This is a genomic window from Paractinoplanes tereljensis, from assembly GCF_016862435.1.
Lineage (GTDB): Bacteria > Actinomycetota > Actinomycetes > Mycobacteriales > Micromonosporaceae > Actinoplanes > Actinoplanes tereljensis.
The window spans coordinates 1-57671 of record NZ_BOMY01000064.1 but is presented as its reverse complement, the minus strand read 5'-3'; the positions used below and the strand labels follow the sequence as shown (position 1 = coordinate 57671).

Here is a 57671-nt window from a genome sequence, read left to right as displayed (position 1 = left end):
TGTTCGTACCGCTCGCCGGTCGCGGCCCGGTCGAAGTTCGCGACCCAGCCGAGGCGCGTCATCCACTGCACCGCGTGCGGAATCATGGCGGTGCGGTTGAGGTGCTGAAGCTCCGCCCAGAGACCGCCGGTGATGCGGTTCATCGCCCAGCCTTTCGCACGGTGTCGAGGGTCTCGGTCAGCGGCCCGTCCGGGACCAGGTGGCCGAAGGTGTCATTGCCGAAGAACGAGACACCGTCGATCAGATCCGCATGCTCGGCGAGAACCTTCCGCTGGTAGAGATAGGTGCGCCGGTCGTCGAGCCAGGTCCGGTACCAGTACCAGGGGTCGGCGAAGTCCAGGCCGAACAAAACCCGGGGCCCGCGGAGGGCGGCCTTGCTGCGCAGGTTCGGCACTATTTCCGTACGCTCCACGAGCACCGCGAAAGCCGAGACCAGGATCGCGTCCATGGCGGCGTACGCCTGGGGTGGCATGCCCCACGCCGAGCGTTCGAGGTCCGCCCGCCAGTAGGTGTCCATCCAGTAGATCTGGCGCGGGCCGAAGGCCGCGCGCATCGCGGCGAAGAACCGGCCGATCCCGGCCGTGCGTTCCGGGGTGACCGGCGGGGCATGGGCCGGATCCCAGAAGCCGAGCAGCCCGAACTGATTACCGAGCAGGACCCCGTCGAGGCCGAAGTCGTTGACGTAGGCGGCCGCTTGCGCCGCGACGAAATCTCCGGCCGGCAGGCCGGAAGCAAACCCTCGGGGGTACGCGGCGTAGGCGCGCTCGTCGGCGGCCAGCGGCAGCGTCACGTCGAGGATGCCGGGGACGATGTGGCCGCCGGAGTCGGCGCCGGCCACCGCGACCTCGGGGTGCCGGTGGGTCTTGAAGTCGCTGCGGCAGAACTCCGGCCCGGGTTCGAGGTATTCGAGCAGGGTCAGCTCGATGCCGCGGGCCCGCGCAACGTCCCGCACGGCCGCGTAGCAGCCGGCCAGCACGTCGTAGTCGATCTGCTGCTCGGAGAGGATCATCATCGGCCCGGCCGAGTACGGGTTGAACGAGCGTTCCCCGCCGTCGCGCACCCGCCGCAACCAGTCGAGGTTGTGCGCGCGGGGCGCGACGTCCGCGGCGAAGCAGTTGTAGCGGGCCCAGTCGAAACCGGCTGTCCGATCGCCACCCCAGCACAGGAGGTGATCGCCGTTCGAGGTGGCGAAGACGATGGTGACCGCGCGGCCGTCGATCCACTCGCCGTAGTGGTCGAGGAACGCCTCGATCGCGGGTCGGGGATCGCGCAGGTCGTCGAAGATCTTCGGGGTGAGCCAGAGGCAGACCTCGGACATCAGGCGATCCGGGCGAGATCGTGGACGACGACCGGGTGCGCCAGGGGCAGACCGGTGACGTAGCGGTGGACCTCGTCGGCCGCCGACTCGCCCAGCCGGAGCAGCTCGTTGCCCTGCGCGCCGGCGATGTGCGGGGTGAGCACCACGTTCGGCAGCGTGTAGAGGGGTGAGTCCGGCGGCGGCACCTCCGGCTCGGTGGTGTCGATGACGGCGTCGATCCGGCCGGTGAGCAACTCCGCCACGAGCGCTTCCTGGTCGACGAGCGAGCCGCGGGCGGTGTTGATCAGGGTGGCGCCGTCCGGCATCCGGGCCAGGCCGGCCGCGTCGATCATGTGCCGGGTGCTGTGCAGCGCGGGCGCGTGCAGGCTGACGATGTCGCTGCCGGTGAGCAGGTCGGGCAGGGTGGCCGAGGCGACGCCGAGCGCGGCCGCCTCGGCCGCCGTCACGTACGGGTCGAACAGGCTCACCTCCAGGTCGAACGGCCGGAGCAGCTCGATCACCCGCCGGCCGATCCGGGAGGCGCCGATGATGCCGACGCTGCGGCGGTAGGCGCCCACGTGCGGGAACTCCGCGTTGCGATCGACCGCCGCGCGGCGCGTCCGGTACGTGTGTTCCAGCCGGCGGGCGCCCTTGGCCGCCAGCAGGATCCAGGCCAGCGCGTACTCGGCCACCGGCAGCGCATTGGCCGCCGCCGACGACGAGACGAGGATCCCGCGTTCCCAGCACTCCCGGCTGACGTGGCCCTTCACCGAGCCGCCGGTGTGCACGACAGCCCGCAGCGCGGGCGCGGCGTCGAGCACCTCGGCGGTGATCCGGGGGCTGCCCCAGCCGGTGATGAGAACTTCGGCCCGGGCCAGGGCGGCCCGAGCCGGAGCACTATCGAACTCCTGCAGCACCGGGCCGGGGCCCAGCTCGACGTCCTCGGCGAGCCGGCGCCGCAGCGCCGGCGTGAAAAGTAGGTCCGGCAGGTCGGCGGTCATCGCCAGCACTGCTACGGGCCGGTTGCGGGCCGTCACTTGGCCTTCAGGTAGGCGTCGGCCTGCTTCTCCAGCTCCGCCTGCACCTTGGCCAGGCCGGCGTTGTCGATTGCCGCCTTCAGCTTGTCGAGGCCCTTGTCGACGTCGACCGCACCGAAGAACAGCGGATTGGCGTACTGGGTGAAGGCCGCCGCCATCTGGGCGTCCTCCCGCTTGACCGGGGTCACGTCCGGGATGAACCCGGCGAACGTGTCGGTGGTGAAGTTGTCGTAGTCGCCGGCCCAGGCGAACCAGTCGGCCTCGGTCTCGCTGATCAGCTTGGACTTGCGCTCCAGCGACGCCCGCCAGCTCAGCGCGAAACCGGGGAAGTTGTAGTCGGTGAGCTGCTCGAGGGTGTCGTCGCCGACCGGGTTCCAGTCGCGGCCCTCTATCCCGTACGAAAGAAGGTCGTGATTTTCCCGGATCGACAGCCAGTCCTCGAGTTGCATGGCCTTGTCGTTGCTGGCGCCCTTGGCGTTGAGCACGACGAAGTTCTCGGCCTGGAAGGTCTGGCTCGGCTTGGACGCCTTCCCGCCGGTCAGCGGGATCACGTTGGCCAGGGCCGCACCCGGCGTCGACTTCTGCAGCAGCGGACCGTAGAAGGAGGACGACGTGCCGTCGGTCATCGCCCACGCGGTGGCCTGTTTGCCGTTGCCGAACAGACTCTTCTGGGTGTCCGCGTCGACGTTCAGCGCGTCCTTGTTGATGATGCCGTCGAGGTAGTACTTCCGGACCGTGCGCAGGGCGTCGACCATGCCGGGGATGTCCCAGAACGGGATCGGCCGGGACGCCTTGGTGGTCGCGGCGTCGGCGGCGAACGCGAAGTACATCGAGTTGCCGCTGAACGACTGGGTGATGGTGTGCGGGTTCTCCCAGGTCCAGGGGTTGAGCAGGCCGATCGGGTTGGGCACCACGATCAGGTTGGTCATGTTGGAGTTCAGGCCCATCGGTGTCACGCCGGGGACCTTCTGCTTGACGTCGTACCAGAACTTCTCGAGCGTGGCGTAGTCGGCGATGGTGCTGACGCCGACCTTGTCGGCCAGGTCCTGGCGGATGACGAAGTGCTGCAGTCGGGCGGCGCTGTTCACCTGCGGGATGCCGTAGAGGGTGCCGGACCACTTGTTGTTCTCGATCAGGCGGCTGTCCAGGGTTTTGCTCAGGTTCGGGTACTTGCCGCCGGCCAGCAGGTCGTTGACCGGCGCGACCGATTTGCTGGCGACCAGCTGGATCATGTTGAGCCAGCGGGCCTGGAGCGCGGTGTCGAACTTCTCGCCCGCCGTGAACTTGAGCAGGGTCTGGTTGCCGTAGTTGGTCCAGGCGATGAACTGCGGGTCGATGGTGAAACCGCGGTCCGCCTTGAGCTTGGTGTTGACCTTGGCGAGTACGTCGGCGAAACCGGTGGGAGTGTTGCCGGGCAACAGCACCGTGAGTTTGTCGGCCTTGGCCGCCGAATCGGAGGAGTCGCCGCAGGCGGCCAGGAAGGCGGCGACGGAGAGACCGCCACCGGCCGCGAGCAGGTTACGACGGGAAATAGGCATAGGGGTACTCCAAAAAGGAAGGGGGGTGGTGCTCAGCCCTTGGTGGCGCCGAGCGTGATGCCCTTGACGAAGTAGCGCTGAGCGAACGGGTAGGCCAGCAGGATCGGCCCGATGGTGACCACGGTGAGCGCGAGTCGCAGCTGGTAGACCGGCACCGCCTGTCCGGAGGTGGGCAGCATGGTGGAGGCGGACACGTTGGCGATCAGGTTCTGCAGCAACAGCGGCAGCGGGAACTTGTCGATGTCGGAGATGAACAGCAGCGCGGTGAACCACTCGTTCCAGAAGTTGACCGCGTAGAACAGGCCGACGACGGCGAGGATCGGCTTGGACAGCGGGAGGCCGATCCGCCAGAAGATGCGCAGCTCGCTCGCGCCGTCGATCCGGGCCGACTCGAGAACCGACTCGGGGAGCTGGCGGAATGCGCCGACCTGGATGAAGACGAGGAACGGGGCGACCAGCAGCGGCAGGATCACCGCGAACCAGCTGTTGGCCAGGTGCAGGTACTGGGTTACGAGCAGGTACAGCGGCACCAGGCCGCCGGTGAACAGCATCGGCAGGTAGGTGAGCACGGCCAGCGGCCGGCTGATCATCGGCAGCCGCCGGGCGATCACCCAGGCCAGGCCGGAGGTGCAGGCCAGCGCGAGAGCGGTGCCGACGATCGTGATGAAGCCACTGGCGATGTACGCGTCGACGACGGTCGGGCCGGCCAGGATCGTGCGGTAGGCGTCGAGCGAGAACGGGTGCGGGAAGAGGCTGTAGCCGGTCTCGGAGAGCTTCGACTCGGCGGTGAACGAGCCGGACAGGATGAGCCACAGAGGGGCGATCGAGATCAGCATGAACAGGCTGACCCCGATGATGCTGACGACGGTGAAAGGCTCCAGCGGCGCGCGCCGGCGCCGGATGTCGGTGCTCACAGGATCGAGTTCTCCTTGCTGTACCGGCGCTGGATCAGTACGGCGATCGTCACCAGGACGAAGCCGACGACCGACTGGAAGAGGCCGACCGCCGCGGTCGTGCCGAAGTCGCCGAGCTGGCGCAGGGACCGGAAGACGTACGTGTCGATGACGTCGGTGCTCGGGAAGAGCGTGCCGTTGTCGCCGACGATCGCGTAGATGGTGCCGAAGTCGCCGTAGAAGATCCGGCCGACGCCGAGGACCAGCAGGATGGCCGCGGTGGGCCGGAGCATCGGGAGGGTGACCCGCCAGGCCAGCTGGGCCCGGGAGGCACCGTCGATGGCACCCGCCTCGTAGACCTCCTCCGGGATGGACGTGATCGCGGCCAGGAAGATCACGCTCATGTAGCCGCCGAGCTGCCACACCTTGACGAAGGTGAGGATCCACGGCCACGGTCCGGGCTCGGTGTACCAGCTGACCTGCGGCAGGCCGAGACCGAGCAGCGCGTCGTTGACCAGGCCGCCGGAGCCGCCCACGCCGGCCAGCAGCACCTGCAGGATGATGCTGATGACGATCGGCGAGACGAAGTACGGGAAGAAGACCGCCGACTGGGCGATCCGCTTGAAGAACCGGCCGCGGATCTCGTTGAGCATGAGCGCGAGGGTGACCCCGGCGGCGAGCGTGGCCGCCAGGAACAGCACGTTCAGGAAGATCGTGTTGAGCAGGATGCGCCCGGCGTCGCCGGAGCTGAAGAAGTAGCGGAAGTTGTCCAGGCCGGACCAGGGACTGCCGAAGATCCCCTGGGAGATGTCGAACTCCTTGAAGGCCACCACCAGTCCGGCCATCGGCAGGTAGTGGAAGACGATCAGGTACAGCAGGGCCGGGACGGCCAGGAGCGAGACGCCGAGGCTGGACTGGACCCGCCCGGCCGGTCGCCGAGTGCGTTCCGGTTTCGCCGGGGCGGGCGCGGCGGCCGGCGGCGTGCTGCTCACGGACCGTTCCGCCGCAGCGGTGCCGATTTCCGTCACAGGGTTCCTCCCGACGATTTCTGGTTACTCATCGTGTCTGCGCGCTGGTGGCGTGGCACCCGCGTTCCGGCGGTCAACAGAAAACGCTTACTAGATTTGTTCCCGCAACATAGAACGCGCCTGTCCCTGTGTCAAGAATCTCAGCGCGACCGTCTCCAGGCTGCTACATCGCACTTCAGAGGCATCATTCCGGCGAATTCGGGCCAGCCGCCGGATCGTGTTCGCGAAACGGTGCCGAAATCTTTGCCTCTTGACCGAGCCGCCGTCAGGGCCGAATGATGGCCTCCGATGTAAGCGTGTACTTCATCGACCACGCGAGGTGACTCCCCTCCCTCCCCGGTTGCGATCACTCCCAGTAGCTGTTTCTCGCTCGCACGTACCCGTTCGAAGGAGACGTCTGCCATGAATCCGATCAGCCGCCGCGGCCTTCTACGCACCACCGGAGTCGCCGCCGCGGCCGCCGCGGTTCCCGCCTTGCCCTGGTCGGCGGCGCCTGCCGCCGCGGCCCCGGAGCTGGGATCCACCGCCGTACGGCCCACCCCCGGCACCGCACTGGACACCGTCGTCTTCGGCGACGCCGCCTCCGAACGCTCGCACAGCGTCACCGCCGAATCGTCCGCGGTGGTGGCCGGTGGACTCGGCCAGACCGCCCGGGTGCTGCAGCCACGCGTCCCGGCCGACTGGTGGGGCGGCAGCGTCACCTGCACCCTGCGCGTCGACCCGGTCGCCACCAACTACGTCACCGTGAAGTTCTGGGGCAGCGACCTCTCCCCGAAGGCCGACAACGACTGGCGCTTGCAGCTCTTCCTGGACGGCGACATCCTGGGCTGGTTCGACCAGGCCGTCGTCGACAACATCGACCTCATCGACCTGGCGCCCCGGCTGCCGGGCCGCTTCTACACCCACACCCTGCCGCTGCCGCTGAGCCGTACGCGAGGCCGGCGCACCCTCGAGGTCACCATCCAGGCGATGGGCCGGATCTACGCGTACGGCCAGAACTCGGCCGGCTTCTACTACCCGATCACCACGCCGACCCGCGGCATCTACCGGGCCTACACCCACACGGCGCCGCACTTCAGGCCGGCGGCCGGCGACGTGTACGGCACGACCGCGACGCCGACCACCCGGCCGAACACCGACGCCCAGCGGATCGCGGCGGTCCGCGCCCGGGTCCTCGCCGACCAGAACACGCTGCTCTACACCAAGGCGCCGTCCTCGTTCGACGGCTGGGCATACCTCACCCTGCTGGAGGGCTACTTCTGGGCGGACTCGCCGGCCTACCGGAACCCGGACGCCCTCGAACGGGTCTGCCAGGCGATCGACGGCCGATACCGGGCCTGGCTCGCCGACGACGCCGTGCTGACCGCCTCCGACCAGCAGTGGGAGGGCTTCGGCCGGGTCGGGCTGGTCCTCAGCAAGGCGTGGGACGAACTCCAGCCGGCCCTGGACCGGGACGTGGTCGCCGGCCAGGTCGGGCTGGCCAACCTGGGCTTCGAGGTCGGCGCGGCGACCCCGTCGAACTGGACCGTGCCGGGCTGGGCCGCCAACGGCACCATCTCCCGCGACACCACCGTGGTCCGTGGCGGCACCGCCTCGCTGAAGATGGTCTCGGCCGGCCAGACGATCCTGGTCACGCCGTCGTCGCGGAGCCTGGTCGGTCCGGGCGAGCTCACCTACTCGGTGTGGGCCAACACCGACGGCGCGGCATCCACCCCGCACGTCCTGGTCCAGTTCTGGGACGCCGCCGGGACGTACGTGGGCGGCTCACCGGATCACTTCGTGACCACCGGCACCGCCGGCTGGCAGGAGCTGACCAGGACCGTGCCGGTCCCGGCCGGCGCCACCCAGTACGAGTTCTGGCTGGTCACGAACGGCGGGCAGACCGTTTGGTACGACGACGTCACCATCACCGCGCCGCCGCCGGTGGTCGCCGGTGCCGTCCCGCGCCGGCAGGCCTACCGGGACATGATGCTGGCCAGTCGCGAGTACTGGCGGCAGCACCAGCGCCACTACACCAACCAGGCCCAGTTCACCGCGATCGGCATCTACGAGTGCAACCGCGGCCTGGCGCTGCTGTCGCCCGCCGACGCGTGGCCCGAGGCGCGGGCGAAACGGTGGATCTACGAGTCACTCGGCATGGTGCCGTGGCGCGGCCCGGAGACCGCCGACGGCGAGGCCACCTGGACGCTCGGCCACGACTACCGCGTGGCCACCCCGAAGGGCCTGACCCGCGAACTCGGCTACGTCGCCGACTACGGCGAGATCTCCGGCATGCTCGTGCGGATGTACGAGGCGGTGACCCAGGGCAAGGGTGGCGTGCCGGACGAAGCACTCCGCAAGCGGATGGTCGAGATGATCAAGGTGCGGTCCTGGTTCCGGCACCCCGGCGAGGACCTGGAGGGTCACCGCGGCATGCGGATCGAGACGCAGATCGGCTGGCGCAACGAGCCGTACCCGGGGGATCTGGTCTACGTCCAGCGCACCGACTGGGACGGCCACCCGCTCGAGGCGGTGGCGGTGTTCCCCGACCCCGACCTGACCGGGTGGGCGCACCAGATGATCGCCGACGGCCAGCTCGCGCCGCAGCTCGACCTGTTCGTCAGCACCAGCCTCTACACCCGGGTCGGGCTCAACGCGTTCCGGTTCATCGCCCACGACTGGCCCGCGTTCCAGAAGCTCGCGGACAGCGGCAAGCGGCTGCCGGGCCGCTGGGGTGCCCCGGACTTCGTCTTCACCGACGAGACCGACGCCTGCGTGGCGATCAAGCGCGGGGAGGAGATCTTCTACGCGTCCCTCTACTGGCGGGCCAAGCAGGGCGTCAACGACATGGCCCGGGTGCATCTGCTGACCCCGCAGTCGGAACGGTCCGCGACCGTACGGGAGACGTCGATCTTCGCCAAGGATCCGCGGAACACCTACACGGTGCAGGACTGGGCGTGCTGGGACTTCGCCATCAACGACTCGGGCCAGGCCTCGACGATCCCGGCCGGCGGTTTCGCCTACCCCGGCGAAAAGGTCCATCAGGTGTTCGCCGGGGAGAAGTTCTACCTGGCACCGATACCCGCCGACGTCCCGGACCCGGCGCTCGGTTCCACCACCGTCGGGGTGGAGAAGGTCCTGGTCGGCAAGGCGCCGATGTACGTGCTCGAGTACGCCGGCTACACGGTGGTCATGAACACCTCCACCGACCGGACCGTCACCTATCTGCCGGCCTGCGGCACCCGCGCCCGCGACCTGCGGACCGGCCGCGCGGTGGTGCCGCACCACCCGGTGCGGCTGGCGCCGCAGACCACCCTCGTCCTGTACGACCCGGACGCGCGCTGAGGTTATCGGCCCGGCTTCAGTGATGAAGCCGGGCCACCGACTGCCGGACGACCACGTGGGTGCCGAGCACGACGTGCTGATCGCCCTCGCGGGACCGGCCCTCCTTGAGGTCGATCGCCAGCCGGACGGCCGTGCGGCCCAGCTCCTCGTAGGGCACGTGCACGGTGGTCAGCCGGGGCCGCAGGTCCGAGGCGAGCTCGATGTCGTCGTAACCCACCAGCGAGATGTCGTCGGGCACCCGCACCCCGGCGTCCTCCAGCGCGGCGAGCGCACCGGCCGCGACCATGTCGGTCTCCGCGAAGATCGCGGTGAACCGGCCGGCGCCCTGCTGCAGCCAGGCCCTGGTGCGCTCGTAGCCGGAGACCCGGGTGAACTCGCCGTGCTCGATCAGCGTCGGGTCCGGGGCGACCCCGAAGTCGGCCAGGGCGCGGTGATAGCCCAGCAGCCGGCCCACGCTGGTGGTGTGTTCCAGCATGCCGCCCAGGTAGAGGATGCGGCGGTGACCGTTGGCCAGCAGGTTGGTGGTGATCGCGTAGGCGCCGCCCTCGTTGTCGTACTCGACGGTGGTGGCGGGCACGTCAGCACCCAGCGACGGCCGTCCGCAGAGCACCAGCCGGGAACCCACGGCGTGCAGTCCCTGGGCGATCTCGGTGTAGCGCTCCCGGTACTGCTCGTCGTCGCGGACGCCGCCGATCAGGATCACCGCGCTGGCCTGCTGCTCGCGCATCAGCTGCATGAAGGCCAACTCCCGCTCCTGGTCGCCCTCGGTGGTGCAGATCAGGCAGAGCCGGCCGCGCTGGTTCGCCTCCCGCTCGACGCCGTAGGCCGCCGCGCTGAACGACGGGCCGCGCACGTCGTTGAGCACGAACGCGACCGTCTCGGTGCGCACCCCGGCCAGGGCGCGGGCGTGGGTGTTGACCACGTAGTTGAGTTCGCGGACCGCGCGCATGACCCGCTGCCGGGTCTTGGCCGCCACCGGGTAGTTGCCGGCCAGCACCCGGGACACGGTCGCCACCGAGACCTCGGCGCGCTCCGCCACGTCCCGGATCGTCAGCGCTGCCTCATGCGTACCGCGACTGCGTCGTTCCGTTCCCACCGCACACCCCTGCCCGTCCGTGCATGATGTCTGACAATGTAACCGGTTGCTGTTACATTTTCGAGGCAAGACCCGGATCGAGGAGCGGTCTGCGTGATAGCGGTTTCTACAGCCAGTCGGTGATGGTGCGGGCCAATCGCTCCGGTTGCTCCTGATGAAGATAGTGGCCGGTGCCGGGCCAGTCGTCGACCCGGGAGCCCGGTGCGGCGGGCAGGCGGCGCGCCCACGCGGCGGCGGCCGGGTCGGCGAAGATGCTCAGCGTGCGTGCGGTGACCCGGCTGAGGTACCGCTCGGTGGCGGCGCGCAGCCCGAACGACCGCTCGGTCAGGTACATCGCGACGAAGGCGTCGGCCAGCACCCGCGTATCGGTAGCCCGCAGGCCGGCCCGCACCTGGTCGCGGACCGCCGGCGGAGTGGCCGGTACGAACGCCCCCTCGGCGAACTCGTCGAAAGCCGCCAGGGCATCGGGGGAGTACCACCGATCGCGCAACACCCGCAGCTCGGCCTCGGACGAAGCGCCGTAGGCCGGGTCGAGCACCACCAGGGCGGCGACCCGGTCGGGGTGGGTGACCGCCAGCGCCGTCACCAGCTGCCCGCCCCAGGAGTGCCCGATCGCCACCACCTGCCGGACGCCGGCGTGGTCGAGCACGGCGACGAGATCCTCGGCGATCACTTCCGGGTCGAAACCGCGCCCGTCGTCCGCGCCGGACCGGCCGTGCCCGCGCACGTCCACGGTGATCACCCGGTACCGCTCCATGAAGGGCACGAGCGTGGCCCAGGTGCCGGAGTCGGAACCCCAGCCGTGCACCAGCAGCAGCACGGGGCGATCCGCACCCCCGCTGTCGGTGAAGTAGCCCGTCATGCCCGGCCCGCCGCCCAGAGGAGACCGCGTTCGGTCAGCGTGCGGGTTGGTGGCAGTTCGAGGTCGGCGGGGGAGTGGCCCAGGGTGGAGACGAAGACGCGGCCCGCGCCGAAGTGGCGGGTCCAGGCGACCGGCATCACCGCGCCGGCCGTCTCCGGGGCGCCGTGCGCGCCGGTGAACGTGGTCGTGGCCAACACGTTCAGGGTCGGATCGACGTGGCACCAGTACTGCTCGGTGTGTACGTCGAAGCTGTTGAGACCGGCGGTGATCGGGTCGGTGCCGGTGATGTCCACCCGGTAGTCGATCAGGCCGCCGGGATGGTTCAGGAAGCGGCCGCCGACCATGTACTGGTACCGGGCGGCCTCGTAGCCGACCGCGAGGACGCCGCCGTGCCAGCCGGCGAATCCGGCGCCGGCTTGGACCCGCTCGACCAGGCCGGTCTCCTGCTCGGCGGTCAGGCGACCGCGGGTCCAGCACTGGACGATCAGGTCCGTGTCGGCGAGCACGCTCTGATCGGCGTACACATCAAGGGTTTCGGCTGTTTGGACGGCGAAGCCGTGCTTTTCCAGGAACCCGCGGAACAGTTCGGTGCAGGCGACCGGCTGGTGGCCGTCCCAGCCGCCGCGGACGATCAGTGCTTTCATCAGGACTCCGTCCGGATCAGGTAGAGGCGGGCGTCGACGGCGCCGGGGAGCCGGAGCCGCAAGCCTTCCGGGTCGGGGATGGTCGGCCACGCTGGTGCGGCGGCGGGATAGAGCTGCTCCACCGACGTGACGCCGGGCAGCAGTATCTCCGCGTCGTGCGCGCGGGACCACACCGCGAGCAGGTTGTCGAGGCGCAATGCGAGCGCGGTGTCGGTCCAGCCCGGCAGGCCCAGCGGCCAGGAGGGCGTCGCCTCGGCGATCGCGGTGCGCCACCGTTTGTGCACCCGGACCCCTTCGACGACCAATCCTTGGCGGGTCTCGTCGAGCCGGTGCAGGAAGCCGGACAGGTAGAGCCGGCCGGTGATGCCGCCGAGCATCGCGAACGCCGTCTCGGCCGGCGTCATCTCCGCGCTCGGGTAGGCCCAGTTGCCGGCCTGCTCGGGCGGCATGCTCATCGGCGCGGCGGCGGCGATCGCGGCGTACCGGAGGTGGTCCTGCTGGTCGGAGGTGGACTGGATCGAGGAGACCTGCAGCAGGGCGGCGTCGGCCCGCATGCCGCCGGAGGCGCAGTTCTCGATCAGCAGGCCGGGGTGCCGGTGGCCGAGGTCCCGCAGCCAGTCCCGGTAGGCGCGGCCGTGTTCGAGCAGCCCGTCCGCGGCGCCCGGGTCGATGTTGTAGTCGAGCTTCAGGAAGCCGACCCCGAACTCGGCGACCAGCCGGTCGACCACCTCGTCGAGCCGTTCCCGCACCGCCGGGTGCCGGAAGTCGAGGTGGTAGCGCTCGTGCTCGACGACCCGCTCCCCGTGGCGCTGAAGGTAGGCCGCCTCCGGCAGCTCCGGCACCGCCGGGCTCCCGGTCCCCATCGCCTCGGGCTCCAGCCACAGCCCGGCGGTCATACCGCGCGCCCGGATGTGGTCGAGAACCGTGCTCAGGCCGCCGGTGAACCGGCCCGGTGCCTCGCGCCACGCGCCGACGGTGTGCCACCAGTCGCCGTCGTCGGCGAACCAGCCGGCGTCGACGCAGAACACCTCCGCACCGGCGTCCGCCGCCGCGTCGATCAGGGGCACCACCCTCTCGGTGGACGGGTCGCCCATCAGCGTGTTCATGAAGTCGTTGTAGACGACCGGCAGACCGCCGAGCGTCGCCTGCCGCCGGGCTCGCCGGGCCACGGTGAGAGCCGCGACGACGCCGTCGCGGCCGTGGTCGGACCAGGCCAGCAGGGCCGGTGCCGCGGCGAACTCGTCGCCGGGTGCCAGCGTCACGGCGAAGCCGTGCTCGATCCCGGCCGGGCCGAGCCCGGTGACGTGGACGCCGTCGAGAGCTTCGCCGCACTCCCACAGCCACGGGCTGCTGGTGGCCAGTTCCCAGCCGACGGCCTGGTCGCCGACGCTGAGCACGCCGATCGGCAGATGCTCGCCGGTCGACCAGGAACCGTGGCTCACCACCACCCAGCGGCCCCGGCCGTCCTGGTCGTGCAGCGGCAGCCCGACGTCCGGCAGATGATCGCGCAGCGGCTCGGTCCGCCACCGTTGCTCGGCCAGCCAGCTGCTCTCTCCCCAGGTCACCTCGGCTGCCTCGGGCCGGATCCGGAAACCGAAGCTGGTCACGGCGGTCAGCGTCACCGGGCTGGACCCGCCGTTGCGCACCGTGTGCCGCAGTTCGATCGCTGCCTCCCCGAGCATCTCGATACGGCTGATCACCTCCAGCCCGGTCATCGGATCGGCCTGGTGGATCGCCGGGCCCGCCGACGTCACCCGTAGCCGCTCGCCGACCGAGGTGCGCACGTAGCACCGGCTCGACCGGGCTCGCTGTTCGGCCGCGGTGCAGAGGTCCACCAGCGGATGATCGACCGCCGCCGCGAGGGGGAGCCGGAGCCGGGCCGGTGCGCCGGCGTCGGTCCGCACGATCACGGGCACACCTCCGTGAAGTCGGCGTGGCAACCCTCGCCCGCCAGGTCCTGCACCCAGAGACCGGCGAACGCGCCGGTGAACCCGAACACCCGGACCTGCCCGTCGACGATCTCGTCGGCGTTCTCGTCGGACAGCACGGTCGCGTCGAGCTCGAGCCCGAGGTCGCGCCACCCGGTTCCGGTGTCGCGGGCGAAGCGCAGCACCGGGCCGTCGAAGGTGAGCCACAGGCCGAGGCGGTCCGGCACGCCGGTCTCGGTGTGGTGCACGGTGCGCCGGCCGCGGCTGCTCGCCGTCAGCACCAGGTCGCCGGCGGTCACGGCCAGGTAGTACCAGTTCCGGCTGTTGTAGTACGCGGTGATCCCGGCGGCCTGGTGGATGCCACCCGGGTGGAACTCCATGGTGACGGCGAGGGTCTCCTGCCGGTCGGTCACCCGGCGGGCGAGCAGGCTCGGCGCCCGCAACCCGTACGGGGACTGGCCGCCCCGGATCCGGATGCGCGGGCCGGCCTCGGCCCAGTCCGGGGTCACCGGGCGGCGCAGGCTGTTCCACGGCTTCGGCTCCGGCGGCCAGGGGTGGGGAGGCAGGTCGGGGCCCGGCACCTCGACGGCCGGCGCGGCACCGGGCACGCGCGGCCAGCCGCCGGTCCATTCCACCCGCTGCAGGGCGGTCTCCCGGCCCAGCACGCACCGGCCGCGCCGGGAGTAGGGCCGGGCGACCAGGTGCGCCACGAACCACTCGCCGGCCGGGGTGCTGACCAGGCAGCCGTGGCCGGCCTTCTGCAGCGACCGGTCGGGATCGTCGCGCGAGGTGAGCAACTCCCCGGCCGGGTCCGGTTCGTACGGCCCGAGGAGTTCGCGCGAGCGCAGCACCAGCGCGCCGTGCTCATAGCCGGTGCCGCCCTCGGCGACCAGCAGGTAATACCAGCCGTCCCGTCGATAGAGATGCGGTCCCTCGGTGACTCCGCGCGCGGTCAGTGGCGCGATCAGCACGGGATCACCGCCGGTCAGCCGCTGGATCTCGATGCCGCCGAACCCGCCGTCCGGCCGGTCGTCGAACACCATGTTGACCAGCCACGTCGAGCCGTCCTCGTCGTGGAACAGCGACGGGTCGAAGCCGCGGCCCGGCAGCGGCACCGGATCGGACCACGGGCCCTCGATGCGGGGCGCGGTGGTGAGCCGGACGCTCACGTCCTTGTAGCCGAAGGCGTAGTTGTCGACGACCCCGTAGACGAGATGGAAGAGCCCGTTGGCATACGTCAGGTCGGGCGCCCACACCCCGCCGGAGTCGGGCACGCCGGTGAGGTCGAGCAGTCTCGGCTCGGTCAGCACGCCGCCCATCGCCCGCCAGTGCACCAGGTCGCGCGAGTGGTGCACCTGCACGCCCGGGTGCCATTCGAAGGTCGAGGTGGCCAGATAGAAGTCGTCACCGACCCGCAGGATCGACGGGTCCGGGTGTGATCCGGGCAGCACCGGGTTGCGGATCGTCACCGTCACAGGACCTCCCTTGGTAAGCGCTTACCAAGGCCACCCTATGGGCACTCAAGTCCATCATCAAGAATCTTGAGGAAAACGCTTACCAGCCTGCTTCCCCTTGACTGCGACTGGCCGTGGCCGTAATCTGCCCGAAACGTATGAAACGTTTCACGCGGTGGAGGTGTCATGATCCTGACCCCCAAGAAGCGCCGGAAGACCCGGATCGGCCTGGTGGCCGGTGGCCTGGGCACCTATTGGCCGCAGTTCCCGCATTTGCTGCCGCAACTTCAGGAGTCGGCGCGCTACGTCGCCGAGCGTTTCACCGAGATGGACGCCGAGGTCACCGACGCCGGCTTCATCTCCGACGCCCAGGAGGGCGCGGCCGCCGCCGAGAAACTCCGGCAGGCCGACTGCGACCTGATCGTCCTGTTCCTGACCACCTACCTGACCTCCTCGATGGTGCTGCCGATCGCGCAGCGGGCCAACACCCCGGTCCTGGTGATCGACCTCCAGCCGACCGAGCGGATGGACCACGCCACCTTCGATACCGGCGCCTGGCTTGCCTACTGCGGCCAGTGCCCGGTGCCCGAGGTGGGCAACCTGTTCCGCCGGGCCGGCCTCCCGTTCCGCTCGGTCACCGGCTGGCTGCGGCAGGAGGCGGCCTGGCAGCGCATCACCCGCTGGATCGAGGCCGCCCGCATCCGGGCCGCCCTGCGTTCCGCCCGGCACGGCCTGATGGGCCACCTCTACCCCGGCATGCTCGACGTCTCCACCGACCTCACCCTGCTGCCGGCCACCTTCGGCTCGCACGTCGAGGTGCTCGAGTTCGACGACCTGCGCGAACGCGTGCTCGCGGCCACCCCCGCCGAGATCGAGGAACGCAAGGACCTGGCCCGCAAGATCTTCGTCCTGGACGGCTCGGTGAACGAGGACAACTTCACCTGGGGCGCCCAGGTTTCCGTCGGCCTCGACCGGCTGGCCGACGACTTCGAACTGGACAGCCTCGCCTACTACCACCGCGGCCTGGCCGGTGAGCAGCACGAACGGCTCGGCGCCGGCATGATTCTCGGTGCTTCACTGCTGACCGCGCGCGGGATCCCCGCCACCGGCGAGTACGAACTGCGCACCACGGTGGCGCAGCTGGCGACCGAGGTGGCCGGCGCGGGCGGCTCGTTCTGCGAGATCCAGGCCCTGAATTTCACCGACAACGTGGTGGAGATGGGCCACGACGGTCCCGCGCACCTGGCGGTGAGCGCCAAACAGCCACTTTTGCGGGGCCTCGGCGTCTATCACGGCAAGCGCGGGTGGGGCGTGAGCGTCGAGTTCGACGTACGGCCCGGGCCGGTCACGCTGCTCGGGCTCGGCCAGGACCGGGACGGCTCGCTGGCGTTCATCGCCGGCGAGGGGACGGTGGTGGACGGGCCGTTGCTGGCGATCGGCAACACCACCAGCCGGGTCGACTTCGGCCGGGATCCCGGCGAGTGGGTGGACGACTGGAGCGCTTCCGGAGTGGGACACCACTGGTCGCTGTCACTGGGTCACCGCGCCGCCGACTACAAGGCGGCCGCCAGTCTGCTGGGCATCGAGTTCCGGCAGGTCTGAATCTAGGCCCGCTGTTTTCGATTCAGCGGTTGGCGGGCCAGGTCCCGGGTGATACCGCGGGCTGCCATGGCGACGGCCGGGATGACCACATCCAGTTGTGGATCGGCGGCGCGGACCACGACCGAAAGGGCGGCGACGACCTCACCCCCGGCATCCCGGATCGGGGCGGCCACGGACGTGGCATCCTCGGTTATCTGTCGTTCGCTGATCGCGATACCGGTGCGGCGGACCTCGGCCAGCTTCCCGCGCAACCGGGCCGGATCGACGATCGTCCGGTCGGTGAACGAAACCAGCGGCCGGGCTACATATCGCTCCTGGACCGCCGCCGGGGCATGAGCCAGCAGCACCAGCCCTACCCCCGTCGCGTGCGCGGGCCATCGGCCGCCGACCCGGCTGAGTACGGCGACCGCATGACGGCCGGAGATCCGTTCGAGGTAGACGACGTCCGAACCGTCGAGGACAGCAAGCTGGACGTTCTGGTGCGTGGCCTCGTAGAGGTCGGTCATGAAGGGCATGGCCGCCCCCCGCAGCCCCAGACCGCGCGGCGCAAGAACCGCGACCTCCCACAGCCGTAGCCCGATCTGATAACGGCCGCTGGGATCGCGTTCCAGCGCACCCCAGGCGACCAGTTCACCGATCAGCCGGTGGGCGGTGGCCATCGGCATGCCGGTGCGACGGCTGATCTCGGACAGCGAGAGCTGAATCCGGTTGCTGGAGAACGCATCCAGAACGCTGAGGACGCGGCTGGTCACCGACCGCCGACGACTGGCCGACACGCGATCATCCGCTATGAAGCTGATTGGAGCCTGCTTACCGGTAATGGCGGCTCACCATCCTTCGAGTACGGGTCGGGTTGCCAGCATCCGGGGTGGGCCGTGCGGCGCCGTGGCGGCGGCGCCGCACGGTGACTGTCGCTACCGCGTTGCGGTCGTCCACAGGTCGCAGTGGTGCTCGGCCGCCATCCGCGCCGCCGGGACCGGCACCGAGCGGCCACCGGCCCGTACGGAAAGCACGGCGTCGGTGTGGTTGTAGGCCGGCCAGGCGGCCGCGAACGGTGCCCGGGGCACCCCGGTCCGGACGAAGGAACCCCAGTACCGGACCAGGTCCACCGCCAGCCGCCGCTCGGCGGCGTCGAAGGTCGGCGCGATCGGCGTGCCGTTGTCGAAGCTGGGCCAGAAGTAGGCCAGTTCGGCGGCGTGCCCGGCACCCCACACGTATCCCGGTGGCTCAGGCGAGAGGCCCGGGCCGGTGCGGTGGTCGAAGCGGTATCCGTAGGTCCGGGTGTACGTGGCGAAGGTGTCGACGAATGCCAGCGTCGGGCAGCCGCCCAGCCCGGCGATCAGTCCGGAGTCGGTCATCACGGCGGCGACCAGATATGCCGCGGTGAACTGATCCGACTCGGCGGGCCAGGGATAGCGGGCCAGGACGGCGCCGGCACGGTCCGGGAACACCGTCGAGATCCAGGCCGTGTACTGCTGCTCGCTCTGCCCGATGAAACCTTGCGCGAAGGTTCGGCCCTCGTCGCGGTTGGCGCCCACGATCATCGGTACGCGCTGGAAGCGCCCCGCCCGTACCGCGGTGTCGGGGTTCTCCGGCAGCATGGCGCCGCCGTACGCCATCGAGGACGGTGGCGGTGCCGCGTCCAGGAGCGTCGCCACGTCCTTGGCCCGCAGGCAGGAGGCGGCCGTCGAGACATCGGGGCAGCCGAGCGCGGTGGCGTAGTTGGTGCCGGCCGCCTCCAGCGTGCTGATCGGTCCGGCCGTGCAGGATCCGCTCTGGATGATGGCCCGGCCGAAGAGACCACGGGAGCCGGGCGACGTCAGGTGGGCACAGACCGAGAATCCGCCGGCCGACTCACCGCCGATGGTCACCTGCCGCGGATCGCCGCCGAATGACCCGATGTTGCGCTGCACCCAGCGCAGCGCCGCCTGCTGGTCGAGCAGGCCGTAGTTGCCGGACTGACCGGGCTGACCGCTCAGCCCGGGATGGGCGAGAAAGCCGAAGACGCCGAGGCGATAGTTGATGGACACCACGATGACGCCGGTCTCGCGAACGATGAGGCTGCCGTCGTGCTGGCTGCCGCTGCCGTTGCTCAGGCCGCCGCCGTGAATCCAGAAGTAGACCGGCAGCCGTTGGCCGGTCCGCGCGGACGCCGGGCGGAACACGTTGAGATAGAGGCAGTCCTCGGTCTCGGAACGCGGTCCGTTCGTGCTGGCCAACATCGGGCAGGAGGGGCCGTACCCGGTGGCCGGCCGAACGCCGTGCCACGGCTGCACGGCCTGGGGCGGCTGCCAGCGCAGGGCGCCGACCGGCGGCCGCGCGTACGGGAGGCCCAGGAAGCTCTGGACCCCGCCCGACCGGAGCCCGCGTACGTCGCCGGCCTCGGTGTGTGCCCGGGCTGCGGCACCGGTCGCCGTCGCACCTGTGGTGAGGGCGAGGGTCGCGACGGCCAGTGCCGCGATGGTGATTCCTCTGATGGATCGCATGTGCCACCTCATTTCTCGGGACCGATCACGGGTCAACGGACGACGACGGCGGCGCGCAGGCGGATGTCCCGGGACGAGGAGCCGACCAGGACGGAGCGCCGGCCGGCGGCGACGGTCCAGTCGTCGCGCTTGATCGACCAGTAGGACAGCGCTCGCCGATCGACCGTGAGGCGGACCCGTCGCCGTTCCCCGGGCCCCAGTTCGATCCGGGTGAAGGCGGAGAGCTGGCGCGGCGCCATCGGCACCGGGGCGTGGTCCGGCGGGGTCAGGTAGACCTGCGGCACCTCGGCGCCGCGGAGCCGGCCACTGTTGCGAACCTGGAAACTGACTTCCAGGCCGCCGGCCCGCGAGCGCACCGACAGGTCGCTGTAGCGGAACCGGGTGTAGGACAGCCCGTGGCCGAACGGGAAGAGCGGTTCGACACCCTTGGCGTCGTAGTGCCGGTAGCCGACGAAGATTCCTTCGCTGTAGACCGCATGCCCGTCCACGCCGGGGTACCGCTCGGTCGGTGCGGTCGGTGCGTCCTCGGCCCGCTTCGGAAACGTCTCCGGCAGTTTGCCGCCCGGATTGATCCTGCCGAGCAGCAGCGCCGCGGTGGCGTCCGCGCCTTCCTGCCCCGGGTACCACATCTGCAGGATCGCCCGGGTGCGTGCGATCCACGGCATGACCACCGGGGCGCCGGTGTTGAGGACGACCGTCGTGCGGGGATTGGCCCGGGTCACGCCGTCGAGCAAACCGTCCTGATCGTCCGGCAGGGACAAACTGGACCGGTCCTGGCCTTCGGTGCCCTCGTTGAAGGCGAAGACCACCGCGGTACGGGCGGACGCGGCGAGCCGGGTCGCCTCGTCCAGTGCCTGCTTGCGTCGCTCCGGCGTGACCCAGGCCAGGCGTACCCGCATGACGGTGTCCGCGGCGGCGGTCGCGGTGATGGTCAGCGCGTGCGGCGCACCGGCGGCGAGCCGCACCACGGCGCCCGCGTTGGTGAGCCCGTCGACCGTGGCCATCAGCCGGTTGTTGCCGCCGAGCAGCGAACCCACCGCGCCGATCTCCGCGCCGTCCAGCGTCAGGGTGATGGAGCCGGTGTATCCGGGTGCGCCTCCGGCGCCCTGGATGCGCAGGTCGTAGTCGCCGTCCGTAGGCGCGGTGAGGGTGCCGGTCCAGGTCCATGACGTGCCCGCGGGCAGTGCGTCGTCGCCGGCGTGGTCGACGTCCGGCACCGATTCGGCGGTGCCGCCGGCCCGCGTGCGCTGCAGTTTCAGCGCCGAGGCCGGCACGGCCACGCCGTCCAGATCGATGCCGGGCGCGTATCGGATGCGGGCGCGGGGTCCGGCCTGACGGGTGAGGGCCTGCAGGGGGCTGTCCGCGTGCGCCGGAATGACGTGGGCGCTGCCGGCACCGCCGACCAGAGGAGTCCTGGCCGTGGGCCCGATGACGGCGAGGTCGTTCAGGTCCGTGCGATCCAGCGGCAGGGCACCGTTCTCGTTGCGCAGCAGTACCGCGCCGTCCGTGGCGATGTCACGGGCGATCCGGGCGTGCGCCGCGGCGTCGATGTCCGGGCGGGGTGGCGCTCCGTCGAGCAGGTCGAAGCGGCGCATCTCGGTCAGGATCCGGCCGACCGCGACGTCTACAGTGGACTCCGGAACTTCGCCCGCGCGAACCGCCGCGGCGAGCCGGCCGTAGTAGATCCCGTACGGCATCTCCATGTCCATGCCGGCGGACAGCGCCGGACCCGCGCTGTGGGTGGCGAACCAGTCGGACATCACCCAGCCGCGGAATCCCCACTCGTCGCGCAGGATGGTGGTGAGCAACTCCGCGTTCTCGGCCGCGTAGACGCCATTGACCCGGTTGTAGGCGGCCATCACCGAGCCCACGCCGGCCTTGACCGCCGCCTCGAACGCCGGCAGGTAGATCTCGCGCAGCGTCCGTTCGTCCACATCGGCGCTGACGGTCTGGCGGTCCTTCTCGAAGTTGTTCGCGGCGTAGTGCTTGACCGTCGCGATCAGCCCTTCGTCCTGGATGCCGCGGATCTCGGCCGATACGAGGCTCCCGGCCAGCAACGGGTCCTCGCCGAAGGTCTCGAAGTTCCGGCCCGCCTGCGGCACCCGAACGATGTTGGTCATCGGGGAGAGCAGCACGTCGACGCCCAGTCCGCGGCCTTCGCGGCCGATGACCCCGCCGAAGTGCCGGGCGTGACCGCCGGAGAAGGTGGCGGCCAGCGCGATCGGCGCCGGCAGCGCGGTCGCGTGCGCACTGACCCGGACGCCGGCCGGCCCGTCGGCCAGGCGCAGCTCCGGGATGCCGAGGCGCGGCACGCCCGGCAGGTAGCCGGCCTGACCGAGCGACGCCGGGTCGTTGGCCCCGTACAGAAGGGAGGTCTTCTCCTCGAGCGTCATCGTGCGCAGCAGCTCAGCGATGTCGCGGTGGTGCGGGGTTGCCGGGGTCCCGGCCGCGGCCGCAGGCTCGGTGGTCAGTGCGGCACGGGCTGCCGCGATCGCCACGACGGTGCCGGCGAGCAGGCGCCCGGCGGCTCGCCGTGACAGCGGCGTATGCAGGGGTGTCTGGGGCACATCGGCCATCTGCGGGACTCCTTCGGAGAGGCAATCGATGCTGGGCAATGACTAAGTTGTGTCCGACAACATATTGCTGGGCCGTGGCGCGCAGAACCCTACCTTCCATTAGGTAGAAGATCGTCGATTACGGTTGTGTAACGTCCCATGTCAGTGCACATTGGTGGGCGGCCCCCGCCATTGATAACCGAGTTATCAGTAGGTAATGAAGGCGCCGTAGAGTGGGCTGATGCCACGACCGTCAGCTCCCTCCACTCCGCCCCGCGCCTCGGCCACCGGTCGTGGGGCGCGGACCCGCGCGGCCATCCTTGAGGCGGCCACCCGGGTGTTCGCCGTTCACGGCTATCGCGGTGGCTCCCTGGCCGCCATCGCCGGCGAGGCCGAGTTGACCCAGCCGGGGGTTCTTCACCACTTCCCGTCCAAGGAGCACGTGCTGATGGCGGTGCTGCAGGAACGTGACCGGGAAAATGTGAAGCAGCTGAGGAGCGGCCCCTGGCACGACGGCGGGGTGACCGCGCTGCGGACCCTGCTGGGCCTCGTCGAGGACAACGCGATCGCCCGGGAGCGGGTGCAGATGTTCACCGCGCTCGTGGGGGAGGGCGTCTCGGCGGCGCATCCGGCGCACGACTTCTTCGTCGAGCGCTACGCTCACCTGCGCTACCAGCTCATTCGGGCGCTGCAACGCGGGCAGGACGCCGGAGAGTTTCGGTCCGATGTGGACATGGCGATGATCGCGTCCCTGGTCCTGGCCGCGATGGACGGGCTGCAGATCCAATGGCTGCTGGACGACGAGGAGACGATGCCGCCCAGGTTCGCGGTCCTGCTCGACATGCTGGTGACCTACCTTGCCGCCGAACCGCCGGCCCCGGGGTGACCGCGACGGCGACGCGAAGCGGAGAGCCCGGCCGGGCGTGCCGACCCTGCCCTCCGCTCCGTGATGTCCCCGCTGGTCGGCTCAGAACGGGCAGCTGTCCGCCCAGGCGGTGATCAGCGAGGTGTTGTTGCGGTCGGCATCCCGCTCACTGCCGCACAGGAACGTGCTGAACCGGGAGTCGTTGCGCAGGAAGCGGCTGAAGAAGGACACCAGGTACTTACCCTGCTTGGCCTTGTTGCCGTTACCCGTCATCGGGCACAGGTGGTCGCCGGGGTACTGGGTGTACAGCTTCTCGTTCTTGGTCATGCTGTCGTAGAAGACCTTGCCCATGGTCGCGGCCGGCGCGGCCACATCGTTCTGACAGGTCACGATGTAGGTGGGTGCGGTGACCGCCGCGAAACTCGAGCTGGCGTAGTACGGCGCCAAGGGCGCACCCGCCTTGAACCGGCTGTCGTCGCGCAGGGTCACCAGCGTGGCGCCGCCGCCCATCGAGTGCCCGGCGACCCCGAGCGTGCCGTTGACCTTGCCGGAGACGGGATTGCCGCTCGCGTTGCTCAGGCTCAGCAACTGGGTGCCGGCGGCCTGAACCTGCTTCGCCCGCGAGTCGGGGTCGTCGTTGAGCGTGGTGGTGTCGGTGTTGACGACCACGAAACCCCACGAGGCGAGACGCGGCGCCAGCCAGCTCAGGTTGCTCTGCGTGCCCTGGTAACCAGGCATCAGGACAATGCCGGGGTACGACCCGGTCGCCGTCGGGTAGGTGACCGTGCCGGCCTTGTAGCCGCTGGGGTTCGGCACGGTGTAGGTCCCGGTGGCCAGCGGCCCGTTCGTCGCCTCGAGCGACTGGGTCGTCGGATTCGGGATCGTGGTGCTCCCCGGCGGCGGGCTCGAGGTCGCGGTGGGGCTGGGAGTCCCGGGAGAGCCGCCCGTGGTCCCGTAGACCTGGAATTCCCAGAGCGAATACCCGTAGGCGGTGGCTCGCGCGGTGCCGTACACCCGCACGTACCGGCCGGTGCCGCTCACGTCGAGGGTCTGCACACCGCCGGTGCCGCTGGTGGTGGCGTAGATGGTGGTCCAGGTCGCCGCGTCGGCGGACGTCTGGATCTGGAAGGCCCGGCCGTACGCGCCCTCCCAGCGGAGCACGACCTGAGTGACGCTCGCCGTGGAACCGAGGTCGACCCGCAGCCATTGCGGGTCACCGAACATGCTCGACCAGCGGGTGCCGGTGTTGCCGTCCACGGCCGCGGACGCCGGGGTGCCGGCGTTCTCGGCCGAGGACGCGACGGCCGGCTTGCCCTGCGAGAGCAACTCGGCGGCGGCGGCCTGGGCGGGGGCGGTGATACTGGCCAGCGTCACCGACGCGACGGCGGTGGCCAGGGTGATCCCGGCGGCCAGCCACCGGGAGCGGCCGGCGGGTGGGCGCGCGGCAGCCGGAAAACGTGAGGTTCGCATGTCCTACCTCTTCGCGGACGGGTGCGGCACGAGCCGGCGCGGTGGGCGCGGTCGCGCTAGCACGAGGAGACGGGCTCGGCATCGTGGGCGCCGCGGAACACCATTGACCCGGCGCCGGACTGTGCCGAACCCCTTCGATCGACGTACGTCGAACTGTGAGCTCGTTCGCAACGTATGCACCGGTGGTACGTCAGGGAAGGTGGCTGTCCGTAGGACGGAAGACAAACCGCGTCGGCCGGGCCTCTGGTGCGCTATCGGGCCGGCGTGCCGTCCGCGCGCAGCGCGTTCATGGTCAGCGCGATCAGGCCGTCCTTCATCTGCGGGAAGTCGCCGGACGGGGTGTGCCGTGCGTAGCCGCTGCGGCCGAAGATCGCGCTGACGAAGACCTCGGCGGCCAGCGGTAGCGGGGCGTCGCCGCGGATCTCGCCGCGGCGCCGGGCGTCGACGAGCGCGTCCTCGATGACCGCCATGGCCTGGTCGATCACGTCGCGCTGGAACACGGCGTACTGCTCGGGGTGGGCGGACAGCTCGGCCGCGTAGCGGGCCAGGATCGACTGCCGGGGCTCGGACAGGGTTTCGGCGATCTGGTCGAAGAGGGCGTCGAGGTCGCCGCTCAGGGTGCCGGTGCGAGGCGGGGCCAGGCCGACCGAGAGCGACTGCAGGGCCGCCGTGATCAGGGTCTCGCGGTTGGGCCATCGGCTGTAGATGCTGCGCTTGGCGACACCGGCGCGCAGGGCGACCGAGTTGAGGCTGAAGGCGGCGGCCCCGGTGCCGGCGAGCTCCTCGACGGCGGCCCGGACGATCCGCTCGTCGACCGCGGGATCACGTGGCCGACCTCGGGCGGGTGCGGTGTCCATGCTCCCAGGATATCTGTTACCGGAGTGGTTGCATAAATCGTGGCGCCAGGATTACCGTCGTATTACGTCACCGATCTGGTGCACTTATTCGTAAAGGCGGTACGGCCATGAGCTTTGAAGGTTCGGGAGTCCTCGTCACGGGAGCCGGCGCCGGCATCGGACGAGCCACCGCGCTGCACCTCGCGTCCCTGGGCGCCCGGGTAGTGGTGTCGGACATCTCCGACGAGGGCGCGAAGGGCACGGTCGAGGAGATCCTCGGCGCCGGCGGCCAGGCGAGCGCCGTCGTCGCGGACGTGGCCGACGCGGCGAGCGTCGACGAACTGATCGCCCGCTCGGTGGAGTACCTCGGCGGTCTCGACCTCGCGGTCAACAACGCCGGCATCGGCCACCACCCGGGTGACCTGCACGAGATGCCGATCGAGGTCTGGGACCAGGTGATGGGCATCGACCTGCGCGGCACCTTCCTGTGCCTGCGCGCCGAGCTCAAGGTCATGGTCGAGGCCGGGCACGGCAGCATCGTCAACATGGCCTCCAACGCGGGGCTGAAGAACGCGCCGGACATGGCCGCCTACACCACCGCCAAGCACGGTGTCATCGGCCTGACCAAGAACGCCGCGCTCACCTACGCCCGCCGCAACATCCGGGTGAACGCCGTGTGCCCGGGCACGATCGCGACGCCGGGCATGGCGTCCTTCCCGGCGGAGACCCAGCGCGAGTGGGCGAACCTGATCCCGATGGGCCGTCTGGGCACGCCGGAGGAAGTAGCGCAGGCGGTCGCCTACCTGCTCTCCGACCAGGCCGCCTTCATCACCGGCATCGGCCTGCTCATCGACGGCGGGCTGATGTACGCGTGAGCACCATGCGCGCTCTGCTCTTCGACGACTACGGCCCGCCCGACGTGCTCCACATCGGGCGGGTGGAACGGCCGTTGCCCGGGCCGGGTCAGGTCCGGATCCGGGTACGGGCGGCCGCGGTGAATCCGGTCGACTGGAAGATCCGCAGCGGTGCGAGCGCCGCCTTCCACCGGCTCTCGCTCCCGCACATCCCGGGCCTGGACGCCGCCGGTGTGGTCGACGAGGTCGGCCCGGGTGTCACGGGCCTACACGTCGGTGACGAGATCTTCGGCAGTACCGTCACCGGCGCGTCGGCCGAATACGCGCTGCTCGACGCGACCGCGTGGGCCTACCGGCCCGCCGGGCTGTCCTGGGCGGAGGCGGCAGCCCTGCCGTCCGCCGCCGAGACCGGCCTGCGCGCCGTCGACCTTCTCGGCGTCGCGGACGGCGACACGGTGCTGGTCAACGGTGCCGCCGGAGCGGTCGGGCTGGCCGCCGCGCAGTTCGCCATGGCGCGCGGGGCTTCGGTGATCGGCACCGCGGGCGACCACAACCACGACTTCCTGGCCGGCCTGGGCATCACCCCGACCCGGTACGGCGCCGGGCTGGTCCACCGGGTCCGGGCCTGGACCCCCGGCGTGAACCGCGCCCTGAACGCCGCCGGGCAGGGGGCGTTGCCCGACCTGATCGCGCTCACCGGCGCCGTCGAGCGGGTCATCACCGTGGTGGCGGAACCCGCCGCGGCCGAGCTCGGCGTGCGGTTCACCACCGGCGCGGAGCGGCGCTACTGGGAGGCGCTGCAACTGGCCGTCGACCTGCACGAGAAAGGCCGGTTCACCCTGCCGGTCCAGCACGTGTTCCCGCTCGCCGACGGAGCCGAGGCACACCGCCGCAGCGAACACGGCCACGGCCTGGGCAAGCTCGTGCTCCAGCCATGACTCCAACGCCGCCGTTCGAGGGGACAGAGCTGTCAGTCCAGGTTCCTAGGACGCTCTTGAGTCGTTCCCTTGCCTCGCCTGGGGCGGCGCGCACGCGGCTGGCCTAGTATCGCTGAACCGGGTCGACCGGGAATCCGCCTTGCCTGGCGATCGGTTCGAGCGGAAGGGCTGCACATGTCGTCAACGGCCTCGTCCCGGCCGCCGACGCTCGACGAGGTCGCCGCGCGCGCGAAGGTGTCCCGTACGGTGGCATCCCGGGTGATCAACAACGGCCCGCACGTGAGCCGCGCCAAGCGGGACGCGGTCCAGAAGGCGATCCGTGAGCTCGGGTTTACGCCGAATCGGGCCGCGCGGACGCTGGCGACCCGTCAGACGGGTGTGGTGGTGCTGGCGGTCTCCGGCGATGGGCCGGGCGTGTTCGCCGATCCGTTCTTCGGGCAGATCATCGTCGGTGCGTGCACCGCATTGGAGAAGACCGACCTACACCTGGTGCTGAGTCTGGCCACTACCGGCCACGGCCAGCAGCGGCTGGAGACCTTCCTGCAGACGCGGGGTGCCGACGGGGTGATGCTGGTAGCACTGCGCGGCGACGATCCGCTGATCGACATCGCGACGCGGTCGGGACTGCCCACCGTTTTCATCGGGCTGCCGATGCGGGAAACGCCGCCCTTCTACGTCGAGGTGGACAACGCGGGCGGGGCGCGTGCGGCCACCGAACATCTGCTGCGCGGGGGTCGCCGCCGCATCGCCATGATCACCGGACCGGACGACACCGCGGTGGGCCGGGAGCGCCGTCGCGGCTATGCCGAGGCGCTGACGCTGGCCGGGCTCGGGCCGTACGCCACCGAGCCCGGGGACTTCATGGAAGCCGGCGGCGCCGCCGCGATGCGCGCGTTGCTGAGCTCGCACCCGGACCTGGACGCCGTGATCGCCGCGAACGACAACATGGCGGCCGGGGCCTTGCGAGTGTTACGCGATGCGGGCCGGTCAGTGCCCGGTGATGTGGCGGTGATGGGTTTCGACGACCTGCCCATCGCGATGCACACCGATCCGAAGCTCACCACGGTTCGTCAGCCGGTGCAGGCGCTGGGTCGCGAGGCCACGCGCATGCTGATCGAACTGCTCGACGGCGAGCGGCCCGAACCGTTCATCCTGCCCACAAACGTGGTCGTGCGGGACTCGGCCTGACGACACCGGCCGGACCCGCTCGCTCAGAGCGACGCCGCCGGTCGGGAACGGGCGTAGTTCGCGGCGACGCGGGCGAGGTCCGCGCCGCACCCGTTCATTGACCTCGTCCGCACCCACGAGGTGAAGGCGGCGAGCGCGGCCGGCGACGAGTTCGGCGACCACGCCTCTTCCTTGGTCAGGTCGAAGTAGGTGAGCAGCTTGAGGTCGGGGTACGCGCCCGAGCGCAGCGTCGCGGTCATGTCCCGGAACCACTGGGCCTTGTCGCCGCCGTCCTCGGTGGACGCGAACTCGCCGAGCGTCACGGGCCGGCGCGGCGCAACCGCGCGGGCCTTGGCGTAGGCGGTGGCGAACGTCGCGTCGAAGCTCGCCCAATGGTCGCCGGCCGGGTCCCACGACGGGCCGAAACCCCAGTTGTAGCCGTCGATACCGACCCAGTCGACGTACTTGTCACCGGGATAGGCGACGGCCGGGTCGTTGTAGGCCTCATCCGGTGAGGACCCGTTGTTGTACGCCCACACCCATTGCACGTTTCGCGCGCCGGCGGCCGCGGTGAGGTCGTGGACGTGCCGGTATGCCCGCACGTACAGCGAAGGGTCGGCGTTGTTGTTCGCGATTCCCCACGGATACCAGTTGCCGTTGAACTCGTGTCCCCAGCGGACCAGGATCGGCAGCCGTACGGCGGCGAACTCTCGGGCTCGGGCCCTGATGTAGGCGTCCCACGTGCCGTCGATGATGTCCCGCAGGTGGATCTGACCGGGGTCGTTCAGGCCGAGGGCGGTGTTCCACGGCTCCCAGGTGTAGTGGGGCATGACGCCGCGCCGCCACAGCTCCTTGGCCTCGTTCACCGGGAAGGCCAAGCCGCTCGCCCAACTGTCGAACCACATCACGCTCGCGGGGGTGACGTCGTAGAGGTTCTCGACATCGGTGGCGATAGTGGTGGGAGACCCTTCCCGGAACACACCCAGATAGCGAGTCGGATCCGATCGAGCGTGTGCGCTCGCGGCGCCGGCATCGGACATCGCTACCGTCGCCGCTGCCGCAGCCGCGCCCAGCAGTGTTCGCCTCCGCATAGATCCTCCAAACAGGGGAATGAGAGCGCTCTCGCAAATGTGGAAGCGCTTCCGGCCACAAGGTACTTCCGGCGCTCATCGATGTAAAGACCAGGTTTCGAAAGTCGACCTAGAACCTTGACAGCGGCTACTTTCGCGTCACAGACTCGGCACACCTATCGATGGATTTAGACCGGAAGCGCTTCCAATTCTGACCCGACCCCGACGGAACTGGAGAACTCAATGCTCATCACGCGAGCTCGCGCCCTCGAAGCGTTGGGCGCCGCCATCCTCGGCGCGGTCGTGGCCGTCACAGCGACCGGTGTCGTGCCGGCCGAGGCTGCCATCGGCCCCAGCTTCGTCGACAACTTCAACGGCTTCGACACCAGCCGTTGGTACAAGGCCGACGGTTACAGCAACGGCAGCATGTTCAACGCCGGCTGGCGCGCCGACCACGTCTGGTTCAGCGGCGGCGTCGCGGGCATCAACCTGGACACCGCGTCGTGCCCGGGCGGCTGCTCCGGCAAGCCGTACGCGGCCGGCGAATATCGCACCACCGACCTGTACTCGTACGGCCGCTTCGAGGCGCGACTGAAGGCCGTCAAGAACCCCGGCACCGTGACGTCCTTCTTCACCTACACCGGCCCCAGCGACGGCCAGCCCTGGGACGAGATCGACGTGGAGATCCTCGGCAAGAACACCACCCAGGTGCAACTCAACTACTTCACCAACGGCGCCGGCGGCCACGAGACCGTCATCAACCTGGGGTTCGACGCCTCGGCCGGCTATCACAACTACGCCTTCGAGTGGTGGAACGGCGGCACCATCAACTGGTTCGTCGACGGAGCGCTCGTCCACCAGGAGAACGGCTCGCGCGGGCCGCTTCCCACTCACCCGCAACGCATCATGATGAACCTCTGGCCCGGCATCGGCGTGGACGGCTGGCTGAAGCCCTTCACCTACCCGGGTACGAAACTGACCGCCACCTACGACTGGGCCAAATACACCAGGTACTGATCGCCGTCCGCTACCTGGTTGCGGTGAGGGTGCCGAAGCCCAGTTGGTCGTAGCCACCGCTGTTCGGGCCGTAGTCACCGCCGCCTCCCTCCGGGCGGACCTGGGCGGCGAACGCGGCGCTGTTCGGCACGGACAGCCCGCGACGGCGCGCGTAGTGGTTGTAGATCAGCTCCCAGATGGGGCGCACCTCGCCGCGGCCGGTCGGCGAGATCACCGACTGGACCACGCTGGTGGTGGCGCCGGGCGGCCCGTAGACCCAGGTGTACGGGGTGTACGGGACGGTGCCGCCGAGGTTGTACTTGGCCACGTACTCGGCGCATTTCATGATGCGGTTGTTGCCGAGGCCGTAGAGGTCGATGCCCTGGTTCCAGGCCATCTCACAGATCGTGCCGAGCAGCCCGATGCCGAGGGTGGCGTGGCCCTGGTCGCGGCCGCTTTCCTGGAACTGGGCGAGTCCCTGGTCGTCGTAGACGTACGGGATGGCGTGGTTGATCGAACCGTTTCCGGCGCCGGTCTTGAAATAGGCGACCGCCTGATCGATCTTTGCCTGGTCGTCGCAGACGACGCCGATGGCGAGCACCGAGGCGATGGTGCAGAGGTCCCAGTTCGCCCAGTAGTGGGTGACGACGTTGCCGTTGTGGTTGCGCAGGAAATCGTCGTTCATCGGGTAGAAGACGGTGCGCAGCATGGTCTGGAAGCGCGCCAGGTCGAAGCCGCTGAAGGAGCGGATCAATTCGGCGGCGTTGGCGAACTGGTAGCCGTAGAGGCCGGCCGCCAGGAACTTGTCGGACGTGCCGTCGATCTTCGTGAGCGTGCCGGACCAGGCGTTGAGGATGTCGCGGGCGCAGTTGCCGTAGCCGGTGATGCCGGTGACCCGGTAGCGCAGCGCGTTCTGGTAGGCCGCGTGGATGTCGTTGTAGAGGGTGCCGTAGTTCTCCGGGGTGCCGGTGCCGCGGTAGACGGTGGCCAGCGGGGTGGCTTTCCAGGTGTTCGCCGCGTGCGCGTTCGCGGTCAGCCGGGCCCAGCCGTTCGTCCAGGGCTGTGCGCCGGCGCCGACTTCGGCGGCCATCCGGTTGAGGTCGGTCGAGGTGTGCAGCAGTCCCGGGTGGACGATCGTCGCCGCCGAGGCGGACGGCGCGGCCGCAATCACGGCCGCTCCGGTCAGGCCGACGCCGGCGGCCTTCAGCAGTGTTCGGCGGCTGGGCCCGATCGGCTTGTCTTGCTCAGACATGGTTCTCCCTGTTACCAGCAGGCTCCTCGGTGGCGGAGCGAGATAGTAAACGCTCTCTGCGAGGCTACGACCCATGGCATTGATGCACAACGATGTATTGCCCTCGTGTTACCGCAGGGAGGAATTTCCCGCCGTTTTGCGGTGATATGAGGCGATGCCGTGGTTTGCCTTAGCTCCAGGAGAAGTTAGAAAACGCTTACTTCCCGCTCTGGGGCGCGGCGAAGCGGAGCATGGCCCGGTACATCCGGCGCGGCGCGGGTGGGTCCGGCAGGGGTGCGGCCGCCGTCGCGGCGCAGGCCTGCAGGAAGTACGCGACCAGTCGGCGCGACGTCTCCGGTGCGGCGTCGGCGGTGGCGGTGAGCACGCCGGCGTTGGCCATCAGGAACATGACCATGTCCTCGGCGACGAAGTCCTCGCGGAGCCGGCCGGCGGCCTTGGCCCGGTCGATGAGTGCCACGAAGTCGGTGAAGGACCGGTCGCGGTCGGCCTCGAACCGCTTGGCCGTGGGAAAACTCAGGGTCAGCACGGTGGTGAAGCCGCGGTCCTCGGCCTGCATCGCGCACACGCGTTCGACGTAGTCGCAGAAGCCGCGCCACGGGTCGGGCTCGGCGAGCGCGTCGCGGGCCGCCTCCGCGTACGCCGTCATCTTCTGCTCGAACGCGGCCGCGACCAGATCGGCGCGGGTCGGATAGCGGCGGTAGAGCGTGCCGACCCCGACACCCGCCCGCCGGGCGACCTCGTCCATCGGCACGTCGAGGCCGCACTCGGCGAAGGCCTCCCGGGCCGCGGCCACGATGCGCTGCCGGTTGCGCTCGGCGTCGACGCGCAGGCCCGGGGTGGTCATGGCGCCAACCGTAGCAGACAAGTGGACGATGCCCTCCACTTGTCTGCTACGGTTGCCGCAACAAGTGGAGGATGTCGTCCACTTCCCGCCCCGGAGGTTGTCCATGCGTGCCGTCGTTATTGCCGAACAGGGCGCGAGCCCGGCCCTCGCCGAGCTGCCCACTCCCTCGCCGAGCGCCGGTGAGCTGCTGGTGCGGGTCGAGGCGTCGTCGCTGAACGGGTTCGACACCGCCGTTGCGGCCGGCTATCTGACCGGGATGATGGAGCACCGCTATCCGGTCGTGCTGGGCAAGGACTTTGCCGGCACGGTCGAGGCGGTCGGCCCGGGCGTGACCCGGTTCGCCGCCGGTGACCGGGTCTTCGGCGTGGTCACCAAGCCGTTCCTCGGCGACGGCGGTTTCTCCGAGTACGTGGTGGTCGGTGACGGCCTCGGCGTCGCCGCGATCCCCGGCGGTCTCGACGTGTCCACGGCCGGCGTGCTCGGTCTGGCCGGCACCGCCGCCGTCGACGCCCTCGACGCGGTCGCCCCGCAGGCCGGCGAGACCGTGCTGGTCAGCGGCGCGACCGGGGGAGTGGGCGCGATCGCGATCCAGTACGCCGTCGCGGCCGGTGCCCGGGTCATCGCCACCGCCCGGCCCGGCGCGGAGGCCGACCTGGTCCGTGAACTGGGCGCGACCGGCATCGTGGACCACACCGGTGACCTCGCCGCGCAGGTGCGGGAGCTGGCACCGGCCGGCGTGGACGTGGTTCTGCACCTGGCCGGCGACGGCGCTGCCCTGACCGGCGTGCTCGCCGAGAAGGGCCGCCTGGCCAGCACCCTCGGCCTCGGCCCCGACCAGCACCCGGCCGCCGTCTCGATCATGGCAACACCGGCGGCCCAGACCCTGGATCGGCTCGCCGCCGACGCCGCGGACGGCCGGCTCACCGTGCCGGTCAGCCGCACCTACCCACTGGCCGAGGTGCCGGCCGCCTTCGGTGATTTCGCCGGCGGCACCCTTGGCAAGCTCGCGATCACCCTCGTCTGAGCGAGACCATGGAACTCGGCATCCTGTCGCTGAGCGACCTCCATCAGGTAAGCGCCGCGCAGAGGATCGCGGACACCATCGACTACGCCGTCCTCGGCGAGAAACTCGGGCTCGACGTGTTCGCCCTCGGCGAGCATCACGGCCTCGAGTTCGCCGTCTCCTCGCCGGCCGTGGTCCTCGCCGCGATCGCGGCCCGCACCGAGCGGATCCGGCTCACCAGCGCGGTCACCGTGCTCAGCGTGCTCGATCCGGTCCGGGTCTACCAGGACTTCGCCACCGTCGACCTGGTCAGCTCGGGCCGGGCCGAGATCATCGCCGGGCGAAGCGCGTTCGCCGAGCCGTTCGCGCTGTTCGGCGAGGACATGAACGACTACGACGCGCTGTTCGCCGAGAAGATCGACCTGCTGCTGCGGCTGCGCGCCGACGACCACGTCACCTGGTCCGGGAAGTTCCGGCCGCCGCTGCGCGACGCGCCCATCGCGCCCCGCGCGGCGCAGGCGGAGTTGCCGGTCTGGGCCGGGGTCGGCGGCTCACCCACCAGTGCGGTGCGGGCCGGGCTGCTCGGGCTGCCGATGGTGCTGGGCTACATCGGCGGGCCGCTGAGCCACGCCAAGCAGGCCGTCGACCTCTACCGCGCGGCGGGGGAGCGGGCCGGGCATCCGGAGAAGCTGCGGGTCGGCATCTCCACCCACTTCTTCGCCGGGCCGGACGACGTCTTTCCCTACTACCACGAGTACCTGCGGCCGAAGACCCCCGGCGGCCGCGGCTTCCTGGTCGACCGGACCGCCTTCACCGCCGGCACCCGCCGTGGCCAGGCCATCATGATCGGCCCCAGCGACCAGGTCGCCGAGAAGATTCTCGACGCCAAGGAGATGCTCGGCCTCGACCGCTTCTTCGGCCAGTTCGACTGGGGCGGCCTGCCCCGCGGGCTGGTCGAGGAATCCCTGCACCGCTACGCCACCGAGATCGCCCCGATCGTCCGCCAGCACTGAGGAGAACCATGCCCACCATCGCCATCGTCGGGGCCGGTCCCGGTCTCGGCCTGTCCATCGCCAAACGTTTCGGCCGCGAGGGCTTTGCCGTCGGCCTGATCTCGCGTACCCAGAAGAACCTCGACGCCCTCGCCGCGGAACTGGAGGCAGCCGGCGTCACGGCGGCCGGGTTCGCCGCCGACGTCACCGACTCCGCCGCTCTTGGCGCGGCGATCGAACAGATCGGCCCGATCGACGTGCTCAGTTTCTCGCCGAGCGCCCCCGACAACGCCGACCTGCGACCGGTCGCCATCACCGAGGTCACCCTGGCATCCGTCCAGCCGCAGCTCGAGTTCTACCTCGGCGGCGGCATCGCCGCGGCACAGCAGGTGCTGCCGGCGATGACCGGGCGCGGCGCGGGAACGATCCTGTTCACCACCGGCGGATCCTCCGCCAACCCCGGCATGATGCCGGCCTTCGGGAACATCGCCATCGGCGCCGGCGGTCTCCGGACGTACGCCCTGAGCCTGCACGCCGCCGTCGCGGAGCAGGGCGTGTACGTGGCACACATCCCGCTCAGCGTCTGGATCGGCCACGGGGGCCCGGAAACTCAGCCCGACACCATCGCCGAGCACTACTGGACCGTGTACACCGGGCGAGAGGGTGCGGAACACCCGTACGTCGCTCTCCCTTGAGCCAAGTGTGGTGCCGCGGCAAGGCCCGGCCCCAGAACGGCGGTTACGGTCACCCCGACCACATCCAGAACCATCGCGTGACGATGGCCACCCGGGTCGACACAGGGGTGAGCGACCAGAAGTACGACGCTCTGGCCGCACACGCCAGCCAGAGCGCCGGCGCGCTGACGTGCTCATCCTGACCGTGCCGGCGATCATGGCGCCGCTGTCGGGGGGAATCTCCGCGGGCTGAGGCGGGGTCTGCAAGACCTCAATCCCGGGTCCGTCCGGCCGATTCTTGTATTTGTGGGTGGGGATCGGCCGGAACCGAGGATTCGTCAACGGCTACGGAGTATCGCCGGGCACGCGGTCGAGCCGCTCATCGCGTTGCCGGTGGTGCTGGTGCTGTATCCGCACGGTCTGGTCGGGCACGCTCCGTGGATCTTGACGATGCTGCCGTTCGTCCTGTTCGGCACCCTGCAGCAGCCCGCCGTGCTGGCCCTGCTGCAGCGCGGACCACTGCGGCGCATCCGGTCGCTCGGTCCCGTGCTGCACATCCTCGTGGTGGTCTGGATCATCTACGTGCTCGGCTGGGGCCCAGTTCTGCCGCTGGCCTTCGCCCTGGTCGTCACCGGGCACTTCCGCGCCGGGGAAGCCCCGGTGTGGCGGACGATGCTGGTGTGGAGCTGCCTCTGCATCGCGGCCGGACAGGCCGGCATCGCACTCGGCTGGATCTTCTGCTACCTGCCGCCGGTTCCGGCGCAGGTCGCAGGGCTGCTCGGCGCCATGCTCACCGCCATGTTCATCCGGCTGCTCGGCCGCGCCGCCGAACAACGTGAGTCGGCCGAGGCGGAGGTACGCCGCGTAGCGGCCCACTTCCGGGAACTCGTACAGGATTCGACCGACGTGATCGCCGTGGTCGGCCCGGACCATCGACTCGCCTATCTGAGCCCGGCGATTCGCCATGTCACCGGATTTCCGCTGGAGTTCTATCTGGGCAGCGAGTACGGCGTGGGCATACACGAGGAGGACCACGCGAAAGCCGCCACCGCGTTGGCGGACACCATCGCCCATCCCGGGGTTCAGCAACGCTTCCAGATGCGCCTCGGCCATGCCGACGGCGGTTGGCGCTGGGTGGAGGCGTCGATGCGCAACCTCCTGGGCAACCCGGATGTCCGGGGCATCGTCATCACCTTTCGCGACGTCACCGAGCACCGGGCCATGCAGGAACAGTTGGCGCACGAGGCCAGCCACGACCACCTGACCGGTCTCGTCAATCGGGCGGCGTTCCTGCGTGGCCTGGCCGAATGCCCGGGAGCATCGGTGCTCTTCATCGACCTCAACGGCTTCAAACAGATCAATGACGCGTACGGGCACCGGTACGGCGACGCGATCCTGGTCGCCACGGCCGCGGTACTGGACAGTTGCGTACGCGGCGATGACCTGGCCGGCCGGCTCGGTGGCGACGAGTTCGGCGTGGTGCTGACCGTGGCGAATACGCCGGCCGAGGCCGTGGTGGTGGCCGAACGGATCCTCGCCGGCCTGGACCAGCCGGTGCTGGTGGACGGCACGGTTCTGCACGCGCGGGCGAGCATCGGCGTCGCAGTCGCGGGCCCCGACGCCGTCGACCCGGCGACGTTGTTGCACCGCGCCGACACCGCCATGTATTACGCCAAGCGGAGCGGCGGCCACACCGCGCAGGTGTACTTCGACGGCATGCTGACCGACCAAGTAGCCGGGGCAGTCCGCCGGCACTGAGTCACGAGTTGTCCGCGCTCAGAGTGCGCCTTCGCGGCTGGCTTACCTCTTCGCACAGGCGCCCGCCGAGTCGTGCTGCGGATCCGTCACTTCGTTAGCCACCTAACAAAGAATGCTAGGTGGCCAACCATCTTTCAATCGGGGTCAGCGGTTACGCCACTGCGGCTTCCGCTTCTGGGCGAACGCGGCGAGTCCCTCGGTAGCGTCTTCGCTGGTCATCAGATCGTCGACGGCCGCACTCGGTCGGGTGACCGCGTCGATGACGTCGGGGATGCCGCGGGTCTCCTCCATCACCTGCAGCGAGATGCGCACGGACGTCGGCGATGAGTCGAGGATCTCGGAGGCCAGGGCACGCGCTCCGTCCAACGCGGCGCCGGCTTCGGTGACCCGGTTGACCAGCCCGTACGCGAGGGCCTCGTCGGCGGTCAGCCGGCGGCCGGTCAGGATCATCTCGTTGGCCAGCTTCGCGGGCACGGTGCGGGGCAGCCGGATGAGGCCGCCGGCACCGGCGATGAGCCCGACCTTGACCTCGCTGAGCGCGAACTTCGCGGTCGCATCGGCGACGACCAGGTGGCAGGCCAGGGCGATCTCGCAGCCGCCGCCCATGGCGAAGCCGTTGACCGCGGCGATGACCGGCTTGGGCATGCTCCGGCGACCGGTCAGGCCGGCAAAACCGTTCTTGGGCACCCACATCGGCTTGCCGGAACCGGAGTAGATGAGGTCGTTGCCGGCCGAGAAGGCCTTGTCCCCGGCGCCGGTGAGGATGGCGACCCACAGGTCGGGGTCGGCGAAGTAGGCGTTGAAGGCGTGGTCGAGCTCGTCGTTGGCCATCGGGTGCAGGCTGTTGCGGGCCTCGGGCCGGTTGATGGTGATCTCGAGCAGGTGTCCGTCCCGTTTGATCAGGATGTGCTCGTAGCGGTCGCGGAGCACGGCCGGCTCCGGCGGGAACAGCTCATCCATCCGGGCCTCGGTGGTCGTGACCCGATTGCCGGCGCCGAACGAGCGCACGTACACCCGCTCGCCGATCGGCTCTCCGCCGCCCAACAGGTCGAGAACGTCGTCGCCGCGGGCGACGAACCGGCGACCGTCGGCCTCCAGCCGCCCGATCACGATGCCGGTCCGCTTGCCGTCCCGGCTGTGCTTGACGGTGTACGTCTCAATCGTCGCCCATCCATCCGCCTGCCGGGCCTCGACCGGGGCGGGCCGCGAGTCGAGTTCGGCCTGCAGCGCGGCGCTGTCGTCCGGCCGCCACGGCGACGGTGTGGTCGTGTAGACGCCGACGGAGTATTTGCTCATCGAGCCGCCGTTGGCGCCGACGAACCCGTAGTCCTTGGAGAGGCGGACGCGCCGGACGATCTCGGCGATGGCGTGCATCGAGTAGTTGTTACCGGCCCCGCCGAAGAACGGCAGTCCGCCGGTGACGGTGAGGCCGCGCGGGTCGTCGGCTTTCAGGCCGAAAGCGTCGGCGATGTTGAACACCGGCGCCGGGAAGCAGCTGTAGAGGTCGATGTGCGCGAGTTCGTCGAAGCCGATCCCGGCCACCTCGAGGGCGTGCCGGGCCGCCGTCACCGAGGCCGGGCCGGCCGACAGATCGGCGCGTTCCATCAGATCGCGTTCGCGCAGGTCGGCGTGACCCGGTAGGAAGACCCACCGGTCGGCCGGCACGCCGAGCCGGCGAGCCGCGCCGACCGACATGAGGAGTACGGCGGCGCCCTGGTTGACCTTCTCCCGGGCGACGACGTACCGGGTGTACGGGTCGGCGATCGGCCGGTTCGCGGCGGTCGGTGTGACCAGCTCCTCGGCGCTGCGCTCGGTGGGCGCGGCGGAGTGCGGGTTGGCAGCGGCGACCCGCGTGAACGGGGCGAACAGCTCACCGATCGCGGCGGCGTACTCCTCGCGGGAAAGTTTGAGCCGGGCGCCGCGGGCGTTGTCGAACAGGGCGTACTGGCTCGGCGCGTCGGTGAGGCCGTGGGCCGCCAGGTGCATCGACATCAGGCCGCGCAGGCCGTAGCCGCGGTCCTCCAGATCGCCGTCGGCGTGCTCGGTGAAGTCGGGCCGGTCGTCGGCCTTCGCGTAGTTCTCGATGGTGGAGATCGCCTCGGAGCCGAAGATCAGCACCACCTCGGCACCACCGCCGGCGATCGTCGCGGCGAATTCGTTGACCAGGTGCTGCGGACTCTGCCCGCCGCTGACCTCCAGCACGGCCCGCTTCGGGTCGGCGCCGAGCCGGCCGGCGACCGAGCGCGGGAAGTTGTCCGAGCGGCCCAGCGGCGCCCGCGCCATCGGGGTCGAGTTCTCGAACTGCCGGGTGCCGGCCACCGTGTCGACCGCGGCAGCGATCGCGTCGGGGTCCGCCCCGGCGTCGGCGAGGGCCTCGCGGGCGGCGTCGGCGGCCAGGTCGACCGGCGAGCGGCGCAGGTATCCCTCGGTGTCGAGGCGTTCGGAGGCCTGGCCCACGCCCACCACGATCGGGGTGCGCGGGTCGAGGTCGTCGGAGTTCAGTGCCATGTCGTAGCTCCAGAGTCCATGATCAGAACGGGCTTGATGGCCGAGCCGTCCTTGGCTTGGGCGACCGCCTCGTTGATCTCCGAGAACGGGAAGGTCCGGACGATCTCCGGCATCGGGAACCGGTCCTTGAGCAGCCACTCGACCAGCTGGGGGATGAAGGTCTGCGGGTCGGCGTCGCCCTCGATGCAGCCGCGGACGGTCTTGCCGCCGCTCATCAGATCGCCGACGTCGAGGGTCACGTCGGGGCCGATGCCGACGACGACCAGCGTGCCGAGGCTGGTCAGCCCCTGGGCCGCGGTGCGGATCACCGCGGGGACGGCGGTGCTGTCGAACGCGTGGGTCGCGCCGCCGCCGGTCAGCTCCCGCAAGATGGTCAGTAGCTCCGGGTCCGCGCCGTCGAGGACGTGCGTGGCGCCGGTCTTCAGCGCGGTCGCCCGGCGGGAGTCGGACAGGTCGATCCCGATGATCTGCCCGACGTCGAGGTTGGCGGCCGCCATGATCGCGGCCATGCCGACCCCGCCCAGCCCGAAGACGGCCAGGCGACTGTCCGGCCCCGGCTCGAGCACGTTGACCACCGCCCCCGCGCCGGTCTGGATGCCGCAGCCGAACGATGCGGCGAGCGTGAGATCGACACCGGGGTCGACGACGACAGCGTTCCGGCGTGCGGTCACCGCGTACCGGGCGAAGCTGGACTGCCCGAAGAACGAGCCGACCACCGGCCCGTCCGGGCCGGTGAGGGTCGGGCTGCCGTCGGCGCGGGCCCCGGAAGCGTTCAACTGCTGGAATCGGACGCAATAGGCGGGGTGGCCGGCGGTGCATCGTTCGCACGCGCCGCAGGAGGCGTAGCTCAGGATGACCTTGTCGCCGGGGCGTACGTCGGTGACGTCCGATCCGACGCGCTCGACGATGCCGGCGCCCTCGTGTCCGAGGACGGCGGCGACGCCGTCGGGGAACATGCCCTTCATGGCGAGATCGGTGTGACACAGGCCGACCGCCTCGACCCGGACGAGAATCTCGTCCGGCCGGGGGTCGTCGAGCTCCAACTCCTGGAACGTGAACGGCTGAGCCGGGCCGGTGCTGACGGCGGCGGTGGTTTTCATGGTTGTCCTCTCAGCGGCCGAGGCGCCGCAGCGCCTCCTGGCGTGCTTCAGCGATCTTCGCGCGTACGCCCTCGGCGACGGCCGGGTTCGCCACGGTTGCCGGGCCGAGCATCGCGACGCTGCCGCCGGGAATGTTCGACGCCGCCACGGCCCGCCGGTGGCTGAACGTGTCGAAGCCGGCCCGGCCGTGATAGCTGCCCATGCCGCTCTGCCCGACGCCGCCGAACGGGACGTCCGGCAGGCTCAGGTGCACGGCGAAGTCGTTCCGGGTCACTCCGCCCGAGGCGGTGCGGCGGCGGAACGTACGGAAGTCCTCGGTGTCATCGCCGTACCAGTAGGCGGCGAGCGGCGAGGGATGCGCGTTGACGTAGTCGATCGGCTCGGTGACCTCGTCGTACGGGTAGACGGTGAGCACCGGCCCGAACACCTCGTCCTGGGCCACCGTCATGTCCTCGGTCACGCCGAGCAGCAGGGTGGGGGCGATCCGGCGACCGGCCGGGTCGGGCAGCCGGGCGGCGTCGGCGTCGCTGACCCCGAGGACGGCGGTGGCGCCCTTGGCCACGGCGTCGCGGACGAGTCCGTTGACCCGCTCGAAGTTCTTGTCGTTGACGATCGAGGTGGTCGCCGGGTTCGTGAGGTAGTCCGGGAACAGGTCGAGGAAGGCAGCTTTGGTGTGGGCCACGAAGTCGTCGACCTTCGCCCGCGGCACGAACACGTAGTCGGGGCACAGGCACACCTGGCCACCGTTGACCATCCGGGAGCCGGCCACCCGCTCAGCGGCGAAGCCCAGATCCGCGTCGTGCCCGATCACCACCGGGTTCTTGCCGCCCAGTTCGAGGGTGACCGGGGTGAGGTTGTCGGCGGCGGCGCGCTGCACGATCTTGCCCACGGCCGGGGAGCCGGTGAAGAACAGGTGGTTGAACGGCAGCGAGGAGAACGCGGTGGCGATGTCGAGTCCGCCGTTGACGACCACGAGCTCGGTGGGGTCGAACTCCGCGGCGACAGCCCGGGCCAGGACGGCGCCCGCGAGGGTGTCCACGTCGGAGAATTTGATCATGACGCGATTGCCGGCGGCGATCGCCTCCGCCGCCGGCTGTACGACCAGGCTCACCGGGAAGTTCCAAGGTCCGACGACACCGACGACGCCCAGCGGCGTCACGTCGATCGTCGTCGGCAGGCCGGCCGCTTCGGAGCCGGGCACGTCGGTCGGAGCCATCCACTCCTCGAGGTGCTCGCGCAGGTGGTTGATGTTCCCGATGGCGCTGGCAACGTCGACGAAGAGGCTGAAGGTGGCCGGCCGCTGACCGAAGTCGGCGTCGAGGGCCTCGGCCAGCTCGTCGGCGGCGCCCAGGACGGCAGTCAGTAGCCGGTCGAGCCGGTTACGCCGTACGTCAGCCGGCGGTGGACCTTCCTGCAGGTAGGCGGTGCGCTGGGCGTCGAAGAGCGCGTGGAGATCCTCGATGGCGGTCATGTGCTTCTCCCTCTCAACAAAACTCGTCCACGACGCCTTCGGCGATCAGCGCGTCGACTTCCTCGCCGGACATGCCGAGCACGCGGATGAGGACGGCGCGGGAGTGCTCACCCATGACCGGCGCCGGTTCCAGCGGCGGCTCCTCGACGTGCTGGAACAGGGCGGGGCCGTTCTCGGTGGGCATCGGCTCGGCGATCCGTGGGTGGTGCATCGTCCGGAAGAACCCGCGGTGCACCAGGTGCGGGTCGTCGCGCAGCTCGGGAACGCGCTGCATCATCGCGGCCGGCACGCCGGCCGCCTGCAGTTCGGCCATGGCCTGGCGGGGCGAACGGTCGGCGGTCCAGGCCCGGACCGCGGCGTCGATCCGGTCGCGGTGGGCGATCCGGTCACGCGCGGCCGGCAGATCAAGGTCCGTTTTCAGTACGTCGTTGAGCCGTCGCCAGTCGTCGTCACCGCGCACCGTCACCACGCACCACTCGTCGTCACCGGCGCACGGGTACAGGCCGTACGGCGCGTCGTCCGGTCCGTCGTTGCCGACCGGGACGAGCGTTCCGGGGCGGACGGACTCGAAGGCCAATTGGTGCTGCAGCTGGCCGAGGATGACCTCGGCCTGGGCCACGCTGACCGTGCCGCCGCGGCCGTCGCGGCGGCGGCCGATGAGCTTGGCGAGGACGGCGACCGCTTCGACCCGGGCGGCGACGTGGTCGGGGTAGACGGTGGAGGCGTCGCTGAAGCCGTCCTCGCGGTCCGGGTAACGCCACAGACCACTCAGCCCGGCGGCGGCCCGGACCAGCGGGCCGTAGCCGAGGCGGCGACTCCACGGGCCGGTCGGGCCGAAGGCGCTGCTGTCGGCCACGATGATGCGGGGGTTGACCGCCTTGAGCTGGTCGTAGCCCAGCCCGAGGGACTCCATGGTGCCGGGTTTGAAGTTCGAGACCACCAGGTCGGACTGCGCCACCAGCCGTTTGAAGATCGCGACGCCCTCGTCGCTGCGCAGATCGAGACCGAGTCCGAGCTTGTTCCGGTGGCCGTAGGCGAACGACGCGCTGACCAGGGCGCCGTCGAACGTCTGCCGGCTGCCGTCGGGAAAGGCTTTGTTCTCCACCTTGATGACGTCGGCGCCCATGTCGGCGAACAGCCGGCCGAGCTCGGCGCCGACGACGATGACGCCGAGGTCGAGAACCCGCAGCCCGGCCAGCGGGCGGGTCCGGCCGGCCGGAGCGGTCGAGGCGGTGGCCGGCTCCACCGGCTTCAGGGCGGCGAGCACCTCCCCGGTGTGCTGCCCGTGTTCCGGCGCCGGCGTGCGGATCCCGGCGCGGCGGCCGTCCACCTCCACCAGGCCGTCGGGCATGAGTGCACCGGGGACGGACGGGACGCCGGTGAACGCCCCGCGGGTGGTGAACTGCTCGGCGTGCAGTACCTCGGTGGGCGACAAGAGCGCCGCGGTGGGCACGCCGTACTGCTGGCCCTCGGCGACGATCTGCTCACGCGTACGCGTCGCGAACAGCCGGCCGATGGCCGGGTAGATCTCGCCGGCGGCGGCGAAGCGCCGGTGCAGTTTCGCCAGCTCCGGATCGGCGAACTCGGCGGGTTCGCCGAGCCAGGTGAACATGCCCTTCCACTGCCGCGGCGCCAGGATGCAGATCCGGACCGAGCCGTCGGCGCACGGGAAGATCGGGTAGAGGTGCCGGGCGTCGGGCCGTCCGCGCGGCCCGTCGGCGGCCGGTACGCCGCCCCCGGCACTGCCGGCGATGCCGAAGCCGGGGTCGACGGCCTGGGCGGTGGCCTCGTACACCGAGACGTCCACGAGGTCACCGACGCCGTTGTCGAGGCGGTTGTAGTAGGCGACCAGCGCCGCCCATGCCGCCTGGGTGGCGGCTGACTCGTACGCGAGCGATCCGGGCGGCAGCAGCGGTTCGCGGCCGGGCAGGCCGGAACGGCACAGCGCGCCGCTGAGCGCGAGGTGCGTCCACTCGGTCGCCTGCCAGTCGCGGTACGGGCCGGTCAGCCCGAAGTCGGTGACCGCGACGACCACCAGCTCCGGTCGCCGGTCACGCAGCTCGTCCAGGTCGCCGGCGGCATGGGTGACCAGGATGTCGGCGGTGTCGACCAGGCGGCGGAAGTCGTCCGGGCCGGCCACGACGGCACGCTTGTTGGCGTTGTGGGTGGCGTAGTAGAGGCTCACGCCGTCGACCACCGGTTCCTGCCGCCGGGACGCGGCGCCCTCCGGCGGCTCGACCCGGATCACGTCGGCGCCCAGGTCCGCGAGCAGGCGGGAGGTCATCTCGCCGAGTCCGTCGGTGCGGTCCACGACCCGGACTCCGGTCAGGGGCAGTCTTACGTCCACGGCGGCCTCCTCGGCGTGCGGTGCGGTAGGTCACACGATCACCGCAGGTCCGGGGGTCCGTAAATCACTGTTTCGCGCACGTTACGTGCCGCGATCCGCAACGTGTCCGGGCTATTCCTTGCCGGTGATCGTTCAGTAACGTCAGACTGGCCGGATGGACATCGCGCAGCTGCGCTGCTTCCTCGCCGTGGCCGAGGAACTGCACTTCGGCCGGGCGGCCGAACGGCTGCACATGACCGCCTCCCCGGTGAGCCGGATCGTCAAGGACCTCGAACGGGAACTGGATGCCGAGCTGTTCGTCCGCGGTTATCACCAGATCCAGCTGACCCCGGCCGGCCGGGAGCTCGCGCTGCGGGTGCCGCCGCTGCTCGCCGAGTTCGACCGGTTGCGCAGCGACATCCAGCTGGTCGCCGCCGGCGAGGAACGGGTGGTGCGCCTGGGCGGCTCACACCTGTCACCGCCGCGCATCCTGGACACCGTCGTGGAATGCGTGGAGCGGGGAAATCCGGGCCGCCGGGTCGAGGTCGAGCTGGCGCCGTCGTCGGAACTGCTGCCGGCGCTGAGCCGCGGCGAGCTGGATGCCGCGGTGGTCCACCTGCCCGTCGACGAGCCGGTCGTCCAGACCCTGCCGCTGGCGTCCTACCGCTTCAACATCGTGATGCGCCGTGACGATCCGCTGGCCGGGCGCCCGGCGCTGGCCGTGGCGGACCTGAGCGACCGGACCGTCGTGACCATGCCGTTGTCGCTGCAGCCCCGGGCCATGCAGCAGATGCGCGACGAGCTGATGAGCAAGGGCCTGGGGCGGCTCCGGTCGGTGGCCGGCCCGGACTCCGCCATGATCGCCGGTCACGTGCGCCGCACCGGCGACCTCGCCCTCTCGCTGGCCCCCGCGACCGGCGGGTCGGCGCGTGTGTTCGACGATCCGGCGTTCGCCATCGTGCCCCTCACCGACGGACCACGCTTCCATCTGGGCCTGGCCTGGCTGGCCGCTCGGGCCGACGACCCGGTGGTCAGCCGCACGGTCACCGCGGTCCGGGCAGGCTGGGCGGAGGGCGAGACCGAGATCTGACCGCGTGCTCGACGGCGGCTGCGCGCCGACCGGATCCTCATCACCGCCACGGGCGGCGCGCGAGCCTGGATCAACGAGGGCCCGCGGGGGGCGAGCGGCACGTTCCGCGACATTGGCCGGATCGCCGGTGACAGCGGACTGCCGCCGGCCGACATCCAGTTCGCCGACATGGACGGCGACGGCAAGGCCGACTTCTCCCGCATCGGCTGGACCGGAGTCACACACACCTGGCTGAACAAGCTCCCGGCCGACTATTTCAAGGTGTTCCACCCATAGGCCCGCGACACGTACGCGGCGATGGTCTCCCGCTGCCCCGCGGTGAGCGGCGACGGCCCGCGTAGAAGGACCTCACCGAGCCTGCTGAGCAGGTCACTCGGTGGTACCACCGATGTGACGGAACGGTCCGGTTCATTTTGGAAGGGTGTGGCTGATGTCGTCGAAGTGGCCCTGGACCACCTCACCGGTGCCTCATCACCGGCGCCGGACGCGGTCTCGGCTGGGAGGTGGCCGTCGAGCGGCGGGCCGGGGCGCCACGGTGATCGTCAGCTCGCGTCGGCGGCCCGGCAGGCCGGGGTGGAGCACCTGGTCCTGTTGTCCTCCAGCACTGTGCTGGCGCCGAACGCGGCGTCCAATCCCATCGCGGCACAGCACACGACGGTCGAACGCGCGCTGGACGATGCCGGCCTCGACCGGCCCGGCTACTTCGCGACGAACGCGTTCCGCTGGCAGTCGATCCGCACGCACCGCGTGCTGCGCACTGCGTTTCCCGATGCCATCACCGCCCCGGTCCACGAACGGGACATCGTCGAGGTGGCGGTACGCGCGTTGCTGACCGACTCCCAGAACACCGCCTACGTCGTGCTCGGGGCGGGTCCGGTGGCCATCCGCGACCAGGTCGCGGCGACCGCCGAGGCACTCGGTGGACCCGTCCGGTTGGAGCAGGTCGACGTCGCCACCTACCGCGCCGAGCTGACGGCGCACCTACCCGAATCGCTTGCCGATCGGCTGATCGGGGCCGACGGCAGTGTGCCCCCGCTGCCCGCCGCCCTGGCCATCGATGCCGTGCCCGAGCTCCTGGGCCGGCGCGCTCTGACGTTCCCCCGTGGGCCCGCGACCACGCGGACGATTTCCGCTGATCGTGCACCGATCCTTGCCTCTCCGGTCGCGGAGGCGGTGACTGCCGGCGGCATCCGACACGATTCTTGAGTTGTTGCATGGACATTGAGCATTCAAGCGGAGGCCGGAATGACGCAGAACGGCACGAGCGATCCGGCCCTCCCGTACCCGTTCGGCTGTGCGGATCGGCTGGAAGTGGACAACGCGTACGGAGCGCTTCGTCAACAGGAGACGATGGCGCGAGTGCGTCTGCCGTTCGGTGAGGATGCCTGGCTCGCCACCCGGTACCCGGATGTCAAGGCCGTCCTCGGCGATCCGCGGTTCAGCCGAGCTGCCACCGTTGGACGGGACGAACCACGCGTCACTCAGCAGCAGCTGGGCACCGGAATTCTGTCGATGGACCCGCCCGACCACACCCGTCTGCGCCGGCCGGTCCTCAGGGCCTTCACCGCCAGGCGGGTGGAGCTGCTACGCCCCGCGACGGTGGCGACCGCCAACGAGCTCATTGATCGCATGGAGTCGATCGGTCCACCGGTGGACCTGGTCGAACACTTCGCGACCCCGCTGCCGGTGCGAGTGATCTGCGGTCTGCTCGGCGTTCCGGTGGGTGACCAGGATCTGTTCCGGACCTGGTCGGAGGCCTTCATCTCGTCGACCTCTCTCAGCCCGGAGAAGATCCAGGAATACATCGGAAATTTGTACTCCTACATTTCCGGCCTGATCGCGCAGCGACGAGTCACGCCGTCCGACGATCTGCTCACCGCGATAGTGCAGGCGCACGACGATCGCGAGGAAATCACCGAGCAGGAAATGGTGGAACTGGCGGCCGGCCTGCTCGCGGCGGGCCACGAGACCACGGTCCTGCAGATTTCCAACTTCATGTACGTGCTGATGCGGCACCAGGCCGAGAGGGAGAAGATGACGGGCGACCCGTCTCTGATCCCGTCGGCGGTCGAGGAGCTTCTGCGATTCGTGCCCCTGTTCGCCTCGTCCACGTTCGCGCGTTACGCCACTGAGGACGTACGGGTCGGCGGCACTCTCGTGCGGGCCGGCGATCCGGTCGTCCCGTCGTTGACCTCGGCCAACCGGGATCCTTCGGTGTTCACCGACCCCGATCGCCTGGATGTGACGCGCGCCGCCAATCCGCACTTCGGCTTCGGCCACGGCGCCCACCACTGCATCGGCGCGCGGCTGGCTCGCATGGAGTTACAGGTGTCGCTCGAGACGCTGCTCACCCGTCTGCCGAACCTGCGGCTCGCGGCCGATGATGACCAGGAGCTGTGGAAAGAGGGCTTGATTCTCCGCGGTATGAAATCAATGCCGGTGACCTGGTGACCGGAGTGAATGGAACCGCAAGCCTGAGCGGCCGCGTCGCGCTGGTGACCGGGGCTGCGGACGGTCTCGGCTTCGCGACCGCCGCGGAGCTCGGTCGCGCGGCGGCCACCGTCCTGGTTCATGGCCGCACGCAGCTCAAGGCCGAGCGGGCGGTGCAGCGTCTGGCGGAGATGCCGCACAGCCAGGCGGGCCGGTACATCCCGGTGTACGCCGAGTTGAGTTCCGGCAGCGAGCTGCGTGACCTTGCGTCGAACGTACGCGAATTGACCCCGGACGGCCTGCATGTGTTGATCAACAATGCGGGCGCCCAGTTCAGTGAACGACGCCTGACCGTCGATGGGCTCGAGATGACGACTGCCGTCGTCCATGTGGCGGCTGCGGCCTTGTCCCGCCTTCTCATCGGCCATCTGCGGAAGGGCGCCGCCACGGCCGGGGCACCGTCCCAGGTGATCAACGTGACATCGATCAACGAGCGGTTCGGGCGGCCGGTCACCGATTGGAGCTATGCGACGGGCTACGGCCAGGTACGCGCCTATTCCAACGCGAAGCTCATGGCATTGGCCTACACGTACGGCCTCGCGCGACGAATCGACGAGAACGAAGTCACCGTCAGCGCCGCCGACCCCGGCGCGGTCTTCACCGACTTCGGCCGGAAGGCCGGCGGCTCCGCCGGACGGATGGATCGCCTACTGCGTCCCGTCGCACCCCTGCTGATCGCGAGCCCGGAACGAGCCGCACGCCGCAGCGTGATGCTGGCCATGGCCCCCGGCAATGTCCGCCGTACCGGAGCGTTCTATGCGCGAGGCGCCCGGCGCACGTCCTCGAGGCGATCGCGCGAGAAGCCGGTCATCGACCGGGTATACGCGCTGACCGAGGAGAGACTTGCCGAACTTGGATTCTGATGTTCAGCCGGTGCGCGAACGCACCGGGCTCGACCGCGGTCCGGAAGCCCTCCAGCAGGCCATGGCGCTGCTCCGGGCACGCTTCATCGATCTCCTCGCCCAGCTCTCCGAGGCGAAATGGGAGCGTCCCTCGCGATGCGCCGCCTGGTCCGTGCACGACGTCGCCCGGCATGTGCGTGACTGCGCGCTGACCCACACCGCGCTGCTCGCCCATCGCCCACCGCCGTTGGGAAAGGCGCCGTTCGATCCGCGGTCGTCTCCGTTCGAGTGGCTCCGGCACTCCGCCGGCACGCCAACCACCCAGACGATGGACGACCAAGGCGCTCTTGGCCTGACGGGTACAGCCGGCTACCCCACGATTGGGATGCTGGCAGGACTGACCGGTGGCGCTTTCCCCAACAGACTTCGGCCATGACTTCTGACGCAGTTGTTTACACGCCACGCCGCCGGGCGGTGGTGGCGCTTTTCGCTTCTATCGCCGTCGCGCTCGGGCTGACCGGCGCCGCCGCGGTACGGCCGAGCGAGGCGACCTCCACACCCGCCGCCGTCGATCCGGCTTCGAGTTCGGCGTTGCAGAAGGCAGCCGACGCGGTGGTCGAGGCGGGCGCCGTCGGACAACTTTCCCGGGTCGACGACGGCCTCCGGATCGTTCGGGCCGCGTCCGGCCGGGCGGACCGGGTCACCGGGCGGTTCCTACGCGCCGACGACCGCTTTGAGATCGGCAGCAACACGAAGACGATGATCGCGACCATCGCACTGCAACTGGTCGCCGAGGGCCGGCTCCGTCTGGACGATCCGGTGGGTGAAGTCCTGCCGGGAACCGGCGGCAAAGCGATCACGCTGCGCATGCTTCTGCAGCACACCAGCGGCCTGTACAGCTACACCGACCCGGCCTTCATGACCGGTGTGATCGCCCACCCCGGCGCGAGATACCGGCCGGAGCAACTGGTCGCCGCCGCGCTGCGGCACCCGCTGACGTTCGCGCCGGGCACGGGCTGGGCCTACTCCGACACCGACTACATCGTGGTCGGAATGATTCTGCGCCGGGTCACCGGCCGGACACCGGCCGAGCTGATCCGCGACCGGATCGCACGCCCGCTCGGCCTGCGGCACACCTACCTGCTCACCGCGCTGAACCTGACACCGGCCCTGGTTACGCGCACGGCTACATGGGCACCTTCACCGGGCCGTCGACGCAGCCGGCGCTGCACTACACCGATGTGTCGACGTGGGCGCTGGGCAGCTTCGCCGGCACGGCGGGCGCGGTGATCGCCACGGCGCCCGAGCTGGGCCGCTTCTTGTCAGCGCTCCTCGGCGGCGGGTTGCTGCCACCCGCGCAGTTGGCTGCGATGAAGACCGTCGTCTCGGCGGGCGCCGGCACCGGCATCGACTACGGCCTGGGCATCATGCGTACGGACACCCCTTGTGGGACGGTCTGGGGACACACCGGCAGCACATTCGGACACGACAGCTACATGTTCGGCTCGGCGGACGGGCGTCGCACGATGGTCATCGACACTACGACCGACACCGAGCTCAATGCCCAGTCGCCCGGCTCGAACCCGATCAAGGAGGCGATGGCGGCGGCCGTGGGAACCGCATCGCTCACCGCCGCCTGCACGATGTTCGGTGAGCCGATTCCGGCGGCCTAACGGGGCCAGTCTCGGAGCGCCTTCGGCAGGCTGACCGTTGCGCCCATCGCGTACGCCGCGTCGAACGCCTCGCGGCTCATCACGCGCCTGATCGCGTCGACGAGTCGCCGGCGTTCCGCGGCGTCGTCCGGATCGGGAATCCGGCCGTGATTGTCGTAGTCCTTGTCGGAGGCGCCGAGGAGGCTGGCCGCCCGCTCCGGATCGCCTCCGGCGCAGCTGACCACTGCCGCGCCGAGGGCCATCTCGGCCAGCTGGTCGGTGTAGCCGAGCCTCAGCGCCTGCGTCCGGGCGGCGGTGAACAGATCGTGCGCGGTGGCGACGTCACCGAGATGCAGCTCGACGTAGCCGAGGTTGTGTCGTTCCATGATGGCCATCCGCGGCTCACCGATGGACTCGTTGAGTTGGATGCTCTCCCGGTACAGGGCCCGGGCGCTGGTGAGGTCGCCGGACATCCGGGCCACTGCGGCCTGGATGTGCAGCGGCGTCTGCAGCAGGTTGCGATCCGGCCGGGACTCCGCCAGTCGCCGGCCCCGGCGTGCCAGCTGCTCGGCGGCGGCGAAGTCGTGTCGGCGGATGCAGGCTCGGGCCAGCATGCACACCGCGGCCAGTTCGCCCGGTACGTCGCCGGCCGCCCGGGCGCGGACGATCTCGGCCCGGCTCAACGCTTCGAGCAGCTCGGTGTGCCCGCCGCGGAACGCGGCCTTCGCCTGTTCGACGTACGTCACCACCCACTCATGGTGCCCGCGGCCCGCATCGCGACGCCACAATTCGTCCGAAAAGGCAGGTCCGTGACATCACCGATCAGATCGGAAGTCACGGGAGCGTGCCCGACCTAGGTTCGGCCTATGACAGGTGCTGCGTTCAGGCCCTTCACGGGGTTCTACGAAGGGGATGTCCACGACGTCCTCTCGAGCTTCCGCGAGCAGCAACCGGTCGCTCCCCTGACTCTGCTGGACGGCCGGATCGGGTGGCTCCTGACCCGCCACGACGACGTACGCCAGGCCCTGGTCGATCGCCGTCTGGTCAAGGACGGCCTGCTGTCGCCGGTCGGCTACCAGCCGGCGGTGGCGTCCGATGTCGACGAGGCGACGCGGCATCACATGCTCGTGGTCAATCCGCCGGAACACGGTCGTCTGCGTCGCGCCGTTCAGCCCGCCTTCACGCCCGGGGCCATGAAGGCGCTGGCGCCCGCAATCCAGTCGATCACCGACCGCCTCGTCGACCGGTTCCTCGCGCCCGGGAAACATGATGTGCTCGCGGAGCTCGCCTTCCCGATCCCGATCGCCGTCATCGCGGAGATGCTCGGTGTGCCCGAGTCGGATCGTGAGACGTTCGCCGAGTGGTCGCACGTCATGGTCGCCGGTGCGGCCCGGCGCGAGGAACTGCCCGAGGCGCAGGCCAACCTGGTCGCCTACATCCGTACGCTTCTGGAAGCCAAGCGCCGGCAACCCGGAGCCGACCTCGTCTCCATGCTGGCCGGCGCCGGCCGTGAGGAGGACGGGCTGACCGAGAACGAGATCGTCTCCACCGTCTATCTGCTTCTCCTGGCCGGGCACGACACCACCGCCGGGCTGATCGGCAACGGCCTGTACCGCATGCTCGAGGACCGTGCGCGCTGGAACCTCCTACTGACCCGGCCGGAGCTGCTGCCGGCCGCCATCGAGGAGCTGCTCCGCTACGACAGCCCGGTCCAGCTGACCACTCACCGGGTTGTCGCCCAGGACGTCACGTATGGCGGGCAGGTGATTCCGGCCGGATCGACAGTCCTCATCTCCATTCTCTCGGCGAACCGCGACCGTCGGCGCCACGCCGAGCCGAACACTGTGGATCTGAGCCGGCAGGACCTGTCCCACCTCGCGTTCGGCCACGGCATCCACCATTGCCTGGGCGCACCGCTGGCCCGGCTGGAGGCCCGCACGGTCTTCGCGTCGCTGCTGACGCGTTGTCCTGGGCTCGAGCTGGCGGACGGGTTCGTGCCGCGGTGGCGGCCGAGTGTGCTGATGCACGGACTCGTGGAGCTTCCGGTGACGGTCTCAGAGAACGCCGGCCCGGATGGCGAACGCCACGGCGTGCACCCGGTTGCGTAGCGAGAAGCGACGCATGACTCCCCACAGGATGTACTTGACCGTGCGTTCCGAGATTTTCATCGCCTTCGTGATCTCGCTGGTGTCGAGGCCTTCGGACAAGTGCCGCAGGACGGCGATCTCGCGCTCGGAGAGGCCGAGTCGTATGGCCGCGGCCGTTCTGCCGACACGTACCGACCGCAATTGATCATCCAGATCGGCGCGGACACGCGGGGGTGCCGCTTCCTCGCCACCCAGGGTGCGGCGGATCGCGGCGAGCAGGTTGCTCCACGTCGCGTCGGCAACGTGCAGGATGCTGGTGACCCCGGCGGCGGCAAGCGCCGTCAATTCGGCCTCCACGCTCTCGTCGGCGATGACGACGACCGCCGACCCGTAGGTTTCGTGTGACTCGATCAGCGGCCGCATCGTCTGCCCGCTCCGCCCGGTCAGGTCGGCCACCACCACGTCGCTGCGCGTGCCGGTGGAGAACGGGTGAACGGACAGGCCGGGCAGCTTCTCCAGGAGCTTCACGATGCCGGTCTCCCGGAGCTGCTCGCCGGCGAGAACCGATACCACGATCGGTCGCCCTCGGCGGACCTGGGCCTCGCAAGCGGCTGGCGCGTGGGACGACGACATGCCAGAAACGCTACGGGCGGCCGGCGGCCCGATCGATCACACAGACATGTCAACTCGGTTCGCTCCGGCCGCCGGCGTCGAGGTAGCGCAGGACGGCGATCACCCGCCGGTGGTCGCTGTCGGCCGGCGCCAGGCTGAGCTTGCTGAAGATCCGGTTGATGTACTTGTTGATGGCGCGTTCGGTGACGACCAGGTCGGCGGCGATGGCGGAGTTGGACCGGCCGCGTGCCATCAGGCCGAGCACCTCGCGCTCCCGCGGGGTCAGCCCGGCCAACGCGGCGGTCCGTCCGAGCCGGTTGAGCAGGCCGCTGGTCACCTCGGGGTCCAGCACCGTGCCGCCGGCCGCGACGGTGCGCAACGCGGTCAAGAGCTCCGACACGTCGCCGACCCGGTCCTTGAGCAGGTAGCCGACGCCGCCAGCCGCATCGGCCAGTAGTTCGCGGACGTAGGCTTGCTCGATGTACTGCGACAGGATGAGGATCGGCGTGCCGGGCCGGCGCCGACGTGCTTCGATGGCTGCTCGCAGGCCCTCGTCCCGATAGGTCGGCGGCAACCGGATGTCGACGATCGCCAGGTCGGGACGCTCCCGCTCGAGCGCCTCCAGCAGCGCCTCGGGGTTGTCGACGGCCGCGACCACCGTGCAGCCGAGCTCCGTCAGCAGCCGTTTCAGCCCTTCCCGCAACAACAGCAGGTCTTCGGCGATCACTACGCGCATGGCATCTCCACATGCAGTACGGTCGGGCCGCCCACCGGGCTGCTCAGCGACAGTTCCCCGTCGAAGGCGGCGACCCGGCGTCGCAAGCCGGCCAGCCCGGTGCCGGCTTGTTCGTCGGCGCCGCCGCGGCCGTCGTCCATGACGTTGATGCGGACGCGGTGACCGTCGCTGCGCACGGTGACCTCGGCCTGGTCGGCGTCGCTGTGCTTCACCACGTTGGTCAGCGCCTCGGCCACCACGAAGTACACGGCGGACTCCAGCGCCACGGCCAGACGGTCGGCGACGTCGACCGTGACGGCGATCCCGCGCAAGCCTGAGCCGGCGTGTTCGGCCAGCGATTCGATGCCACCGGTCAGGCCGCGGTCGGCCAGGATCGGCGGATAGACGCCGCGCACCAGGTCTCGCAGTTCCCGCAGCGCTTCGCCGACCTGGTCGCGCGCGTGCGCCACGAGCTGCCGGGTATCCGCCGGTACTTCGTGCAGCTTGAAGTCGAGCAGACCGAGCACCATGCTGAGCGACTCCAGACGAGCCTGCACACCGTCGTGCAGATCCCGCTCGATTCGGCGCAACTCGGCGGCCTGCACCTCCAGCGCTCCGGCGCGCGACTCGGTCAGCACGGCGATCCGCCGGGTGAGGCGGCCGCGGCGCATTCCGCCGGCCAGCAGAAGGTTGACCCCGGCGTGCCAGCGCGGCAGCCCATGACTGCACGCCGCCGCGATCAGCGTGACGACAAAGCCGAGCAGCGTGACGACGAAAGCGTTGTTGGTGCTGCCGACCATCACGACAACACCCGGCAGGGGATTCTCCGATACCAGCCGCCACCACAGCGGTGTACTCACCGTGACGAGCGCGAACGCCCACATCACCGAGCTGAGCGCGAGTACCCCGGGCCCCAGGACAGCCTGGCAGAGCAGCCAGGGCACCGGACGGATCGCCGGCTGCGAACCGCGCTCGGCCGGGCCCAGGGCGATGGTGTCCAGCCGCCTCTGGCGGGCGACGAGCGCATCGAACCGCGGCCGCAGGGCCTGGTGCCGGGCCGCGAGCACCGGCCAGCGCAGCACGAGCAGCAGCGCCCGCACGCCGGTCAGCGCATTCGCGAACATCAGGTGGAAGTCTTGGCGGATCAGCGGTCCGGCCCTCCCCTGCTCATGGTCCGGATCAGGGAACCCGGACGATCGGCCGGTGGAAGGCGCCGCCCTCCTGGAGCGGGTCGCTGCCGATGTCGTGCACGTGGGGCTCGCTCAGTGGAGGAGCGCCGGCGGCGTCGATCCGGGCGAGCTGCCGGGGCTTCGGCCGCCAGCAGCAGCTCGCGTTCGGCTTCGCGTTCGCTCGCGCCGTATTCGATGGTGATCGCCGCCGGCGGCGCCCAGCCACGCAGCTCGGCCAGGGTCGCGGCGCGAGCCACTTTCCAAGCGGGGTGGGCGCCGAGGCCGAACTCTTCGGTGCCGAGCGCCATTTCGGACACGCGTAAACCGGTGGAGCCTCCGAGCACGCGATACCTCATCGATGGCTCCTGACTGTCACGTAAGTCAATCGCGACAGTAGCCAGCATGGGCGAGCGCAGCATCATTACTACCGACGGCCGCCGCACCGACACGCGTGACCACATCCGGGCGGCGGCGATGGAGGTCTTCAGCGAGCGCGGCTGGGCGGGCGCGACCCTGCGCGAAATCGCCGACCGGCTCGGCATCACCCGCAGCTGACACGCTGACCGGCTCGCGATCAGCGGTGCCGGGCGCCGCCCGTTCGCACCGGCAGGCCGGCCAAGCCCCGGATCATGCCGGACGTGCGGCGGCTGATCCGGCCGTCGAGCCGCAGGTCCGGGAATCGCTGGGCGAGCCCGGCGATCGCGACCGTGGCTTCCAGGCGCGCGAGCGGGTAACCCGCGCAGTAGTGGATGCCGCCGCCGAAGGCGAGGTCCGCGGGCCTGGCGGTGCGCGTGGGATCGAAGCGGCCCGGATCGCCGAAAGCGGCCGGGTCGCGGTTGGCGCCCCCGAGGAGGGTGACGACGTACTGACCGGTCTCGATCAGATGACCGGCAATCTCGACGTCCTCCCGCGCCTCTCGCCCGGCTCGCTGGACCGGAGGATCGAACCGCAGAGTCTCGGCCACCACCTTCTCGGCCCAGATTTCGGGCTCCGCCACCAACGCCGTCCAGGCCTCGGGGCGCCGCAGGCAGGCGTACACCGCGTTGCCGATCAGGTTGGTCGTCGTCTCGTACCCGGCGACCAGCAGTGTGGTGCACAACGGCAGCAGCTCGTGGCCCCGCACGTCCCGGTCGGCCTCCCCGATCAGGCGGCTGATCAGGTCGTCGCCCGGGGAACCACGTCGGAGCTCGATCAAGTCGGCGAGGAGGCGGTCCAGTGCCCGGCTCGCGGTCCGGAGCCGCGCCGCCTGGGTCATGGAACCGATCCCATCGATAGCGCCGCCGAGCACGCCGGCGTGCCGAGCGAACGCCTCCTGCCGCTCGGCCGGGATACCCAGGATCGCGCCCATGACGGCCAGTAGCAGCTGCCGGGCGAGGGCGCCCATGACGTCGAAGCGTCCGCTCTGTTCGGCCCGGTCCAGCAGCTCATCGACGGTACGTTCGACCAGCGGCCGATAAGCGACGGCGGCCTGTGGCCCGAGATCGGACCGGATCGCCCGCCGGAGCCGGGTGTGGTCGGGCGGATCCATGCCCAGCAACGAGGTCTCGAAGTCGTCGCGCAACGACTCGTCGACGGTGAGTCGATCGGGCCGGGCGCCGAACCGCCGATCCCGCAGCACCGCCCGGCAAACCTCATGATCGACGCTGACCCACAGGCCGGACCGGGCCCGAGACAGCCGTCCCCTCTGCCGGAGCTGCTCGTACAAAGGGTAGGGATCATCGTGCCAGGCGGCCAGATGCAGCCGTGCGTCCAGGTCGCCGTGGACGTACCCGTGTGCGGCCAGGCTGAGCCGACGCCGATAGACGCCGTGGGTGAGGCGTACGAACGTGCTGAATGTGCTCATGCCATGGCTTCCCACTCATCGGACCGGATCCAGCTGCTGTGCGCGCCGATCGGGACGCGGACCGGCAGCCGGACGGTCGCCACCGGCGCGCCGGTCAGATCCGCGGCATCCAGGACGACGAGTGCCGTCACGCCCGCCGCCAGGTCGGTCCGGAAATACAGCAGCCAGCCGTCGGACTCCGCCCCGTCGGGCGCCCGGGGAACGAAAACCGCCTCGCCGGCCAGAACACCCGGGCCGAGCTGACGTACCTCGCCGCGGCCGGAGTGGCGGTCGAATCGCAGAAGTCCCGACTGCTCGCGGGAGGAGTCATGGGTGATGCCGTAATGGAGGCGCCGCGGCCGGCACTCCCGGCGAGGGTCGGTCCGGGGCAGCTCGTGCGGACGGTCGTCAAGTGGACGGGCGACGGCGTGGTCCGCACCCGGCTCCGCGTGCCACTCCCACAGAGTGGCCGGACGGGCGAGCGGGTCCGTGCCGTCGTCGAACAGGCTCGCGTACCGCAGAGCGTGCACGGTGAGGCCGCCGTCGGGCGCCTCCTCGGCGCCGACGATGTGATACACGAAGCACGGCTCGATCGCGAGCCAGCGAACCGGGCCGCCCGCGCGGGGCAGCAGGCCGATGCGAGACCGATGCCGTCCGTGCCACCGGTAGGGAAAGGCGTGCGCGGCCGCCCGGCGTACGTCGAAGCGGACCGGCAGGTCGAAGAAGACCACGGAGCGGTCCGTCAGCCCGATGTCGTGCAGCAGCGGCCGGCCACCGAGGTCGACCCGGCCGGCCAGGTTGACGTGGCCGTCGGCGGCCACCACCACGTGTTCGGCCCACCGGCGCAGCGGCGAGTACGCCAGCGCGTGCAGTTCCCCGGTGGCCGGGTCGACCTTGGGGTGCGCCGCGAAACCGCGCGGGAGCTGGCCGTTCAGGTCGGTGTACCGGATCGACTCCAGCGTCTCGGACAACTGCACCGGCAGGCAGCCCGACTCGACGAGCGCGAGCAGGACCCCGTGGTGGGCGATCAGGTTGGTGTTGACCGTGTCGATCGGAAAGTGCCGCGGTCCGGGTGCCGGCGTCTCGCCCAGGGCCCGGGCGACCCGGCGCGAGCGTATCCAACGGTTGCGGAACCATGCCGCCCGGCCGTCTCTGAGCCGCACCCCGCAGACTAGGCCGTCCTGCATGAACCACGGGTAGGAGCCGTCGAACGCCCTCCGTGGCTGGCCCGCGGGGGCCGGGCCGATCTGGGTGAACAGACCGTCCAGGCCGGACGGGAGTCGGCCCTCGACGGATAAAGCGTGTTCGGTGTGCTCGCGCTTCA

The 57671-nt window shown here is 70.3% G+C and carries 49 protein-coding genes and 1 pseudogene (1 of these 50 running past the window's edge); 20 read left to right on the top strand and 30 right to left on the bottom strand.

Annotated elements, in window-relative coordinates; genetic code table 11:
* The 6 genes in view from Ate02nite_RS47160 to Ate02nite_RS47135 are tightly spaced (at most 32 nt apart) and all read right to left on the bottom strand, a layout consistent with a single transcriptional unit that may run on beyond the window.
* Positions 1-143, bottom strand: partial view of a glycoside hydrolase family 127 protein gene (locus tag Ate02nite_RS47160; RefSeq protein WP_203814546.1) — the beginning only. Its footprint begins 1618 nt before the window's first position; only the first 143 of its 1761 coding nucleotides appear in the window; it begins with the start codon at positions 141-143; its stop codon lies off the left edge, out of view.
* Positions 140-1318 carry a hypothetical protein gene (locus tag Ate02nite_RS47155; protein ID WP_203814545.1) on the bottom strand — a complete coding sequence of 393 codons (1179 nt, stop codon included), beginning with the start codon at positions 1316-1318 and terminating at the stop codon, positions 140-142. Before Ate02nite_RS47155 ends, Ate02nite_RS47160 begins: the two co-directional genes overlap by 4 nt.
* The gene (locus Ate02nite_RS47150) at positions 1318-2334 is read right to left on the bottom strand and encodes a hydroxyacid dehydrogenase (protein WP_203814544.1); all 1017 of its coding nucleotides are present in this window, start codon (positions 2332-2334) and stop codon (positions 1318-1320) included. Before Ate02nite_RS47150 ends, Ate02nite_RS47155 begins: the two co-directional genes overlap by 1 nt.
* The gene (locus Ate02nite_RS47145; protein WP_203814543.1) at positions 2331-3872 is read right to left on the bottom strand and encodes an ABC transporter substrate-binding protein; all 1542 of its coding nucleotides are present in this window, start codon (positions 3870-3872) and stop codon (positions 2331-2333) included. Before Ate02nite_RS47145 ends, Ate02nite_RS47150 begins: the two co-directional genes overlap by 4 nt.
* Before the next feature lie 32 nt (positions 3873-3904).
* Positions 3905-4786, bottom strand: coding sequence for a carbohydrate ABC transporter permease (locus Ate02nite_RS47140; RefSeq protein WP_203814542.1), 882 nt, complete (start codon positions 4784-4786; stop codon positions 3905-3907).
* Positions 4783-5757, bottom strand: coding sequence for an ABC transporter permease (locus Ate02nite_RS47135; RefSeq protein ID WP_203814541.1), 975 nt, complete (start codon positions 5755-5757; stop codon positions 4783-4785). The genes Ate02nite_RS47140 and Ate02nite_RS47135 overlap by 4 nt, the downstream gene beginning before the upstream one ends.
* 438 nt (positions 5758-6195) lie before the next feature.
* On the opposite strand from Ate02nite_RS47135, the gene Ate02nite_RS47130 reads away from it, so the two are divergent.
* Positions 6196-9117 (top strand): twin-arginine translocation signal domain-containing protein, encoded by a 2922-nt coding sequence (locus Ate02nite_RS47130; protein WP_203814540.1) that lies wholly within the window; start codon positions 6196-6198, stop codon positions 9115-9117.
* A gap of 16 nt (positions 9118-9133) precedes the next feature.
* On the opposite strand, the gene Ate02nite_RS47125 is transcribed toward Ate02nite_RS47130, so the two are convergent.
* The 5 genes from Ate02nite_RS47125 to Ate02nite_RS47105 all read right to left on the bottom strand — a co-directional run bounded on the left by Ate02nite_RS47125 (position 9134) and on the right by Ate02nite_RS47105 (position 15122).
* Positions 9134-10156: a LacI family DNA-binding transcriptional regulator gene (locus Ate02nite_RS47125; RefSeq protein WP_239148224.1), complete on the bottom strand. Its 1023-nt coding sequence runs from the start codon at positions 10154-10156 to the stop codon at positions 9134-9136.
* 163 nt (positions 10157-10319) lie between these two features.
* On the bottom strand, positions 10320-11075 hold the full coding sequence (locus tag Ate02nite_RS47120) for an alpha/beta fold hydrolase (protein ID WP_203814538.1): 756 nt from the start codon (positions 11073-11075) through the stop codon (positions 10320-10322).
* Positions 11072-11719, bottom strand: coding sequence for a ThuA domain-containing protein (locus tag Ate02nite_RS47115; RefSeq protein ID WP_203814537.1), 648 nt, complete (start codon positions 11717-11719; stop codon positions 11072-11074). Before Ate02nite_RS47115 ends, Ate02nite_RS47120 begins: the two co-directional genes overlap by 4 nt.
* Entirely contained in the window at positions 11719-13629 is a 1911-nt protein-coding gene (locus Ate02nite_RS47110) for a glycoside hydrolase family 36 protein (protein ID WP_203814536.1), read from the bottom strand. The genes Ate02nite_RS47115 and Ate02nite_RS47110 overlap by 1 nt, the downstream gene beginning before the upstream one ends.
* On the bottom strand, positions 13626-15122 hold the full coding sequence (locus Ate02nite_RS47105) for a glycoside hydrolase family 43 protein (protein WP_307873307.1): 1497 nt from the start codon (positions 15120-15122) through the stop codon (positions 13626-13628). Before Ate02nite_RS47105 ends, Ate02nite_RS47110 begins: the two co-directional genes overlap by 4 nt.
* A 165-nt stretch (positions 15123-15287) precedes the next feature.
* Here Ate02nite_RS47105 and Ate02nite_RS47100 point away from each other — a divergent pair, with 165 nt between their 5' ends.
* A complete protein-coding gene (locus tag Ate02nite_RS47100) occupies positions 15288-16703 on the top strand; it encodes an L-fucose/L-arabinose isomerase family protein (protein ID WP_203814535.1) in 1416 nt (471 codons plus the stop codon).
* Between the two features lie 2 nt (positions 16704-16705).
* Here the strand turns inward: Ate02nite_RS47100 and Ate02nite_RS47095 are convergent, their stop codons facing one another.
* From Ate02nite_RS47095 to Ate02nite_RS47085, 3 genes are all read right to left on the bottom strand, one after another.
* On the bottom strand, positions 16706-17479 hold the full coding sequence (locus Ate02nite_RS47095) for an IclR family transcriptional regulator (protein WP_203814534.1): 774 nt from the start codon (positions 17477-17479) through the stop codon (positions 16706-16708).
* Positions 17480-17617: 138 nt separating this feature from the next.
* Positions 17618-19189, bottom strand: a complete 1572-nt coding sequence (locus Ate02nite_RS47090; RefSeq protein WP_203814533.1) for a carboxylesterase/lipase family protein — start codon at positions 19187-19189, stop codon at positions 17618-17620.
* 32 nt (positions 19190-19221) lie between these two features.
* Positions 19222-21765, bottom strand: a complete 2544-nt coding sequence (locus Ate02nite_RS47085; protein ID WP_203814532.1) for a beta-glucosidase family protein — start codon at positions 21763-21765, stop codon at positions 19222-19224.
* A 220-nt stretch (positions 21766-21985) separates the two neighbouring features.
* On the opposite strand from Ate02nite_RS47085, the gene Ate02nite_RS47080 reads away from it, so the two are divergent.
* Positions 21986-22630, top strand: coding sequence for a TetR family transcriptional regulator (locus tag Ate02nite_RS47080; RefSeq protein ID WP_203814531.1), 645 nt, complete (start codon positions 21986-21988; stop codon positions 22628-22630).
* An 81-nt stretch (positions 22631-22711) separates the two neighbouring features.
* On the opposite strand, the gene Ate02nite_RS49765 is transcribed toward Ate02nite_RS47080, so the two are convergent.
* Both Ate02nite_RS49765 and Ate02nite_RS47070 read right to left on the bottom strand, forming a co-directional pair.
* Entirely contained in the window at positions 22712-24079 is a 1368-nt protein-coding gene (locus Ate02nite_RS49765; protein WP_203814530.1) for a poly(ethylene terephthalate) hydrolase family protein, read from the bottom strand.
* 251 nt (positions 24080-24330) lie between these two features.
* On the bottom strand, positions 24331-24936 hold the full coding sequence (locus Ate02nite_RS47070; RefSeq protein ID WP_203814529.1) for a TetR/AcrR family transcriptional regulator: 606 nt from the start codon (positions 24934-24936) through the stop codon (positions 24331-24333).
* Between the two features lie 107 nt (positions 24937-25043).
* Between Ate02nite_RS47070 and Ate02nite_RS47065 the strand changes: the two genes are divergently transcribed.
* From Ate02nite_RS47065 to Ate02nite_RS47055, 3 genes are all read left to right on the top strand, one after another.
* Complete coding sequence (locus Ate02nite_RS47065; protein WP_203814528.1) at positions 25044-25790, top strand: SDR family NAD(P)-dependent oxidoreductase; 747 nt, start codon at positions 25044-25046, stop codon at positions 25788-25790.
* Between the two features lie 5 nt (positions 25791-25795).
* Entirely contained in the window at positions 25796-26707 is a 912-nt protein-coding gene (locus tag Ate02nite_RS47060) for an NADP-dependent oxidoreductase (RefSeq protein WP_203814662.1), read from the top strand.
* Positions 26708-26881: 174 nt separating this feature from the next.
* A complete protein-coding gene (locus Ate02nite_RS47055; protein ID WP_203814527.1) occupies positions 26882-27895 on the top strand; it encodes a LacI family DNA-binding transcriptional regulator in 1014 nt (337 codons plus the stop codon).
* A gap of 23 nt (positions 27896-27918) precedes the next feature.
* Here Ate02nite_RS47055 and Ate02nite_RS47050 read toward each other — a convergent pair whose 3' ends face one another.
* Positions 27919-28965: a glycoside hydrolase family 26 protein gene (locus tag Ate02nite_RS47050; RefSeq protein WP_203814526.1), complete on the bottom strand. Its 1047-nt coding sequence runs from the start codon at positions 28963-28965 to the stop codon at positions 27919-27921.
* A 222-nt stretch (positions 28966-29187) separates the two neighbouring features.
* Here Ate02nite_RS47050 and bglS point away from each other — a divergent pair, with 222 nt between their 5' ends.
* Positions 29188-29961 (top strand): beta-glucanase, encoded by a 774-nt coding sequence (gene bglS, locus Ate02nite_RS47045; RefSeq protein WP_203814525.1) that lies wholly within the window; start codon positions 29188-29190, stop codon positions 29959-29961.
* A gap of 10 nt (positions 29962-29971) precedes the next feature.
* Here the strand turns inward: bglS and Ate02nite_RS47040 are convergent, their stop codons facing one another.
* Both Ate02nite_RS47040 and Ate02nite_RS47035 read right to left on the bottom strand, forming a co-directional pair.
* Positions 29972-31192: an alginate lyase family protein gene (locus Ate02nite_RS47040; RefSeq protein ID WP_203814524.1), complete on the bottom strand. Its 1221-nt coding sequence runs from the start codon at positions 31190-31192 to the stop codon at positions 29972-29974.
* A gap of 196 nt (positions 31193-31388) precedes the next feature.
* On the bottom strand, positions 31389-32036 hold the full coding sequence (locus Ate02nite_RS47035; protein ID WP_203814523.1) for a TetR/AcrR family transcriptional regulator: 648 nt from the start codon (positions 32034-32036) through the stop codon (positions 31389-31391).
* Positions 32037-32139: 103 nt separating this feature from the next.
* Between Ate02nite_RS47035 and Ate02nite_RS47030 the strand changes: the two genes are divergently transcribed.
* The 4 genes from Ate02nite_RS47030 (at position 32140) to Ate02nite_RS47015 (ending at position 36463) form a co-directional block, all read left to right on the top strand.
* Positions 32140-33060, top strand: a complete 921-nt coding sequence (locus tag Ate02nite_RS47030) for an NADP-dependent oxidoreductase (RefSeq protein ID WP_203814522.1) — start codon at positions 32140-32142, stop codon at positions 33058-33060.
* A gap of 8 nt (positions 33061-33068) precedes the next feature.
* Positions 33069-34052: an LLM class flavin-dependent oxidoreductase gene (locus Ate02nite_RS47025; RefSeq protein WP_203814521.1), complete on the top strand. Its 984-nt coding sequence runs from the start codon at positions 33069-33071 to the stop codon at positions 34050-34052.
* A gap of 8 nt (positions 34053-34060) precedes the next feature.
* Positions 34061-34726, top strand: a complete 666-nt coding sequence (locus Ate02nite_RS47020) for an SDR family NAD(P)-dependent oxidoreductase (protein WP_203814520.1) — start codon at positions 34061-34063, stop codon at positions 34724-34726.
* A gap of 285 nt (positions 34727-35011) precedes the next feature.
* A complete protein-coding gene (locus Ate02nite_RS47015; RefSeq protein ID WP_203814519.1) occupies positions 35012-36463 on the top strand; it encodes a sensor domain-containing diguanylate cyclase in 1452 nt (483 codons plus the stop codon).
* 144 nt (positions 36464-36607) lie between these two features.
* Here the strand turns inward: Ate02nite_RS47015 and Ate02nite_RS47010 are convergent, their stop codons facing one another.
* Genes Ate02nite_RS47010 through Ate02nite_RS46995 form a run of 4 tightly spaced genes read right to left on the bottom strand, consistent with a single transcriptional unit; the run spans position 36608 to position 43889 of the window.
* On the bottom strand, positions 36608-38971 hold the full coding sequence (locus Ate02nite_RS47010) for an acetyl-CoA acetyltransferase (RefSeq protein WP_203814518.1): 2364 nt from the start codon (positions 38969-38971) through the stop codon (positions 36608-36610).
* A complete protein-coding gene (locus tag Ate02nite_RS47005; RefSeq protein WP_203814517.1) occupies positions 38962-40071 on the bottom strand; it encodes an NAD(P)-dependent alcohol dehydrogenase in 1110 nt (369 codons plus the stop codon). The genes Ate02nite_RS47010 and Ate02nite_RS47005 overlap by 10 nt, the downstream gene beginning before the upstream one ends.
* Positions 40072-40081: 10 nt before the next feature.
* Positions 40082-41542 (bottom strand): aldehyde dehydrogenase family protein, encoded by a 1461-nt coding sequence (locus Ate02nite_RS47000; protein WP_203814516.1) that lies wholly within the window; start codon positions 41540-41542, stop codon positions 40082-40084.
* 13 nt (positions 41543-41555) lie between these two features.
* Positions 41556-43889 (bottom strand): CaiB/BaiF CoA-transferase family protein, encoded by a 2334-nt coding sequence (locus Ate02nite_RS46995; protein ID WP_203814515.1) that lies wholly within the window; start codon positions 43887-43889, stop codon positions 41556-41558.
* Between the two features lie 154 nt (positions 43890-44043).
* Here Ate02nite_RS46995 and Ate02nite_RS46990 point away from each other — a divergent pair, with 154 nt between their 5' ends.
* The 7 genes and pseudogenes from Ate02nite_RS46990 (at position 44044) to Ate02nite_RS49930 (ending at position 49963) form a co-directional block, all read left to right on the top strand.
* Positions 44044-44958, top strand: a complete 915-nt coding sequence (locus Ate02nite_RS46990) for a LysR family transcriptional regulator (RefSeq protein WP_203814514.1) — start codon at positions 44044-44046, stop codon at positions 44956-44958.
* Between the two features lie 18 nt (positions 44959-44976).
* Entirely contained in the window at positions 44977-45234 is a 258-nt protein-coding gene (locus Ate02nite_RS49675) for an FG-GAP repeat domain-containing protein (protein ID WP_203814661.1), read from the top strand.
* A gap of 297 nt (positions 45235-45531) precedes the next feature.
* Complete coding sequence (locus tag Ate02nite_RS46980; RefSeq protein WP_203814513.1) at positions 45532-46164, top strand: Rossmann-fold NAD(P)-binding domain-containing protein; 633 nt, start codon at positions 45532-45534, stop codon at positions 46162-46164.
* Positions 46165-46203: 39 nt separating this feature from the next.
* Positions 46204-47409, top strand: coding sequence for a cytochrome P450 (locus tag Ate02nite_RS46975; protein ID WP_203814512.1), 1206 nt, complete (start codon positions 46204-46206; stop codon positions 47407-47409).
* Positions 47406-48311 carry an SDR family NAD(P)-dependent oxidoreductase gene (locus Ate02nite_RS46970; RefSeq protein WP_203814511.1) on the top strand — a complete coding sequence of 302 codons (906 nt, stop codon included), beginning with the start codon at positions 47406-47408 and terminating at the stop codon, positions 48309-48311. Before Ate02nite_RS46975 ends, Ate02nite_RS46970 begins: the two co-directional genes overlap by 4 nt.
* A 10-nt stretch (positions 48312-48321) precedes the next feature.
* Positions 48322-48726, top strand: coding sequence for a maleylpyruvate isomerase N-terminal domain-containing protein (locus tag Ate02nite_RS46965; RefSeq protein ID WP_203814510.1), 405 nt, complete (start codon positions 48322-48324; stop codon positions 48724-48726).
* Positions 48723-49963, top strand: a pseudogene (locus Ate02nite_RS49930) (serine hydrolase domain-containing protein). The gene Ate02nite_RS46965 and the pseudogene Ate02nite_RS49930 overlap by 4 nt, the downstream one beginning before the upstream one ends.
* Here the strand turns inward: Ate02nite_RS49930 and Ate02nite_RS46955 are convergent.
* On the bottom strand, positions 49960-50691 hold the full coding sequence (locus Ate02nite_RS46955) for a tetratricopeptide repeat protein (protein ID WP_203814509.1): 732 nt from the start codon (positions 50689-50691) through the stop codon (positions 49960-49962). The pseudogene Ate02nite_RS49930 and the gene Ate02nite_RS46955 overlap by 4 nt on opposite strands.
* Positions 50692-50808: 117 nt before the next feature.
* Here Ate02nite_RS46955 and Ate02nite_RS46950 point away from each other — a divergent pair, with 117 nt between their 5' ends.
* Positions 50809-52050, top strand: a complete 1242-nt coding sequence (locus Ate02nite_RS46950) for a cytochrome P450 family protein (protein WP_203814508.1) — start codon at positions 50809-50811, stop codon at positions 52048-52050.
* Here the strand turns inward: Ate02nite_RS46950 and Ate02nite_RS46945 are convergent.
* Genes Ate02nite_RS46945 through Ate02nite_RS46930 form a run of 4 tightly spaced genes read right to left on the bottom strand, consistent with a single transcriptional unit; the run spans position 51997 to position 54881 of the window.
* Complete coding sequence (locus Ate02nite_RS46945; protein ID WP_203814507.1) at positions 51997-52662, bottom strand: helix-turn-helix transcriptional regulator; 666 nt, start codon at positions 52660-52662, stop codon at positions 51997-51999. The two genes, Ate02nite_RS46950 and Ate02nite_RS46945, sit on opposite strands and share 54 nt — an antisense overlap.
* 49 nt (positions 52663-52711) lie before the next feature.
* Entirely contained in the window at positions 52712-53377 is a 666-nt protein-coding gene (locus tag Ate02nite_RS46940) for a response regulator transcription factor (protein WP_203814506.1), read from the bottom strand.
* On the bottom strand, positions 53368-54480 hold the full coding sequence (locus Ate02nite_RS46935; protein WP_203814505.1) for a sensor histidine kinase: 1113 nt from the start codon (positions 54478-54480) through the stop codon (positions 53368-53370). Before Ate02nite_RS46935 ends, Ate02nite_RS46940 begins: the two co-directional genes overlap by 10 nt.
* Before the next feature lie 20 nt (positions 54481-54500).
* Positions 54501-54881: a hypothetical protein gene (locus Ate02nite_RS46930; RefSeq protein ID WP_203814504.1), complete on the bottom strand. Its 381-nt coding sequence runs from the start codon at positions 54879-54881 to the stop codon at positions 54501-54503.
* 46 nt (positions 54882-54927) lie between these two features.
* Here Ate02nite_RS46930 and Ate02nite_RS46925 point away from each other — a divergent pair, with 46 nt between their 5' ends.
* Positions 54928-55080, top strand: coding sequence for a helix-turn-helix domain-containing protein (locus tag Ate02nite_RS46925; RefSeq protein WP_203814503.1), 153 nt, complete (start codon positions 54928-54930; stop codon positions 55078-55080).
* Positions 55081-55099: 19 nt separating this feature from the next.
* Here Ate02nite_RS46925 and Ate02nite_RS46920 read toward each other — a convergent pair whose 3' ends face one another.
* Positions 55100-56368, bottom strand: a complete 1269-nt coding sequence (locus tag Ate02nite_RS46920; protein WP_203814502.1) for a cytochrome P450 — start codon at positions 56366-56368, stop codon at positions 55100-55102.
* On the bottom strand, positions 56365-57671 hold a 1307-nt coding region (locus Ate02nite_RS46915; RefSeq protein ID WP_203814501.1), incomplete at its 5' end, for a carotenoid oxygenase family protein. The genes Ate02nite_RS46920 and Ate02nite_RS46915, both read right to left, overlap by 4 nt.

Coding starts and splice junctions, on each gene's coding strand:
- bglS (WP_203814525.1), top strand. CDS start 29,188: ATGCTCATCACGCGAGCTCGCGCCCTCGAAGCGTTGGGCGCCGCCATC.
- Ate02nite_RS46990 (WP_203814514.1), top strand. CDS start 44,044: ATGGACATCGCGCAGCTGCGCTGCTTCCTCGCCGTGGCCGAGGAACTG.
- Ate02nite_RS46940 (WP_203814506.1), bottom strand. CDS start 53,377: ATGCGCGTAGTGATCGCCGAAGACCTGCTGTTGTTGCGGGAAGGGCTG.
- Ate02nite_RS47005 (WP_203814517.1), bottom strand. CDS start 40,071: ATGAAAACCACCGCCGCCGTCAGCACCGGCCCGGCTCAGCCGTTCACG.
- Ate02nite_RS46925 (WP_203814503.1), top strand. CDS start 54,928: ATGGGCGAGCGCAGCATCATTACTACCGACGGCCGCCGCACCGACACG.
- Ate02nite_RS47010 (WP_203814518.1), bottom strand. CDS start 38,971: ATGGCACTGAACTCCGACGACCTCGACCCGCGCACCCCGATCGTGGTG.
- Ate02nite_RS46935 (WP_203814505.1), bottom strand. CDS start 54,480: ATGTTCGCGAATGCGCTGACCGGCGTGCGGGCGCTGCTGCTCGTGCTG.
- Ate02nite_RS46945 (WP_203814507.1), bottom strand. CDS start 52,662: ATGTCGTCGTCCCACGCGCCAGCCGCTTGCGAGGCCCAGGTCCGCCGA.
- Ate02nite_RS47115 (WP_203814537.1), bottom strand. CDS start 11,719: ATGAAAGCACTGATCGTCCGCGGCGGCTGGGACGGCCACCAGCCGGTC.
- Ate02nite_RS47050 (WP_203814526.1), bottom strand. CDS start 28,965: ATGCGGAGGCGAACACTGCTGGGCGCGGCTGCGGCAGCGGCGACGGTA.
- Ate02nite_RS47000 (WP_203814516.1), bottom strand. CDS start 41,542: ATGACCGCCATCGAGGATCTCCACGCGCTCTTCGACGCCCAGCGCACC.
- Ate02nite_RS47085 (WP_203814532.1), bottom strand. CDS start 21,765: ATGGCCGATGTGCCCCAGACACCCCTGCATACGCCGCTGTCACGGCGA.
- Ate02nite_RS47035 (WP_203814523.1), bottom strand. CDS start 32,036: ATGACCACCCCGGGCCTGCGCGTCGACGCCGAGCGCAACCGGCAGCGC.
- Ate02nite_RS47060 (WP_203814662.1), top strand. CDS start 25,796: ATGCGCGCTCTGCTCTTCGACGACTACGGCCCGCCCGACGTGCTCCAC.
- Ate02nite_RS47080 (WP_203814531.1), top strand. CDS start 21,986: ATGCCACGACCGTCAGCTCCCTCCACTCCGCCCCGCGCCTCGGCCACC.
- Ate02nite_RS46920 (WP_203814502.1), bottom strand. CDS start 56,368: ATGAGCACATTCAGCACGTTCGTACGCCTCACCCACGGCGTCTATCGG.
- Ate02nite_RS47065 (WP_203814528.1), top strand. CDS start 25,044: ATGAGCTTTGAAGGTTCGGGAGTCCTCGTCACGGGAGCCGGCGCCGGC.
- Ate02nite_RS47130 (WP_203814540.1), top strand. CDS start 6,196: ATGAATCCGATCAGCCGCCGCGGCCTTCTACGCACCACCGGAGTCGCC.
- Ate02nite_RS47100 (WP_203814535.1), top strand. CDS start 15,288: ATGATCCTGACCCCCAAGAAGCGCCGGAAGACCCGGATCGGCCTGGTG.
- Ate02nite_RS46950 (WP_203814508.1), top strand. CDS start 50,809: ATGACAGGTGCTGCGTTCAGGCCCTTCACGGGGTTCTACGAAGGGGAT.
- Ate02nite_RS47145 (WP_203814543.1), bottom strand. CDS start 3,872: ATGCCTATTTCCCGTCGTAACCTGCTCGCGGCCGGTGGCGGTCTCTCC.
- Ate02nite_RS47070 (WP_203814529.1), bottom strand. CDS start 24,936: ATGGACACCGCACCCGCCCGAGGTCGGCCACGTGATCCCGCGGTCGAC.
- Ate02nite_RS47120 (WP_203814538.1), bottom strand. CDS start 11,075: ATGACGGGCTACTTCACCGACAGCGGGGGTGCGGATCGCCCCGTGCTG.
- Ate02nite_RS47055 (WP_203814527.1), top strand. CDS start 26,882: ATGTCGTCAACGGCCTCGTCCCGGCCGCCGACGCTCGACGAGGTCGCC.
- Ate02nite_RS49765 (WP_203814530.1), bottom strand. CDS start 24,079: ATGCGAACCTCACGTTTTCCGGCTGCCGCGCGCCCACCCGCCGGCCGC.
- Ate02nite_RS47030 (WP_203814522.1), top strand. CDS start 32,140: ATGCGTGCCGTCGTTATTGCCGAACAGGGCGCGAGCCCGGCCCTCGCC.
- Ate02nite_RS47020 (WP_203814520.1), top strand. CDS start 34,061: ATGCCCACCATCGCCATCGTCGGGGCCGGTCCCGGTCTCGGCCTGTCC.
- Ate02nite_RS46975 (WP_203814512.1), top strand. CDS start 46,204: ATGACGCAGAACGGCACGAGCGATCCGGCCCTCCCGTACCCGTTCGGC.
- Ate02nite_RS47090 (WP_203814533.1), bottom strand. CDS start 19,189: ATGCGATCCATCAGAGGAATCACCATCGCGGCACTGGCCGTCGCGACC.
- Ate02nite_RS47155 (WP_203814545.1), bottom strand. CDS start 1,318: ATGTCCGAGGTCTGCCTCTGGCTCACCCCGAAGATCTTCGACGACCTG.
- Ate02nite_RS47040 (WP_203814524.1), bottom strand. CDS start 31,192: ATGTCTGAGCAAGACAAGCCGATCGGGCCCAGCCGCCGAACACTGCTG.
- Ate02nite_RS47025 (WP_203814521.1), top strand. CDS start 33,069: ATGGAACTCGGCATCCTGTCGCTGAGCGACCTCCATCAGGTAAGCGCC.
- Ate02nite_RS46930 (WP_203814504.1), bottom strand. CDS start 54,881: ATGAGGTATCGCGTGCTCGGAGGCTCCACCGGTTTACGCGTGTCCGAA.